The sequence below is a fragment of the Peteryoungia rhizophila genome, from assembly GCF_004912145.1.
GTDB lineage: Bacteria > Pseudomonadota > Alphaproteobacteria > Rhizobiales > Rhizobiaceae > Allorhizobium > Allorhizobium rhizophilum.
The window spans coordinates 514565-571248 of the sequence record NZ_STGT01000002.1 but is presented as its reverse complement, the minus strand read 5'-3'; the positions used below and the strand labels follow the sequence as shown (position 1 = coordinate 571248).

Annotated in this window: 55 protein-coding genes, 1 tRNA gene and 1 other RNA gene (1 of these 57 cut by a window edge); 34 read left to right on the top strand and 23 right to left on the bottom strand. The window is 61.4% G+C overall.

The window, feature by feature from the left end; all coding sequences use genetic code 11:
- The 3 genes from E9677_RS08625 to E9677_RS08615 form a co-directional block, all read right to left on the bottom strand.
- On the bottom strand, positions 1-1481 hold the 5' portion of the coding sequence (locus E9677_RS08625) for a GMC family oxidoreductase (protein WP_136557688.1). Its footprint begins 91 nt before the window's first position; 1481 of the gene's 1572 nt are visible here — the first part of the coding sequence; its start codon is at positions 1479-1481; the stop codon falls past the left edge of the window.
- Positions 1482-1579: 98 nt separating this feature from the next.
- Complete coding sequence (locus E9677_RS08620) at positions 1580-2110, bottom strand: twin-arginine translocation signal domain-containing protein (protein WP_136557687.1); 531 nt, start codon at positions 2108-2110, stop codon at positions 1580-1582.
- A gap of 123 nt (positions 2111-2233) precedes the next feature.
- Positions 2234-2629: a VOC family protein gene (locus E9677_RS08615; protein ID WP_136557686.1), complete on the bottom strand. Its 396-nt coding sequence runs from the start codon at positions 2627-2629 to the stop codon at positions 2234-2236.
- A 234-nt stretch (positions 2630-2863) separates the two neighbouring features.
- Here E9677_RS08615 and E9677_RS08610 point away from each other — a divergent pair, with 234 nt between their 5' ends.
- The gene (locus E9677_RS08610) at positions 2864-3172 is read left to right on the top strand and encodes a ribbon-helix-helix domain-containing protein (RefSeq protein WP_136557685.1); all 309 of its coding nucleotides are present in this window, start codon (positions 2864-2866) and stop codon (positions 3170-3172) included.
- Between the two features lie 79 nt (positions 3173-3251).
- On the opposite strand, the gene E9677_RS08605 is transcribed toward E9677_RS08610, so the two are convergent.
- On the bottom strand, positions 3252-4583 hold the full coding sequence (locus E9677_RS08605; protein WP_136557684.1) for a dicarboxylate/amino acid:cation symporter: 1332 nt from the start codon (positions 4581-4583) through the stop codon (positions 3252-3254).
- Between the two features lie 267 nt (positions 4584-4850).
- On the opposite strand from E9677_RS08605, the gene E9677_RS08600 reads away from it, so the two are divergent.
- Together E9677_RS08600 and E9677_RS08595 are read left to right on the top strand one after the other, a co-directional pair.
- Positions 4851-6683 (top strand): sensor histidine kinase, encoded by a 1833-nt coding sequence (locus E9677_RS08600; RefSeq protein ID WP_136557683.1) that lies wholly within the window; start codon positions 4851-4853, stop codon positions 6681-6683.
- Positions 6680-8011 carry a sigma-54-dependent transcriptional regulator gene (locus tag E9677_RS08595; protein WP_136557682.1) on the top strand — a complete coding sequence of 444 codons (1332 nt, stop codon included), beginning with the start codon at positions 6680-6682 and terminating at the stop codon, positions 8009-8011. Before E9677_RS08600 ends, E9677_RS08595 begins: the two co-directional genes overlap by 4 nt.
- Before the next feature lie 21 nt (positions 8012-8032).
- On the opposite strand, the gene E9677_RS08590 is transcribed toward E9677_RS08595, so the two are convergent.
- Positions 8033-9025 (bottom strand): Ldh family oxidoreductase, encoded by a 993-nt coding sequence (locus E9677_RS08590; protein WP_136557681.1) that lies wholly within the window; start codon positions 9023-9025, stop codon positions 8033-8035.
- A gap of 34 nt (positions 9026-9059) precedes the next feature.
- A complete protein-coding gene (locus E9677_RS08585) occupies positions 9060-9830 on the bottom strand; it encodes an HpcH/HpaI aldolase family protein (RefSeq protein WP_136557680.1) in 771 nt (256 codons plus the stop codon).
- A 186-nt stretch (positions 9831-10016) separates the two neighbouring features.
- On the opposite strand from E9677_RS08585, the gene E9677_RS08580 reads away from it, so the two are divergent.
- A complete protein-coding gene (locus E9677_RS08580) occupies positions 10017-10685 on the top strand; it encodes a spermidine synthase (protein ID WP_136557679.1) in 669 nt (222 codons plus the stop codon).
- 185 nt (positions 10686-10870) lie between these two features.
- Here the strand turns inward: E9677_RS08580 and dgcA are convergent, their stop codons facing one another.
- Positions 10871-11854 (bottom strand): N-acetyl-D-Glu racemase DgcA, encoded by a 984-nt coding sequence (gene dgcA, locus E9677_RS08575; RefSeq protein ID WP_136557678.1) that lies wholly within the window; start codon positions 11852-11854, stop codon positions 10871-10873.
- Positions 11855-12033: 179 nt separating this feature from the next.
- Between dgcA and mnmA the strand changes: the two genes are divergently transcribed.
- The 3 genes from mnmA (at position 12034) to E9677_RS08560 (ending at position 14411) form a co-directional block, all read left to right on the top strand.
- Entirely contained in the window at positions 12034-13230 is a 1197-nt protein-coding gene (gene mnmA / locus E9677_RS08570) for a tRNA 2-thiouridine(34) synthase MnmA (protein ID WP_136557677.1), read from the top strand.
- Between the two features lie 158 nt (positions 13231-13388).
- Positions 13389-13465: transfer RNA gene (locus E9677_RS08565), tRNA-Met, on the top strand.
- 259 nt (positions 13466-13724) lie between these two features.
- The gene (locus E9677_RS08560; protein ID WP_136557676.1) at positions 13725-14411 is read left to right on the top strand and encodes a DUF1345 domain-containing protein; all 687 of its coding nucleotides are present in this window, start codon (positions 13725-13727) and stop codon (positions 14409-14411) included.
- Positions 14412-14522: 111 nt separating this feature from the next.
- On the opposite strand, the gene E9677_RS08555 is transcribed toward E9677_RS08560, so the two are convergent.
- Positions 14523-15164, bottom strand: a complete 642-nt coding sequence (locus E9677_RS08555) for a ThuA domain-containing protein (RefSeq protein ID WP_136557675.1) — start codon at positions 15162-15164, stop codon at positions 14523-14525.
- Between the two features lie 22 nt (positions 15165-15186).
- Positions 15187-16287, bottom strand: a complete 1101-nt coding sequence (locus E9677_RS08550; RefSeq protein WP_136557674.1) for a Gfo/Idh/MocA family protein — start codon at positions 16285-16287, stop codon at positions 15187-15189.
- A 271-nt stretch (positions 16288-16558) separates the two neighbouring features.
- On the opposite strand from E9677_RS08550, the gene E9677_RS08545 reads away from it, so the two are divergent.
- Positions 16559-17143: a transglycosylase SLT domain-containing protein gene (locus E9677_RS08545; protein WP_136557673.1), complete on the top strand. Its 585-nt coding sequence runs from the start codon at positions 16559-16561 to the stop codon at positions 17141-17143.
- 175 nt (positions 17144-17318) lie between these two features.
- Positions 17319-17759 (top strand): GNAT family N-acetyltransferase, encoded by a 441-nt coding sequence (locus E9677_RS08540; protein ID WP_136557672.1) that lies wholly within the window; start codon positions 17319-17321, stop codon positions 17757-17759.
- Between the two features lie 67 nt (positions 17760-17826).
- On the opposite strand, the gene E9677_RS08535 is transcribed toward E9677_RS08540, so the two are convergent.
- From E9677_RS08535 to E9677_RS08515, 5 genes are all read right to left on the bottom strand, one after another.
- The gene (locus E9677_RS08535; RefSeq protein WP_136557671.1) at positions 17827-18846 is read right to left on the bottom strand and encodes a Tim44 domain-containing protein; all 1020 of its coding nucleotides are present in this window, start codon (positions 18844-18846) and stop codon (positions 17827-17829) included.
- 240 nt (positions 18847-19086) lie between these two features.
- A complete protein-coding gene (gene cydB / locus E9677_RS08530) occupies positions 19087-20091 on the bottom strand; it encodes a cytochrome d ubiquinol oxidase subunit II (protein WP_136557670.1) in 1005 nt (334 codons plus the stop codon).
- On the bottom strand, positions 20081-21493 hold the full coding sequence (locus E9677_RS08525; protein WP_136557669.1) for a cytochrome ubiquinol oxidase subunit I: 1413 nt from the start codon (positions 21491-21493) through the stop codon (positions 20081-20083). The genes cydB and E9677_RS08525 overlap by 11 nt, the downstream gene beginning before the upstream one ends.
- A gap of 207 nt (positions 21494-21700) precedes the next feature.
- On the bottom strand, positions 21701-23296 hold the full coding sequence (serA, locus tag E9677_RS08520) for a phosphoglycerate dehydrogenase (protein WP_136557668.1): 1596 nt from the start codon (positions 23294-23296) through the stop codon (positions 21701-21703).
- 87 nt (positions 23297-23383) lie between these two features.
- On the bottom strand, positions 23384-24562 hold the full coding sequence (locus E9677_RS08515; RefSeq protein ID WP_136557667.1) for a phosphoserine transaminase: 1179 nt from the start codon (positions 24560-24562) through the stop codon (positions 23384-23386).
- A gap of 238 nt (positions 24563-24800) precedes the next feature.
- On the opposite strand from E9677_RS08515, the gene E9677_RS08510 reads away from it, so the two are divergent.
- Positions 24801-25793 (top strand): transporter, encoded by a 993-nt coding sequence (locus E9677_RS08510; RefSeq protein WP_136557666.1) that lies wholly within the window; start codon positions 24801-24803, stop codon positions 25791-25793.
- Between the two features lie 68 nt (positions 25794-25861).
- Here the strand turns inward: E9677_RS08510 and E9677_RS08505 are convergent, their stop codons facing one another.
- The 3 genes from E9677_RS08505 to E9677_RS08495 form a co-directional block, all read right to left on the bottom strand.
- The gene (locus tag E9677_RS08505; protein ID WP_136557665.1) at positions 25862-26683 is read right to left on the bottom strand and encodes an outer membrane protein; all 822 of its coding nucleotides are present in this window, start codon (positions 26681-26683) and stop codon (positions 25862-25864) included.
- 230 nt (positions 26684-26913) lie between these two features.
- Positions 26914-29193: a methyl-accepting chemotaxis protein gene (locus tag E9677_RS08500; protein ID WP_136557664.1), complete on the bottom strand. Its 2280-nt coding sequence runs from the start codon at positions 29191-29193 to the stop codon at positions 26914-26916.
- Positions 29194-29355: 162 nt separating this feature from the next.
- A complete protein-coding gene (locus tag E9677_RS08495) occupies positions 29356-30357 on the bottom strand; it encodes an LLM class flavin-dependent oxidoreductase (RefSeq protein ID WP_136557663.1) in 1002 nt (333 codons plus the stop codon).
- Between the two features lie 151 nt (positions 30358-30508).
- On the opposite strand from E9677_RS08495, the gene ruvC reads away from it, so the two are divergent.
- From ruvC to E9677_RS08390, 21 genes are all read left to right on the top strand, one after another.
- Positions 30509-31021, top strand: a complete 513-nt coding sequence (gene ruvC, locus E9677_RS08490; RefSeq protein WP_136557662.1) for a crossover junction endodeoxyribonuclease RuvC — start codon at positions 30509-30511, stop codon at positions 31019-31021.
- Between the two features lie 57 nt (positions 31022-31078).
- Positions 31079-31330: an AbrB/MazE/SpoVT family DNA-binding domain-containing protein gene (locus E9677_RS08485; protein ID WP_136557661.1), complete on the top strand. Its 252-nt coding sequence runs from the start codon at positions 31079-31081 to the stop codon at positions 31328-31330.
- Positions 31331-31333: 3 nt separating this feature from the next.
- Complete coding sequence (locus tag E9677_RS08480; RefSeq protein ID WP_136557660.1) at positions 31334-31750, top strand: type II toxin-antitoxin system VapC family toxin; 417 nt, start codon at positions 31334-31336, stop codon at positions 31748-31750.
- Between the two features lie 16 nt (positions 31751-31766).
- Entirely contained in the window at positions 31767-32384 is a 618-nt protein-coding gene (ruvA, locus tag E9677_RS08475) for a Holliday junction branch migration protein RuvA (RefSeq protein ID WP_136557659.1), read from the top strand.
- A 94-nt stretch (positions 32385-32478) separates the two neighbouring features.
- Positions 32479-32745, top strand: coding sequence for an AbrB/MazE/SpoVT family DNA-binding domain-containing protein (locus E9677_RS08470; protein ID WP_235882890.1), 267 nt, complete (start codon positions 32479-32481; stop codon positions 32743-32745).
- Positions 32742-33146: a PIN domain-containing protein gene (locus E9677_RS08465; protein WP_136557657.1), complete on the top strand. Its 405-nt coding sequence runs from the start codon at positions 32742-32744 to the stop codon at positions 33144-33146. The genes E9677_RS08470 and E9677_RS08465 overlap by 4 nt, the downstream gene beginning before the upstream one ends.
- Positions 33143-34183 (top strand): Holliday junction branch migration DNA helicase RuvB, encoded by a 1041-nt coding sequence (ruvB, locus tag E9677_RS08460; RefSeq protein ID WP_136557656.1) that lies wholly within the window; start codon positions 33143-33145, stop codon positions 34181-34183. Before E9677_RS08465 ends, ruvB begins: the two co-directional genes overlap by 4 nt.
- A gap of 4 nt (positions 34184-34187) precedes the next feature.
- Positions 34188-34697, top strand: coding sequence for an NUDIX hydrolase (locus E9677_RS08455; protein WP_136557655.1), 510 nt, complete (start codon positions 34188-34190; stop codon positions 34695-34697).
- The gene (locus E9677_RS08450; RefSeq protein WP_136557654.1) at positions 34694-35263 is read left to right on the top strand and encodes a DinB family protein; all 570 of its coding nucleotides are present in this window, start codon (positions 34694-34696) and stop codon (positions 35261-35263) included. Before E9677_RS08455 ends, E9677_RS08450 begins: the two co-directional genes overlap by 4 nt.
- A gap of 267 nt (positions 35264-35530) precedes the next feature.
- Positions 35531-36196 (top strand): hypothetical protein, encoded by a 666-nt coding sequence (locus tag E9677_RS08445; RefSeq protein WP_136557653.1) that lies wholly within the window; start codon positions 35531-35533, stop codon positions 36194-36196.
- Positions 36197-36379: 183 nt separating this feature from the next.
- Positions 36380-36820: a tol-pal system-associated acyl-CoA thioesterase gene (ybgC, locus tag E9677_RS08440; RefSeq protein ID WP_136557652.1), complete on the top strand. Its 441-nt coding sequence runs from the start codon at positions 36380-36382 to the stop codon at positions 36818-36820.
- A 245-nt stretch (positions 36821-37065) separates the two neighbouring features.
- Positions 37066-37785, top strand: a complete 720-nt coding sequence (gene tolQ / locus E9677_RS08435; RefSeq protein WP_136557651.1) for a protein TolQ — start codon at positions 37066-37068, stop codon at positions 37783-37785.
- A 24-nt stretch (positions 37786-37809) separates the two neighbouring features.
- Positions 37810-38262 carry a protein TolR gene (tolR, locus tag E9677_RS08430; RefSeq protein WP_136557650.1) on the top strand — a complete coding sequence of 151 codons (453 nt, stop codon included), beginning with the start codon at positions 37810-37812 and terminating at the stop codon, positions 38260-38262.
- A 10-nt stretch (positions 38263-38272) separates the two neighbouring features.
- Positions 38273-39349, top strand: a complete 1077-nt coding sequence (locus tag E9677_RS08425; RefSeq protein ID WP_136557649.1) for a cell envelope integrity protein TolA — start codon at positions 38273-38275, stop codon at positions 39347-39349.
- 21 nt (positions 39350-39370) lie between these two features.
- Positions 39371-40675: a Tol-Pal system beta propeller repeat protein TolB gene (tolB, locus tag E9677_RS08420; protein ID WP_136557648.1), complete on the top strand. Its 1305-nt coding sequence runs from the start codon at positions 39371-39373 to the stop codon at positions 40673-40675.
- Positions 40676-40840: 165 nt separating this feature from the next.
- Complete coding sequence (gene pal / locus E9677_RS08415) at positions 40841-41380, top strand: peptidoglycan-associated lipoprotein Pal (RefSeq protein WP_136557647.1); 540 nt, start codon at positions 40841-40843, stop codon at positions 41378-41380.
- Positions 41381-41541: 161 nt separating this feature from the next.
- On the top strand, positions 41542-42540 hold the full coding sequence (gene ybgF, locus E9677_RS08410) for a tol-pal system protein YbgF (RefSeq protein ID WP_136557646.1): 999 nt from the start codon (positions 41542-41544) through the stop codon (positions 42538-42540).
- Positions 42540-43859, top strand: a complete 1320-nt coding sequence (tilS, locus tag E9677_RS08405) for a tRNA lysidine(34) synthetase TilS (RefSeq protein ID WP_136557645.1) — start codon at positions 42540-42542, stop codon at positions 43857-43859. The genes ybgF and tilS overlap by 1 nt, the downstream gene beginning before the upstream one ends.
- Before the next feature lie 120 nt (positions 43860-43979).
- A complete protein-coding gene (gene ftsH, locus E9677_RS08400; RefSeq protein WP_136557644.1) occupies positions 43980-45911 on the top strand; it encodes an ATP-dependent zinc metalloprotease FtsH in 1932 nt (643 codons plus the stop codon).
- Between the two features lie 248 nt (positions 45912-46159).
- Positions 46160-47515, top strand: coding sequence for a phosphoglucosamine mutase (gene glmM / locus E9677_RS08395; protein ID WP_136557643.1), 1356 nt, complete (start codon positions 46160-46162; stop codon positions 47513-47515).
- Positions 47512-48582, top strand: coding sequence for an alcohol dehydrogenase family protein (locus tag E9677_RS08390; RefSeq protein WP_205910118.1), 1071 nt, complete (start codon positions 47512-47514; stop codon positions 48580-48582). The genes glmM and E9677_RS08390 overlap by 4 nt, the downstream gene beginning before the upstream one ends.
- Positions 48583-48672: 90 nt before the next feature.
- Here E9677_RS08390 and E9677_RS08385 read toward each other — a convergent pair whose 3' ends face one another.
- Complete coding sequence (locus E9677_RS08385; RefSeq protein ID WP_136557642.1) at positions 48673-49419, bottom strand: YebC/PmpR family DNA-binding transcriptional regulator; 747 nt, start codon at positions 49417-49419, stop codon at positions 48673-48675.
- 161 nt (positions 49420-49580) lie between these two features.
- Here E9677_RS08385 and E9677_RS08380 point away from each other — a divergent pair, with 161 nt between their 5' ends.
- Positions 49581-50084: a pyridoxamine 5'-phosphate oxidase family protein gene (locus E9677_RS08380; protein WP_136557641.1), complete on the top strand. Its 504-nt coding sequence runs from the start codon at positions 49581-49583 to the stop codon at positions 50082-50084.
- An 11-nt stretch (positions 50085-50095) separates the two neighbouring features.
- Here E9677_RS08380 and E9677_RS08375 read toward each other — a convergent pair whose 3' ends face one another.
- From E9677_RS08375 to E9677_RS08365, 3 genes are all read right to left on the bottom strand, one after another.
- Positions 50096-50938 (bottom strand): MBL fold metallo-hydrolase, encoded by an 843-nt coding sequence (locus E9677_RS08375; RefSeq protein WP_136557640.1) that lies wholly within the window; start codon positions 50936-50938, stop codon positions 50096-50098.
- Positions 50939-51045: 107 nt separating this feature from the next.
- Positions 51046-51870, bottom strand: coding sequence for a TIGR00282 family metallophosphoesterase (locus E9677_RS08370; protein ID WP_136557639.1), 825 nt, complete (start codon positions 51868-51870; stop codon positions 51046-51048).
- Positions 51871-51880: 10 nt separating this feature from the next.
- The gene (locus tag E9677_RS08365) at positions 51881-52459 is read right to left on the bottom strand and encodes a 5-formyltetrahydrofolate cyclo-ligase (protein WP_136558124.1); all 579 of its coding nucleotides are present in this window, start codon (positions 52457-52459) and stop codon (positions 51881-51883) included.
- A gap of 168 nt (positions 52460-52627) precedes the next feature.
- Here E9677_RS08365 and E9677_RS08360 point away from each other — a divergent pair, with 168 nt between their 5' ends.
- A complete protein-coding gene (locus tag E9677_RS08360; protein ID WP_136557638.1) occupies positions 52628-54640 on the top strand; it encodes a methyl-accepting chemotaxis protein in 2013 nt (670 codons plus the stop codon).
- Positions 54641-54852: 212 nt separating this feature from the next.
- Positions 54853-55908: a RelA/SpoT domain-containing protein gene (locus tag E9677_RS08355; RefSeq protein ID WP_136557637.1), complete on the top strand. Its 1056-nt coding sequence runs from the start codon at positions 54853-54855 to the stop codon at positions 55906-55908.
- Positions 55909-56024: 116 nt separating this feature from the next.
- Here the strand turns inward: E9677_RS08355 and ssrS are convergent.
- A non-coding RNA gene (gene ssrS / locus E9677_RS08350) (6S RNA) lies at positions 56025-56183 on the bottom strand.
- A gap of 54 nt (positions 56184-56237) precedes the next feature.
- On the bottom strand, positions 56238-56618 hold the full coding sequence (locus tag E9677_RS08345; protein ID WP_136557636.1) for a cell division protein ZapA: 381 nt from the start codon (positions 56616-56618) through the stop codon (positions 56238-56240).
- Between the last annotated feature and the right edge of the window lie 66 nt (positions 56619-56684).

Below are 56684 nucleotides of genomic sequence, written 5' to 3'. Positions count from 1 at the left end.
CCGGTGGTGAACTGGCTGCCATCGGAGACGAAGAGGTTGCTGATGTCGTGTGTCTGGCCCCATTTGTTGACCACGCCGTCCTGCGCCTTTTCGCTCATGCGGTTGGTGCCGAGATTGTGGGTCGACGGGTAAGGCGGCGTCGGGAAGGCACGGGTTGCCCCGACCGCCTCATAGATCGCCACGCCCTGTTGGTAGGCATGGTTGCGCATGGCCTCGTCGTTCGGATGGTCGGTGAACCAGACATCCGGGATCGGCATGCCATATTTGTCCTTCAGTTCGCCATGCAGTTTCACCGCATTCTGCTCCTGCGGCATGTCCTCGCCGACGATCCAGAGGCCCGCCATATTGGCATACTGGTCCATGGCGGAGGCAAACGACCGGCCCCAGCCACCCGGATCGAGGAAGGCCGCCATGAACGGAATGCCGAGCGCCAGCGTCTCCAGCTCATAGCCGCCGACAAAGCCGCGTGCCGGATCGTGCCGTGCCTCGTCGCGGATGATGCCGGCCATGGTCGTGCCACGGTAGAAATGCACCGGCTTTTCGAAGACCGCATAGACCGAGCCGGTCGTGTGGCGCATGTAGTTCTTGCCGACCTGGCCGGAGGAATTGGCGAGACCGTCGGGGAACTTGGACGAGGCCGAGTTGAGCAGCAGGCGCGGGCTTTCGATCGAATTGCCGGCAACGCAGATGATGCGGGCCTTCTGGCTCTGCAGATTGCCATCCTTGTCTGCATAGACGACGGCGGTCACCTTGCCCGTGTCATCATGCTCGATCTTGACGACATGCGCGTTCGGCCTGACTTCGAGCTTGCCCGTCGCCTCGCCTTTGGGGATCTCGGTATAGAGCGTCGACCATTTGGCGCCCCATTTGCAGCCCTGGAAACAGAAGCCGGTCTGCTGACAGCTCATGCGATCATCGCGATCGGCCGAGTTGATCGCCATATTGCCGGTGTGACAGTCCTTGTACCCGAGCTTGTCGGCACCGGCCTTCAGGATCTTGAAGTTGTTGTTGCCCGGCAGGCCCTCGATCCCGTTGGTGCGGGTCACGCCCATCTTGTCCTCGGCCTTGGCGTAATAGGGCTCGAGATCGGCCAGCGTGATCGGCCAGTCGAGAAGGTTGGCGCCCTCGACCTTTCCGTAGTGGGTGAGCGTCTTGAACTCGTGCTCCTGGATGCGCAGCGAGGCACCCGCCCAGTGGGTGGTTGTGCCCCCGACGGCTTTGACGATCCAGGCCGGCAGATTGGGGAAGTCCTTCGACACTCTCCAGCCGCCACCGGTCGTGCGGTTGTCGAGCCAGGCGAGCTGGGAAAAGCTCTCCCATTCGTCATTGATGAAGTCCTCGTATTCGATACGGGCGCCGGCTTCGAGCACGACCACGTCGATGCCCTTCTGGGCAAGCTCGTTGGCAAGGGTGCCGCCGCCTGCACCGGAACCGATGATGACGACCACGCTGTCGTCGTTGAGATCATAGGGCGCTGCCATGTTTTCCTCCCGGGAAATCGGTCAATTTGGGTAAGCGCCGCCGTTCCCATCCGCGATGGGCCTCCTTCCGGCGACGATGAATGCGTGTCTGGGGTAGCTCAGAGCCAGGTAATGTCGTCGAACCCGCGCTCGATATAGCCGCCCTTGGAATAGGACTCGCCCTCGTAGCCGAAGATCGGCCAGATCTCCTTCTGGTTATAGAGGCTGACCACGAGGTCGCCGCGCACCGCCTGGAAGAAGGGGGTCGTCTCGATGTCGCGCAGGATCGCCACGCGATCGTCCTCCCAGCCGAGGCCACGATAACCGCCGGCACCGGCGCGCTTGTCGAGATCGGCGATGCCGTCCTCGATCAGCGCCTTGTGCTTGTCATCCTTGCCCGCCATCGTGTCCTGACCCTTGACGGCTGCCGCATAGAAGCGCTCGGCGACCTGGTCATGCGGGTAGATGTCGCGCGCCATCTTGATGAGCGTCGCGAGCGTGTCCGGCTTCAGAGCAGTCGCCTCCAGGCCCCAGGCCTGGTCGGGACAGATCACCGCAGTCCCGGTGACCATCAGCACGGCACTCGCCGCACCGGTCTTCAGAAGCTGGCGACGGGACATGCCCCCGGTCTTGTCGAGTATCGTAACCACGTCATTCTCCTCCCATGAGATGAAGTGCGACGGCTTTGGCCGCCACCCCAGGCAGGCGCGATGATCGCGCCGACCGTCTGCGAAACAGGAAAGGCCGGGAACTCCTCTTCCCCGGCCTCCCGATCATTTGTACCGTCCGTGCCGCTGCAGGACCTCGATCTTGTAGCCATCGGGATCGGTGATGAAGAAGAAGCGAGCGAGCAGAGCTCCATCCCGGTTGAATTCGACGATCTTGTTCGGGTTCAAGCCGAGATCGGTCAGCCGCTTGTGCTCGGCGTCGAGATCCGAAACGCTGAACGCCAGATGGCCATAGCCATTGCCAAGGTCGTAAGCCTCTTCACGGCCCTTGTTGACCGTCAGCTCCAGCTCGAATTCGCTCTCCGAATTGCTGAGATAGATCAGGGTGAAGGTTTCGAAATCGAGACGTTCCGCGATCTCCAGCCCGAAGGCCTCGGTGTAGAAGGAGAGCGAGCGCTGCTCCTCCAGGACGCGGATCATCGAATGGATCATTTTCGCCAATGGGCTGCTCCTCGCATGCTGACAGATGTCATGGAGAGAGGATGTCGCGATTTGCCGGAAGGCTGGTAGCAGCCCATTACCGCAGCCGATTTTTTTCGCCGACGGATGTGTCCATTCTTCGCACCCGGGCGAGGCAGTTTAGAAAAGACGGAAATTGACCAGAGCAGCGGCGCGCAACATAATGCCTCAAAAGACTGCAGACCGAAAAAACTTAAAATCAGGGAGGAGCATGCCATGTGTGAAGTCTTCGCAGGACAGGATCCAGGCCGCTATCGCGCGGTCAACCGCTCCGTCCGTATCGGTGGTCATTCCACCAGCATTCAGCTCGAAGCCGCCTTCTGGGTGCTGATCGACGAGATCGCAGCCAGCCAGAATTTCTCGACATCCCGCTTTCTGTCGACGCTCTACGACGAAGCCCTGCAGATCAACGGCTCTGTCTCGAACTTTGCATCCCTTTTGAGAACGAGCTGTCTCATCTATCTGATGAGCAAGGCCCAGAATCCGGGAACACCTCAGGAATTCCACATCATCGCCGCCGAGTGACCAGAAACAAAAAGCGCGGCCCGACAAATGCCGGGCCGCGCTTCAGTTCCGATCGCCGTCTTGGGTCGGCGCGGAAGTATTACTCCGCCGGCTGCAGTTCCGGCTGGATGTCGTCCTCTTCGAGAACCTTGCCACCGAGGGCGGCATGGAAAAGTGTCTGGTCAAGTTCACCTTCCCAGCGTGCGACGACCACAGTTGCGACAGCATTGCCGATGAAGTTGGTGAGCGCCCGGCATTCCGACATGAAGCGGTCGATGCCGAGGATCAGCGCCATGCCGGCAACCGGCACCGAGGGCACGACCGAAAGGGTCGCAGCCAGCGTGATGAAGCCCGCACCGGTGATCCCGGCCGCCCCCTTCGAGCTCAGCATGGCAACGGCGAGCAGCAGGATCTGGTCGCCGAGCGGCAGCTGGATATCGGTCGCCTGGGCGATGAAGAGTGCTGCCAGCGTCATGTAGATATTCGTGCCGTCGAGATTGAAGGAATAGCCGGTCGGGATGACCAGGCCGACGACCGAACGCTTGCAGCCAGCCTTTTCCATCTTGTTCATCAGGCCCGGAAGGGCTGCTTCCGAAGACGACGTGCCGAGAACCAGCAGCAGCTCTTCCTTAATGTAGCGGATGAGGGCCAGGATCGAGAAGCCGTTGTAACGGCAGACGGCACCGAGGATGACCGCCACGAACAGGAAGGACGTGAGGTAGAAGGTGCCGATCAGCATAGCAAGGTTGGTGACCGAGCCGATGCCGTATTTGCCGATCGTGAACGCCATGGCACCAAAGGCACCGATGGGTGCTGCCTTCATCAGGATGGCGACGAGCTTGAAGACGGGCGCGATGACCGCCTGCAGGAAATCGGTGACCGGCTTGCCGCGCTCGCCGACCAGCGCCAGCGAGATGCCGAACAGGATCGAGAAGAACAGCACCTGCAGGATGTCGCCGTCTGCAAAGGCCCCGACGATCGTCGTCGGGATAATGTTCATCAGGAAGCCCACGATCGACGAGTCATGCGCCTTTTCGGTGTAGGTCGCCACGGCCGCTGCATCGAGCGTCGCCGGATCAATATGCATGCCCGCACCCGGCTGCACGACATTGGCAACGACGAGGCCGACGATAAGTGCCAGGGTCGAGAAGGTGAAGAAATAGAGCATCGCCTTGCCAGCGACGCGGCCGACCTTCTTCATGTCGCTCATGCCGGCAATGCCGGTGGCGACCGTCAGGAAGATCACCGGCGCGATGATCATCTTGACGAGCTTGATGAAGGCATCGCCCAGCGGCTTCAACTGCGCGCCGATCTCGGGATAGAAATGGCCGAGCAGAATACCGGCAATGATTGCCGCCAGAACCTGGACATAGAGATGCTTGTAGAAGGGCTGCCGGCCCTCGGGCGCGTGCCCTGCGGTATCGATATGCATGCTTTCCTCCATGATCGCCCTGACGGAACGAGTTCCGGCCTCCCGGGCGGTTGCTGATCTGAATGGGGAGCGGCGCGGCCGCTTGGAAAAAAGGTCAGCAAGGCGCGTGCCAGTTCGAGAAGAGTCGTTCAAACCATTGAATCTCCAAGGCTCTCTCGTCGAGCACACTTGATTCACCACACGAACCAGTGCGATTTTCCGCACAGCAGCTTTGTGTTATAGTGCGATTTAACGCACAATCGCCGACCCGACCGAGGCCATCCACCCATGCTGAAACCCCGCCGCAACGGACGCATTCTCTGGCTCGCCTACGCGGCCTTTGCGATCACCGTGCTGGTTGCCGGCCTCTTCTATGCCGGCGAGCGTGGACAGGCCTCGGCACTCGACGCCCTGGTGGAGGATGCGGGCTCCGATGCCGCCTTGAAGCAGGCGCTGCTGCTGACCGCCCTCGACCGGTCGCGCACCTTGCCGCTGGTGCTGGCAAGCGACGCGGACCTTGCGGAAGCGCTCGAGACACCCTCGCCGGGCGCCATCACTCAGCTCAACGAAAAGCTTGAGGCTCTCATCCCCGGCACAGGCGCCTCGGTGATCTACGTCGTGAACTTCGACGGCACCGCCATAGCGGCGAGCAACTTTCGCCAGGCGGACAGCTTCGTCGGCAGCAACTACGCCTTCCGGGAGTATTTCACCGGCGCCCTGACACGAGGCACCGCCGAACATTATGCGCTGGGCAATGTCAGCCGCAGGCCCGGGCTCTACCTGTCCCGCCGCGTCGAAGACGAGACCGGACGCGCGCTGGGCGTGGTGGTCGTCAAGGTTGAGTTCGAGGCACTCGAGCAGAACTGGCAGCGCTCCGGCCGCATCACCTATGTGACAGATCCCAAAGGCATAGTGCTGATCACCAGCCGTCCCGAATGGCGCTTCCTGACCGTGACGGACATCCCCCAGGAGGAGCGCATCGCGATCCGGGAGAGCCTGCAGTTCGGCGAAGCGCCGCTTTTGCCCATTCCCATCTGGTCGCTGGAAGATCTCGCAGGCCACACGATGGTGGCGACAGACACATCCGGCACGGTCCCGCGCCAGCCGCATTTCGCCGAGGCGCTGCCTCTGCCGGGCACGCCGTGGACGCTGCACATTCTCACGCCCGCCGCCCCCGCCATGGATGCCGGCATCCTGCAGGATCGGCTAGCATTCCTAGCCATCGCCCTGCCCCTGCTCGCGGCAGCCGGCCTGCTGCTCCACCGCTTCGGCCGCGCCGCCCGTCGCGAGGCCGAAGCGAAAGCCGCCCAGGCCGAACTGGAGCGGCAGGTCACGCTCCGCACCGTCGAACTGACCGAAGCGCGCGACCGCCTGCAAGCCGAAATCACCGAACACCGGGCGACCGGCAGCCGCCTGCAGGGCGTGCAGCAGGATCTCGTCCAGGCGAATCGCCTGGCGATCCTTGGTCAGGTCGCAGCCGGCGTGGCGCACGAGATCAACCAGCCCGTCGCCACCATCCGCGCCTATGCCGACAATGCGAAGGCCTTCCTCGATCGCGGCAACGGCGAGACGGCGAAGGAAAACCTTGGCCTGATCGCCGAGCTCACCGACCGCATCGGCGCGATCACCGGAGAGCTGAAGGGCCTTGCCCGCAAGGGTCGCCAGGCCGCCGAGCCTGTCGATCTCAAGGCCGCGATCGACGGCGCACTGTTCCTGTTGAAGAGCCGTTTCGCCGGCAGCTTTGACCGGCTTGCTATTGGCGACATCCCCTCAGACATCGCTGTTCTCAGCCAGCGTATCCGTCTTGAACAGGTGCTGATCAACTTACTGCAAAACGCGCTCGAAGCCATTGATGACAAAGCGAATGCCGCCATCACCATCGGACTTTCCCGTCTGACCGACGACGAAGTCGACCTCTCGGTCAGCGACACCGGTCACGGCCTGCCGGATCACGTCAGGGACAACCTCTTCATCCCCTTCACCACCTCCAAGGAGGGAGGCCTGGGCCTCGGCCTCGTGATCGCCCGCGACATCGTCACCGAGTATGGAGGCCGGCTTTCCGTGGATACGAGCAAGAACGGCACCAACTTCACCATCACTCTCAAGAGGGCTTTGGCATGAGCATCGAGATCATTCTCGTTGATGACGACGCGGGCCTGCGCCGCGCCACGCGCCAGACGCTGGAACTCGCCGGCTACGCGGTGCGCGATTTCGGCGCGGCTGCCCAGGCACTCACGCAAATTTCGAGTGAGTGCGAGGCCGTGGTTGTCACCGACATCCGCATGGCCGGCATGGACGGGCTCGAGCTCTTCGCCCGTATCCAGAGCCTCGACCCGGATCTCCCCGTCCTGCTGATCACCGGCCATGGCGATGTCGACATGGCGGTCAGGGCCCTCCAGGACGGTGCCTACGATTTCATCGCAAAACCCTTCCCCGCCGACCGTCTAGTCCAGAGCGTCGCCCGCGCCACCGAGAAACGCCGGCTGGTCCTCGAAAACCGCCGCCTGCGCGAGGCAGCCACAACGATACCCGACGACATGCCGCTCATCGGCCAGACGCCGGCCATGGAGCATCTGCGCCAGACACTGCATCAGATCGCCGATACCGATGTCGATGTGCTCATCGCCGGCGAGACCGGCAGCGGCAAGGAAGTGGTGGCCACGCTCTTGCATCGCTGGAGCCGTCGCGCACGCGGGAACTTCGTCGCGCTCAATTGCGGCGCCTTGCCGGAGACCGTTATCGAGAGCGAACTCTTCGGCCACGAGCCCGGCGCCTTTACCGGCGCCCAGAAGAAGCGCGTCGGCCGCATCGAGCATGCGAGCGGCGGCACGCTGTTTCTCGACGAGATCGAGAGCATGCCGCTCTCTACCCAGGTGAAGATGCTGCGTGTTCTGGAAATGCGCGAAGTGAGCCCGCTCGGCACCAACGAGGTGAGGCCCGTGGACCTGCGCGTCGTCGCCGCCGCCAAAGTCGAGCTCGGCAATCCGGCCGAGCGCGGCGAGTTTCGCGAGGACCTCTATTACCGACTGAATGTCGTGACGATCTCCATCCCGCCGCTTCGCGAGCGCCGGGCCGATATCCCGTTGCTATTCGCCCACTTCGCCGCCCGCGCCGCCGAACGTTTCCGCCGCGACATACCCGCCATGACAGGCGATGTGCACCGGAATCTCGAAAACCACGACTGGCCGGGCAATGTGCGCGAACTCTCGCATTTTGCCGAACGGGTCGTGCTCGGCATCACGCCACCGCCGAAACCGAACTCGCAACAGGGATGCGGCGGGCTCACACTTCCCGAACAGATGGAACGCCACGAGGCCGAACTGATCCGCGAGGCATTGCGGTCGACGAAGGGCGACGTGCGCTCGACGATCGAGACGCTCGGCATTCCCCGCAAGACTTTCTACGACAAGCTTCAGCGCCACGGCATCAACCGGGCGGAGTTCGAATAGCAAAAACGTCTTCGTTCTCGATCAGACGATAGCCCGAATGGCCGCAACGACCTCGTCGTCGATCATGATGCCGTCGGTTTCGGCGGTACGAGCCAGTCCCTGCCCGCGCCGTCCCGGAATGCGCGCGCCTTCCTGCGCACCGATCTCTTCGGCAAGCAGGGCGAGGCGCGAGAAGACACCTGTGCCGCCGGTTGCCAACGGATCGATGGCGATGATCGTCTGGCCGAGGGCCACCGGCGGCCCCTTGTCGTCGAACAGCGAAGAGGCCTCGAAGGCATAGTTCGCACCGATCAGACCCGCCGAGAGGATCTCGACCATCATCGCGAGTGCTCCTCCTTTTGCCCCGCCGAGCGGTGCCATGAAGCCATCCATCGCAAGGTTCGCATCCGTCGTCGGCTGGCCATCGGCATCGAAGGCCCAATCATCGGGGATGGCCTCACCCTTCTGCCGCGCCGCCATGATCATGCCACGCGCCACCTTGGAGAGCGCCAGATCGACGATGATGGGATCTCCATTCTCGATCGGCACGGCAAAGGCGATGGGGTTCGTGCCGTAAAGCGCTTTGTTGCCGCCCCAGGGCGCCATCGAGGCCGGCGCATTGGCAAACATCATCGCCGCCAGTCCCTGCTCGGCAAAGCGAGCGACGGTCAGCCCCATGACACCGGCATGATGCGAGCGATGGATGGTGGCGATCGCGATGCCTTGTTCGCGCGCAATGGCGGGCAACGTCTCGACCGCGAGATCGAGCGCCGGATAGGCATAGCCGTTCATCGCATCGATGCTCAGCACGCCCGGCCTTGGTCGCGACGCCTGTGGCTTGGCCAAGCCATCGACCTTGCCGGCCCGCGCCTGGGCGCTGTAGGCCTCGACCCGGCGCAAGCCATGACCACCTTGCCCGGCGGCTTCGGCGGCAACCAGCGCGCGGGCGACGGAGCCGGCGTTGGCCTCGTTGACGCCGGAACGGCCAAGGGCGTCGACGACCAGCGCCTCGGCTTCTGCAAGTGTGAGCTTCATTGACGATCCATGAATATGTCGAGGGGAAACAGGATCAGCCACGCATTGCAGCTGCGAGACTGGTGGCCGCAGCGGACAGCAGGCTGACATCGGTCGACGAGGCGAAGAAGCGAATGCCGGCCTTGCGCGCCATGCTGAGCATGGCCGGATCGCCGGACATGATGCCGACAGGCTTGCCGGCAGCAACACCCTTGCCGATCACGGTTTCGACCGCCTGCATGACGTCAGGATGCGTGGGGTTGCCACGATGCCCAATATCGGCTGCGAGATCGGCGGGACCGATGAGGATCGCATCGACGCCCTGCGTCGCGATGATCGCATCGGCATTCTCGACGCCGAGCCGGCTCTCGATCTGCGCGATCAGGCAGACCTCGGCATTGGCGGTTTCGGCATAGTCGCTGATACGGCCGAAATCCGAGGCGCGCCCGAGGCTCGCCCCCATGCCTCTGACACCCTCTGGCGGATAGCGGAATGCTTTCGCCAGCCTCTCGGCCTCTTCCTTCGTCTCGACCATCGGGATCATCACCGTCTGCGCGCCGATATCCAGCGCCTGCTTGATCAGCCAGCTCTCGCCGACCGGCAGACGCACGACGGGATGTGCCGGGTGACGCGCGACCGCCGCGAGCTGGGCCGCGATCAGCGGAATGTCGTTCGGCCCATGCTCGCCGTCGATCAGGATCCAGTCGAAGCCCGCTCCGGCGCAGACTTCCGCGACATGCGGGCTCGCCAGCGCCACCCAAAGACCGACAAGCATGTCGTCCGTCTCGCGCAGGGCGGCCTTGAAGGTGTTTTTCGGGGCGGGCATCGGCATTCTCCTGCAGTATGGCGTGGCGGACACGGCGTGTTCGACGCTGAAGATGCGCATCGGCCGATGGGAACCGCAAGGGGCAATCGAGCGGCTTCGGTACGGACGACAGATGGCTAGCAGAGTTGAAGCCGCACGGCCCGTCGTGATACGGGGCAGCCGACACCAACACGCAGGAACTGCCCCATGCTCCCCTGGATCCAGCTCGACACGGCACAGATACCCGGCGGCGGCGAATTGCGCCTGAAGAGCCGAGGATCAGAATTCTCCATCATGCTCGGCACCAACGAGCTGATGAACAGCCGCCTCAGCGGCTCCGAGGAAGCACTCGCCACCCTCGCCTTCGAGCGGATCGCCACCCACAAGCGCCCGCACATCCTGATCGGCGGTCTCGGCATGGGCTTTACGCTGCGCGCAGCCCTCGCCGTCTTGCCTCAAGATGCGAAGGTGACCGTCGCCGAACTCGTACCCGCCGTCGTCGATTGGGCACGCGGACCCATGGCAGAGATCTATGCCGGCAGCCTCGACGACCCGAGGGTGGTTATTCACGTCGGCGATGTCGGCGCCCTGATTGCCAAGTCCAAGAGCCAATTCGATGCCATCCTCCTCGACGTCGATAACGGCCCCGACGGCCTCACACGCGAAGCGAACGACAGCCTCTATTCCCATGACGGCTTGCGCAAATCCAAGGCAGCGCTAACCCGCGGCGGCGTTCTCGGCGTCTGGTCACAGGGTCCAGATCCCTACTTCACGCGCCGCTTGAAGGACTGCGGCTATGGCGTGGAAGAGATTCCTGTCCGCGCCGGGAAAACCGGTCGCGGCAAGAAGCACATGATCTGGATGGCGAAGGCCTGAGGCCTATGGGTTTCCTTAAAAAGAAAGTCCCCTCCCAAACCCTCCCCACAAGGGGGAGGGCTTAACGAAGCCGCACCCTTTGATGAAGGAACCGAGCGCTTGCCGCAACTCCTCTCCCCCCTTGTGGGGGAGATGGTCGGCAGGCCAGAGGGGGTCTTTGTTGGACAAAAAACCGGCTGAGAATTCTACCCCCACAACCCACGCGGCGGCAGGGGCATGATCGCGCCGTCATAGGCAATCGCAGGCTCCCGGTCCCGCGCCAGAAGCAGCGGCCCGTCGAGATCCACGAACGCCGCCCCCTGCCCGATCAGAAAAGCCGGCGCCATGGCGAGCGATGTGCCGACCATGCAGCCGACCATGATCTCGAAGCCGGCCTCAACCGCCGCATCGCGCATGAGCAGCGCTTCCGTCAGCCCACCCGTCTTGTCGAGCTTGATGTTGACGGCATCATACTTGCCCTTGAGGCTCGCCAGCGACGCCGTGTCATGACAGCTCTCGTCGGCACAGACGGGCAGGACACGATCGAGGCCGAGAAGGGCATCATCAGAACCGGCCGGGAATGGCTGCTCGACCAGCTTCACCCCGAGATCGAGAAAGACAGGCGCCAACGCCTTGTACTGCTCGAGGCTCCAGCCTTCATTGGCATCGACGATGATAGCGGCGTTCGGCGCCCCAGCCCTGACAGCCCGGATGCGCTCGACATCCCCCTCACCGCCGAGCTTGACCTTCAGCAGCGGCCGCGAGGCCTCTTTCTCCGCCGCCGCCTGCATGCTGTCAGACGTGCCGAGCGAAAGCGTATAGGTCACCGACAGCGGCTTCGGCTCTTGTAACTCGAGAAGTTGCCAGACCGGGAGACCCGCCCGCTTGGCCTCCAGATCCCAGAAAGCGCAGTCCAGCGCATTGCGCGCTGCCCCCGGCTTCAGCCGGCTCTGCAACCCCTTGCGATCCAGCCCCGCTGCCACCTCAGGCACGAGCGCCTTGAGCTCCTCGACGACACTCTCCACCGTCTCGCCGTAGCGCGCATAGGGCACACATTCGCCTTGGCCCACATGCCCGCCATCCATCAGCCGCACGGTGACCACCTTCGCCTCGGTCTTCGACCCGCGCGAAATCGTGAAGCTGCCTGATATCGGAAAGCTCTCCGGCGTGACGGTCATCTGGACAGGCATAGTCGTCTCCCCTGCGGGACACCCCGCGAATCGCTGCTCTTGCATGAACAAGCAATCCTTTCTATATCCGTCAACAATCAGACCGGCAGCCGCCGTGGGTGAAAAGCCCCGCAACGCTTGGCCAGCCCCCCTAAAGCGGGGGACATGATACGGTCGCATGAAGCACAGAGACGAAGCCCGTGAACACGCTGGATTTTGACAAGAGACCGGAAGATACGCGCGTTGTCGTCGCCATGTCGGGCGGCGTGGATTCCTCCGTCGTCGCCGGCATCCTGAAGCGCGAGGGTTATGACGTCCTCGGCATCACGCTGCAGCTTTACGATCATGGCGCCGCCGTCCACCGCGCCGGCTCCTGCTGCGCCGGCCAGGATATCGACGATGCCCGCCGCGTCTGCGAAACGCTCGGCATCCCCCATTACGTGCTCGACTACGAACAGCGTTTCCGCGACACCGTGATCAACCCGTTCATGGAAAGCTATGTCGCCGGCGAAACGCCGATCCCCTGCGTGGCCTGCAACCAGACGGTCAAGTTCGCCGATCTCCTGGCAACCGCAAAGGAACTCGGCGCCGATGCGCTGGCGACCGGCCATTACATCCGCTCGAAGTCGGTGCCGCTCCCGAACGATCCCGGCCACCGGGCCCTCTTCCGCCCGATCGATAGCGAGCGCGACCAGAGCTACTTCCTCTTTGCCACGACCCAGGAGCAGATCGACTATCTGCGCTTCCCGCTCGGCGCCATGTCGAAGGCGGAAACTCGCAAGCTTGCTGAAGACATGGGCCTCGTCGTCGCCCAGAAGGCCGACAGCCAGGACATCTGTTTCGTGCCGCAGGGCAAATATGCCGACGTCATCAACAAGCTGAAGCCGAATGCAGCGCTGGCCGGTGACATCGTGCATCTCGACGGCCGCGTGCTGGGCAACCACGAAGGCATCCTGCATTACACGATCGGCCAGCGGAAGGGTCTGGGCGTCGCCACCGGCGAACCGCTCTATGTCATCTATCTCGACGCCCGCTCGCGCCGCGTGATCGTCGGCCCGAAGGAAGCGCTGGAAACCCACCGCGTCTATCTGCGTGATATCAACTGGATCGGCGACCGGACATTGGCGGAAGATGCGGCAGACGGCCTCGCCTGCTTCGCCAAGGTCCGCTCCACCCGCCCACCGACCCCGGCCGTGCTGCATGCCGACGACCGCGGCGTCTATGTCGATCTCGAAATCGGCGAAGCCGGCGTCGCCCCAGGCCAGGCCTGCGTGCTCTATTCGGCAACCGGCGCCGACGCCCGCGTCTATGGCGGCGGCTTCATCGAGCGCTCGGAACGCTCAGGGACAGCGGAAGCCTCGCTGAAGGCGCTTCTAGCAAGCCCTGTCGCGGCCTGAGGCCTAGCTTTCGGGGCGCGTGCAAGGTCTTAGCTCAAGCCGGTGGAAAGCCACACTGTTTTTGGCCAAACCGCGCTTGACTTTGATCGGAGCCTCGCCTTATAAGCCGCCCATCGCTTCGGACGGGCTGCCACGGCCCATCAGGTTTCCGAATGTGTGGCGGGATAGCTCAGGTGGTTAGAGCGTGGGATTCATAACCCCAAGGTCGGCGGTTCAAGTCCGCCTCCCGCTACCAAAAGCTTAAAATATAATACCAAATAAATCGCGATTGAAACGGTTAGACTAACCGAATTTTCATTCTGCTGATCTTGTGCTTATCAGGCGAAATTCGCGTTGCCCGTTTAAGTATTTTCATTGCGCCTGCAGTGTTTGCTCGCAACTTGACTGGTAGCTGTTGAGGAGGCTTGGCCACGTGAACTGCGGTTCACTCCCTTGCAAACACCATCAATCAATGATCGGGTGTTTCTGAGGCCACACGTCAACAAGGTAAAAGCATGCACCGTAGCAACGCAGTTAAGATCCTTATCTTGATTGTTTTGATATCCGCGATCCTGCTGCCTGCTATATTTGGCGAAGTACGATTGGTCCAAGGTCAAAGCGGAGGAGACCCTTGGCGAAACTTTGTTCTGGACTTCCAGACGATCATAGGCGGTTTTTTAGCTGTGTTCGCTGCATGGTGGACGGTTTCAACAATGGAGAAAGCGGATCAGGCTGCACAGACACGGCATGATCAAATCATTGAAGCCACAGTTTTCCGCGACAAACGCGTGTTGCTCCGCGCTAAAAATCACATCCTGGAAAATATCTCGAATGCTAAGTCATTCTGCAGCTACTTCACGCAAAGAAACGTCGCTGAGATTCGAGCGGAAAGGCCCAAAACGGTAACCATACGTTATAACAACGCGCTCACCTTCGTTGCTAAACTGAATAAAGCATTTTCTGACCAAGACTGGATTGACGCAAAATACCTGCTTGAGCCATCACTAATCGCACCCTGCGTTGAACTTCAAAACGCCTGCGATCAATTCCACTGGCTATCTCCATCCAAGGAGGAGCGTTTCGCTCCCGAGTTCTCCCCGACCGACGATCAACTCGAATGGCTAGTTGGCAACAACAGCATTCTGATTGTCGAACTGAGTGAACAGCTTGAGAAAGCACTGACACAATGGAAGGTAGTTTGAGCGCATGAACTGGCGTCTTTTTGCGTGAGCAGGATCGATCGCGATAGCCGTCATCGTCATCCTCAATAACTGGACCGGCATCCGGGTTTGGATGATCGGCTAGTCGCCCACTCACCTAGCCGCCCAGACCAATCCCCGTCTCACAATCTCCCGCATCTGTGGCACCTCGAACTCCGCCGCCTGATGGCCGAGCGAGGAATAGAACACCCTGCCCTGCCCGTGGCGGCGCTTCCAGACGACCGGCATCACATGCCCGTCGATCCAGGCATCGTGCTCGCCGGTAAAGGTGGTCGTTGCCAGCACCTCGTTGTTGGGGTCGACATGCATGTAATACTGCTCGGAGCGATAGGGGAAATCACTGACGCCGGAGACGAGCGGGTCGTGCGGCTTCGTGATCTCGACCGTGTAATCATAGATATTGCCGGGATGGGCGACCCACTGGCCGCCGATCATGTATTGATACTGGACGCAATCGCGAAAACTGTCGCCCGCCTGGCCGTGGAAGCCGCCGAGGCCGACGCCGCCGCGGATGGCGAGCTCCAGGTTCTCGATTTCAGGCTTTTCGATCTTGGTCATCGTCAGCATCGGCACGATGAGGCTGTAGTCGCGGATCGCGGGATCGGCAAAGGCCTCCGTGCCCGCTTCGACGCGGACGGAAAAGCCCTCCGCCTGCAACATGTCGGAGACGACGGCCGCGCATTGTTCGGGCTGGTGTCCATCCCAGCCGCCCCAGCAAATCAGAACCTGACGCATGTGAACTTCCCTGTTGTTGTCTTCAGCGGCCGATCAGGCCATCAATGAGCGACTGTTCAAGCGGCGCCGGCCGCTCTACGCTGGTGGTGATGGTGACCGTCTCGCCCCGGTCGGAGGCCATCTGGAAGGCTTCCATGACTTCGAGCACATGCAGCGCCAGATCGCCGTTTGCCCGGTGCGGGCGATCGGACAGGATGGCGTGCGCCATGTCGGCGACGCCGAGCGAGCGCCAGTTCCCCTCAGAATAAGGCAGCGTCACGGGCTTGCCTTGCGCCTCGCCCGTCAGCGGCAGGACGAAGACATCGCCGCCGAAATGATTGGGATCCGGCACGATCAGCGTGCCCTCGGTGCCATAGACCTCGAGCGGCTTGTGCCAGTGCGCGGCGACATCGAAGCTCATCGAAATCTGCACCACCGCGCCATTGGCAAAGGACATCAGCCCTGCGACATGGGTCGGCACCTGCACGGGGATCGTCTCGCCCCGTCGCGGCTCGCTGCCGATCTTTCTCTCATTCCGCACCTTGGTGGCAAAGCCCGCCACCTTCTCGACCGGGCCGAAGAGATTGACGAGATCTGTGATGTAATAGGGCCCCATGTCGAGCATCGGCCCGCCACCGGCCTCGTAGTAGAAATCCGGATTGGGATGCCATCGCTCGTGACCCGGGCACATAAAATAAGCCGTGCCGCCGATCGGCTGGCCGATCACGCCCTGGTCGATCAGCCCGCGCGCCGTCTGATGCGCGCCGCCGAGAAAGGTATCGGGGGCTGAGCCGACACGCAGGTTGAGGGACTTTGCTGTCTCGACGAGCCGCTTGCCCTCGGCAAAGGTCACGCCGAGCGGCTTTTCCGAATAGACATGTTTGCCGGCGGCGAGTGCCTTCAGCCCCACCTCGACATGCGCCTTGGGGATCGTCAGGTTGACGATAATGGCAACATCGGGATCGGCATGCAGTTCGTCGATGGTGCGCGCCGGCACGCCGAATTCCGCGGCCCTAGTTTCAGCCAGGGAAGTGTTGAGATCGGCGATGCCGCAGACCTTGAGAATGGGAAAATGCTGGAGCGCCTTGAGATAAGCGCCTGAAATATTGCCGCATCCGATGATGCCGATGCCGACCTGCTGCATGCTGTGAAAATCCTCGCTCCCGGACATCCGTCCACCTGCGATCGCCGGGCAAGAACGCAACCGTTCCTCCTCGCTGCCCTGCGATCGCCCGGCAGACTGGTGGCAAATGCGACCGACGTCAACGGCTGATTCTATTTGGGCGAGCGCTCGCCGCCGCCCCTCGACGACGAGCCCCACCCCGGATCAGGGGGTGCGAGATCAGGGGGCCGAAGGGAAAACCTTTCGTTAAATTATAATGAATAGGATGGACGGCCTGTAGCGAGGTTTTGTCATGCGTACCGCTCTCATATCCGCCCTCGGCGTCATGCTGATGCTGTCGGCCTGTGCCAAGCCGCCATCCCAGACCCGCAATGCCTGCGCGATCTTCGAGCAGCGCAACGGGCTGTTCAACAACTGGCGCCGCGCCGCTGTTGCCACCGAGCGCGAATACGGCGTGCCGGTTCCGATCCTGATGGCGACAATCTACACGGAATCGAGTTTCCGCCACAACGCCAAGCCGCCGCGCAAGAAGATCCTCGGCTTCTTCCCCGGCAAGCGCCAGTCGACCGCCTATGGCTATTCCCAGGCCCTTGACGGTACCTGGGAACGTTACCAGCGCGAAACCGGCCGCTGGGGCGCCCGCCGCACCGATTTCGCCGACGCCATCCGTTTCATCGGCTGGTATCACCGCGAGAGCGCGACGAAGGTCAACATCCCCTTGAACGACCCCTACAAGCTCTATCTCGCTTATCATTCCGGCCACACCGGCTATCTGCGCGGCGCGTACAACAAGCGACCCGAGGCGCTCAGGGGCGCGAAACGATTCACCGACATTACCTATACTTACGCCAAGCAGCTGCAGCAGTGCCCGGGCTGAGTGGAGCCACTCCACAAGCATCACTTGAAGCAGGACATTGCGCGCGTTAGATTAGCGCCGTCGGCAAAAAGGAGATTGATGCGCAGTAGCAAAGCCCCTGACCCCCTTGTGGGAAAACGGCTCGACAGCCGAACGCTGTCGCTTGCGCATCAATAATTTAACCGACGGAATAATCATGCTTCATGAACTGGAAATCCGGGCATTCGAGCCCGACGATACGGCACGCCTTGTCGCCATCTGGCGTGCGGCCTCAGAAAAGGGACATCCCTTCTTCACGGCTGAGCAGCTTGACGCTCAGGCGGCACTGGTTGGCGAACACTATCTGCCGCTCGCGGAAACCCATGTCGCCCAACGAGATGGCGAGATCCTCGGCTTCATCAGCCTGCTGGATCAGGTCATCGGCGGCCTCTTTGTCGACCCCTGCTGCCATGCCACGGGCATTGGTCGGCAGCTGGTAGAACATGCCGCGAGGCTGCGCCCGCAGCTGGAGCTCGAGGTCTACACGCTCAATGGCAGCGCCCGCCGCTTCTACGACCGGCTTGGCTTTGCCGAAACCGGCCGCCGACCGACGGACGACAACGGGCTGCCCTTCGAGCTGATCAAGCTCGTCCGCTGACGTGAAAAGGCCCGGCCAAAAGGCCGGGCCGATACATGTGTCGCCACAGGTTGCCCCAAGCGGCGTGTCAGGCTTGTTCCGCGCCCTGGATCGCCGAGATCTGCCACTGAGTGGACGGACGTCGGGCGAAGGTCCAGATCTCGACCGATTCGACCGGCGTGTTCGGATCCCCTTCGACAACGTCGCCGCTCTGGCGGTCGACCACATAGTCGATCGCTTCGTAGCGCATGGCCACCGTCGCATATTCCATCTTGTCCTCGGCCCAGCTTTCGGACACATCGCCCTGGACGAGATGCACGTCACGCACCGTGTTCTTCACACCCTTGGTGGCGTTCTCGCTCAGTTCCTCGGCGAGATAGGACATGGCTTCCGGCGTCGTGATCCGGCGAAGCGCGCCGTAATCTTCCTCGGCATAGGCCCGCTGCATCTCCTGCAGCAGCTGTTCGAAACGCTCCAGGTCCTTTTCGGTGATGCCGAGTTCGTCAGCCGGACCCGAACGGGCGGCAGACGCGCTGGCCGCGGCACCGCCACCCAGCTTCGGGATCTGGAAGCTCGGACGCGGCTGGTCGCCACTCTGATTGTCACGCGCCATGCCACCGAGGCCACCAAAGCCTCCGAAGCCCGGTGCATTGCCAGGACCGGAAGCCGGCGCCTGACGATTGGCGAACATGCGCATGGCAAAGCGGATCAGGAAGAAGATCAGCAGACTCTGAAGCAGCAGGCCGAGGAAGCCGAAGCCGCCGCCGAAGCCCGTGCCCATCAGCATGCCGAACAGACCGCCGAGCAGCAGGCCGCCCATCAGACCACCGGCGAGACCGCCGAACAGGCCACCCGGTCGCGCTGCCTGGTTCGCCGCTGTCGACTGGGCAGCACCCGGCTGGTTCGCATTGGTGCGCGGCGTCATCGTCCGCTCGATCGGAGCGGCCGGTGTCGGCGCCGTGCGCGTGATCGCCGGCTGATTGAAGGTGCGTGTGCCACGGCTGCCGAAGCCGCCTGAAGCGCGGCGCGCCTCGGCGAAATCGACGGCCACGAGCGTGACCATCATGCCGAGTGCGAGCGTCGCGAAAATCTTTCCGTATTGCCGCATGAGTGTTTCCTGTCCTCCTCGAAGCAGTCTCGATGCCCATTTATGGGCTTGGCCCTCATATGGAGAGCGCTCACTCTCTTTTGAAGAGAGAGCGAGGCGATTTCCATTGAATTTCAAGTGATCGGGATTAGCCATTGAGCCAGAACTTGATGATCAGGCCAACGACAGTGATGCCGAGGACCCCGCCGGCCCAGAGGCCGACGAACCAGAGAAGACGGCTGGCGAGCAGGCGCTTGTCCATCAGTGATAGCCCTCGTCCGGATCGAGCTTTCCCCGGAAGACCCAATAGGCATAGGCCGTGTAGGCAAGGATCATCGGCACCAGCACGACCGCACCGTAGAGCAGGAAGGCGAGGCTTTCATCCGGCGCCGCCGCTTCCCAGATCGTCACGGAGGACGGTACGATGTAGGGATAGAAGCTGATCCCGATCCCGGCATAACCAAGCACGAAGAGGCCGAGCGCCGCCAGGAACGGCCGAGCGTGATAGCCCTTCCGCAACCCCGTTACGATCAGGTAGAGGCAGCCCAGCACCAGGGCCGGTACGATGACGGAAAAAATCAGCGTCGGATAGCCGAACCAGCGCTCGAAATAGAGCGGTTCCAGCCAGGGGGTCCAGAGGCTGAAAATGCCCATGGCGCCCACGGTGGCAAAGGACAACGGCAGCGCAAAGGAACGAGCGCGTTCCGACAGGTCGCCGCTGGTTTTCATCACAAGCCATGTCGCCCCGAGCAGGGCATAGCCGATGACGAGTGCCACGCCCGTCGCCAGCGAAAACGGCGTCAGCCAGTCCCACCAGCCGCCGGCATAGGCACGGTTCTCGACCGGAATGCCCTGAACCAGCGCCCCGAGTGCCACGCCCTGGAAGAAGGCCGCGACCACTGAACCGCCGGTAAAGGCCCAGTTCCACAGATACTCGGCCCGCTGTGTGCGCCAGCGATATTCGAAGGCGACACCGCGGAAGATCAGCCCGAGCAGCATGAGGATGATCGGGGCATAGATGGCCGGCAGGATCGTGGCATAGGCGAGCGGGAAGACCGCGAGCAGCCCTCCGCCGCCGAGCACCAGCCAGGTCTCGTTGCCATCCCAGACGGGCGCCACCGAGTTCATCATCAGATCCTTCTCGTGCTTCTCCGGAAAGAAGGGGAAGAGTATCCCGACCCCAAGATCGAAGCCATCGAGGATGACATAGGCGAGCACCGCGAAGGCTATGATGCCAGCCCAGATGAAAGGGAGATCAATGGGCATGTTTGCCTCCATGGTGACCGGGCTGGGCAGCTGGCGTGATGCCGGAGGTGCGGATCGGGCCATCATCGAGATCCGGCATCGGATCGCGCGGCAGGCGGCCCATCAGGCGCAGGATGTAGAAGGTTCCGGCCCCGAAGACGATGAAATAGACCACGATGAAGGCGATCAGCGAGGCCGCAACCGCGGGTGCTGCGATCGGCGAAATCGAGTCCGCCGTCAGGAGATGGCCGTAGACAGTGTAAGGCTGGCGCCCGACCTCGGTGGTGATCCAGCCGGCAAGCACCGCGACGAAGCCGGATGGGCCCATGACGAGGGCCGCCCGATGCAGCCAGTCATTGGAATAGAGCGAGCCCTTCCAGCGACACCAGAGGCTGAAAAGGCCGACCCCGAGCATGGCGAACCCGATCGCCACCATGACGCGGAACGACCAGAAGACGATCGCCACCGGCGGTTCCTTGTCATCGGGGATGGTATCGAGACCATCCAGTGGCGCGTTGAGGTCATGCTTCAGGATCAAGCTGGAAAGCTTCGGGATCTGGATCGCATAATCGATCCGCTTCTCCGCCGTGTTCGGGATACCGAAGAGGATCAGCGGCGCACCATCCGGATGGCTGTCGAAATGACCTTCCATAGCCATGACCTTGACCGGCTGGTACTCCAGCGTGTTGAGGCCATGGGCGTCACCGGCGGCAATCTGGATCGGCGCGACGATAGCGGCCATCCACATGGCCATCGAGAACATGACGCCAGCGCGGCGTGGTGCAGTGTCCTTGAGCAGGTGCCAGGCGCCGACAGCACCGACGACGAAGGCAGTCGTCAGATAGGCCGCAATCACCATATGAGTCAGGCGATAGGGGAAGGACGGATTGAAGACGATCTTCCACCAGTCGACCGGCACGAACTGACCGACATCATTCATGGCGAAACCGTCAGGCGTCTGCATCCAGGAATTGACCGAGAGGATCCAGGTGGCCGAGATCAGGGTCCCGAAGGCGACCATCAGCGTGGCGAAGAAATGCAGGCCCGGCCCGACGCGGTTGCGACCGAACAGCATGACGCCCAGGAAGCCCGCTTCGAGGAAGAAGGCGGTGAGCACCTCATAGCCCATGAGCGGCCCGATGACCGGTCCGGCCTTGTCGGAAAAGACCGACCAATTGGTGCCGAACTGGTAGGACATGACGATCCCGGAGACGACACCCATGCCGAAGGCGACCGCGAAGATCGTCTTCCAGAAGTCGAAGAGCTCCAGATAGACCTTGTCCTTCTTCCAGAGATAGAGGCCTTCGAGCACCGCGAGATAGCTCGCAAGCCCGATGGAAAAGGCGGGAAATATGATGTGGAACGATACGGTAAAGGCAAACTGTATGCGTGCCAGGAGTTGTGCGTCGAAGTTTTCGAACATCGGATGTCCTTTCCTTCTCTCCTCCCGGAGATGATAAACATCAACTATACCCTCGCACCGGCAAGGCAATGCGACAACCCGCCATGCGTCAGTTCAACGCATAACGTTTTTCATATATTTCTAAACTGCCTCGGCATCCGCGCAACAAACAAAGACGGCGCGGGTTTGATCCCGCGCCGTCTTTGTCGATAAATTTTGGACCGTCGATCAGTCGACGTTGAACACCAGCGGCTTGGCCTGCTTGACGGCCGGATTGGCAGTCAACTGGTCGAGAACCGCCTGCTCCACCGGACCATCGACATAAAGAAGTGCGATGGCGTCGCCACCTTCCTGGTCGCGGCCGAGCTGGAAGTTCGCGATGTTGACCTTGGCATTGCCGAGCGTCGTGCCCATGAAGCCGATCATGCCGGGAACGTCGGTGTTGGAGATGTAGATCATGTTCGGACCGACATCGGCATCCATGTTGATACCCTTGATCTGGATGAAGCGCGGCTTGCCGTCCGAGAAGACGGTGCCCGCAACCGAGCGGGTCTGCTTCTCGGTGGTGACGGTGAGCTTGATGTAGCCGTCATAGACGCCGGTCTTGTCGCGCTTCACTTCCGAAACGATGACGCCCTTTTCCTTGATCATGATCGGGGCCGAAACCATGTTGACGTCGGCCACCTGCGGGCGGATGAGACCGGCCAGCAATGCCGAAGTCAGCGCCTTGGTGTTCATGCCGGAGGTCACGCCGTCATAGAGAATCTCGATTTCCTTGATCGGGTTCTCGGTCATCTGGCCGGCAAACGAACCGAGCACGTCAGCGAGACGGATGAACGGCTTCAGGATCGGCGCTTCCTCAGCCGTAATCGACGGCATGTTGATCGCGTTGGAGACGGCACCCTTGATCAGGTAGTCCGACATCTGCTCGGCCACCTGGAGAGCGACATTCTCCTGGGCTTCCGTGGTGGAAGCACCGAGATGCGGCGTGCAGACCACGTTCGGCAAACCGAACAGCGGGCTTTCGGTCGCGGGCTCGACTTCGAAGACGTCGAAGCCTGCACCGGCGACATGGCCGGACTTGATGGCGTCGGCAAGGGCTGCCTCATCCACGAGACCGCCGCGGGCGCAGTTGATGATGCGCACGCCGGGCTTCGTCTTGGCAATGTTGTCCTTGCCGAGAATGCCGCGGGTCTTGTCGGTCATCGGCACATGCAGCGTGATGAAGTCTGCGCGCGGCAGGAGCTCGTCGAGCTCCACCTTCTCGACGCCCATTTCCTGGGCGCGTTCGGTCGACAGGAAGGGGTCATAGGCGATGACATGCATGCCGAGACCGATCGCCTTCTTGCAGACGATGCCGCCGATATTGCCGGCACCGATGACGCCCAGCGTCTTGCCGGTGATTTCGACACCCATGAACTTCGACTTTTCCCACTTGCCGGCCTGGGTCGAGGCATCGGCCTGCGGCAGCTGGCGGGCAACGGCAAACATCAGGGCGATGGCGTGTTCTGCCGTCGTGATCGAGTTGCCGAACGGCGTGTTCATCACGATGATGCCGCGCTTGGAGGCGGCCGGAATGTCGACATTGTCGACGCCGATGCCCGCGCGACCGATGACCTTGAGGTTGGTTGCGGCAGCGATCAGCTTTTCTGTCGCCTTCGTGGCGGAGCGGATGGCCAGACCATCGTAATTGCCGATGATTTCGGCGAGCTTTTCCTTGTCCTTGCCGAGCTTCGGCTGGAAATCCACTTCGACGCCGCGATCACGGAAGATTTGGACGGCGGTTTCAGACAGTTCGTCGGATACGAGAACGCGAGGTGCCATGACGAGGCCTCCTTCAGAGAGTTCGTTTGAATGAGATGAGGAAATTTTGGGGCTCCGCCGCTGTGGCGGAGCCGAATTGATCAAGGATCAGGCGGCAGCCTTGGCCAGAGACGCCTTCTGGCTCTCATAAGCAAAGGAGAGCCACGGCATCAAAGCTTCCATGTCGGAAGTCTCGATCGTGGCACCGGCCCAGATGCGAAGGCCAGCCGGTGCATCGCGGTACGCACCGATGTCAAAAGCGACACCCTGCTTTTCAAGCGTGCTGGCAATGCCCTTGGCGAAAGCAGCCTGGGCATCGACGTCGAGTGCGGTCACGGCAGGATCGACGATCTTGACGCAGACAGAAGTGTTCGAACGGGTGGCATCATCCACGGCCAGATTGGCAATCCAGTCGTTGTCAGCGATGAAGTCGAAGATCACCTTGGCATTGGCATCGGCACGCGCAATCAGGGCTTCCAGGCCACCGATCGACTTTGCCCACTTCAGCGCATCGATATAGTCCTCGACGCAGAGCATCGACGGCGTGTTGATCGTCTCGCCGACGAAGATGCCCTCGATCAGCTTGCCGCCCGAGGTCATGCGGAAGATCTTCGGCAGCGGCCAGGCCGGCACATAGGTCGTCAGGCGCTCGACAGCGCGCGGGGACAGGATGATCACGCCGTGACCACCCTCGCCGCCCAGAACCTTCTGCCAGGAGAAGGTGGTGACATCGAGCTTGGAGAAGTCGAGGTCCTGCGCAAAAGCCGCCGAGGTGGCGTCGCAGATCGTTAGGCCCTTGCGGTCGGCCGGGATGAAATCGGCATTCGGGACGCGCACGCCAGACGTGGTGCCGTTCCAGGTGAAGACGACGTCGCGGTCGAAATCGACAGCTGCGAGATCAGGCAGCAGGCCGTAATCGGCGTTGAACTTGCGGACGTCGGCGAGCTTCAACTGCTTCACCACATCGGTGACCCAGCCGGCGCCGAAGCTTTCCCAGGAGAGCATGTCCACGCCGCGCTCGCCGAGCAGCGACCACATGGCCATTTCAACGGCGCCCGTGTCGGAGGCCGGAACGATGCCGATGCGGTAGTCAGCGGGAACGTTGAGAATTTCGCGGGTAAGGTCGATGGCCAGCTTCAGCTTTTCCTTGCCGACCTTCGCACGGTGCGAACGACCGAGCGGGGCATCGGAAAGCGCATCGAGCGACCAACCGGGACGCTTCGAGCAGGGGCCAGACGAAAAATGAGAGTTTGCCGGACGTGCGGCGGGGGCGATCACATCAGCCATATAGATACCCTTCCAGGTAATTAGCCTCTCGTTGGGGAGAGGTGTCCCGCCGTCGGAACTACTCCTGTCGCCCAAATCAGTCAAGCGGGCTTGCGTCGCGGTGAGCAAAATTTTTGTTCCGTCCGCGCCAGGGATGGCGCACCCCACCATCAAGCACTGTCATCAATCCTTCATCCATCGGGCGCATCTGCCTCAAGGACCCACCGCCTCCAGTCCCGCCACCATGGAGCCCGCACCGATGTTTCCCCTGAGCAGCGCCATTCCGGGCCTCGTCTGGGCCTATCGGATCACGCCCGGTATGCGAAGCGAACGGCTGTCAGCGGAATGTTCGGCCGAGGAGGCGCAGCCGGGCGATGGCTTCCTCTGGCTTCACCTCAACCTGGCAGACGGGCGCGTGGTGACATTTCTCGAACAATTCACCGAACTGACGCCAGCAGCGATTGCCGCCCTTACCACGCATGACACGCATGCGGCGCTTTCGATGGACGAAGGTCTCCTCTTCGGCACGCTGATCGATTTCCAACGGGAATTCGACGCGACCACGAGGGACATCGGCTGGCTGCACTTTGCCCTGTCCGAGAAATTCATCATCACCACACGGCTTCAACCGATCCGTTCGGTCGACAAGGTTCGCGCAGCTGTCGAGAAGAACGCGACCCGTTATGCCTCGCCGCTGCAGATCTTCGAACTCCTCGTCGCGGAATTTCAACGGGGCCTGATCGCGGTGGTTCTGGAATTGACGGAGGAGCTGAACCAGATCGAGGACCATGTCTATGGCAGCGAATTGCGCGACGAGCGACGGCGCCTGACCCCCGTGCGCCGGTTGATCGTGAGGCTACACAGACACTTGCGCACGATGCTGCTGATCATGCGCCGGGCCGCCGCCGCAGACGAGGAGGAAATGACGGACGACATGGGAGACACGCTCGCCCGCTTGGCAGCAAGACTGGAAGCCGTGGACCAGGATGTCTATGCACTGGCAGACCGGGCGAGGCTCCTGCACGAGGAACTGGATTCCAAGCAGAGCGCCGAAACGAACCGGCACCTCTACATCCTGTCGCTGATGACGGCACTTTTGCTGCCGCCGTCACTGGTCACAGGCTTCTTCGGCATGAACACCACCGCCCTCCCCTTTGCCGAGGGAATGCATGGCACAGCCTACGCCTTCGGCTTCATCCTGCTGTCCGTCATGCTGTCATGGTGGATCCTGCGCAGAACCGGCATCCTCTAATGCCAGACGCGCGAAAGGGCCCGAACCGGGCCCCTTCTGATGTGGAAACTTCAAAAGCCGAATGCGGCTTACTTGTAGACCGGCAGCTCGACTGGCGGCTCGTAGGCAACGGGAGTTTCGCAACCACCGAAGACATAACGGGCACCGGCATGGACGCTGTGGCTGTAGAAGCCCTTGTCGTAGCCTGGACCGCCCTGAAGGTTATAGCCGAACATGTCGCCCCCCGCGGTGTGGCGGAAGCGGTAGCCGACATCGGCCTTGACATTGCAGGTGACATCGATCGAGGCGCCGGCCATGAGCTGGTAGGCGAAGCGCCAGCTGCCCTTGCCATCGTGTTCAGTGGTATCGCAGGTGCCGCCGGTGCAGATCGTATTGCGAAGCTTGTCCCACTTCACATAGGAGCCACCGATACCCGCACCGACATAAGGGGTGAAGTAAGCATAGGTCCCGAGGTCGATATACGCGTTGGCCATCAAAGTGTAGGCACGCATCGCCGAAACGTCGCTCGACGTACAGGTTATGCCGCCGCAAAGACCGGTCGTCGATCCATCGAAATCAGACTTCAGCATGTAGTCGAAAGTCAGATCGGTGCGCAGGTAGGAATTGACCTGATAACCGACACCGCCGCCAACCCAGAAGCTGTCCTTGATCGAGGCAGTCGTGAAGTCGGCTTCGGTGTCGTTGCTGCCCTGGAAATATTTAGCGCCGCGAAGCTTGTTGAAATTGTAGCCGAGGTCACCGCGCAGGTACCAGCCGGAGGCTTCCGCGACGGCAACTTCCGGCGCGTCGACATAGGCCGGCTGCGGTTCAGGTTGATAAACGTCTGCGGCGTAAGCGGCGGAGCTGGCGAGCAGCGCAGCCGTTGCCACGGCAAGAATGGTTTTCGTCATGACAGGATACTCCAAGTCCCAGCGGTTTCGCGTCAGGCGTCTCAAGCCAGACATCCTGAATTGAGACAGATAATGGAGTGGAAAGGTTAAGTTGCGATTAACTACAGATCTTAACTCTAACCCTTATCCATTTGCTTACCTTGATACTTGGATCGCAGAGGAACAAAAGCAAAAGGCGCGGCTCCCGAAAAAACCGCGCCTCCCCTGCGTCTCGTTGTCGCCGTCGCGCCTCAGGCGGCGTGACGGGAAGCCGGCTGACGAACGGCACCCAGATTGAACTGCCCCAATTGCTGATCCATCTCCGCAGCCTCGCCTGCCAACCTGTGGATCGCGGCGGTGGTTTCCTCGACCATGGCCGCATTCTGCTGTGTCATGGCATCGAGCTGGTTCACTGAGGAATTGATGTCGACCAGGGTCTGCGCCTCCTCGCGAGTGGATTCCATGATCTCGCCAATATGGCTGTTAATCGACAGCACATGCGATCCGATGCCATCCAGCGCATTGCCGGCCTTTTCCACGAGCTTCACGCCCTGATCGACTTCGCCGCGTGACTTGGTGAGCAGGTTTGCGATTTCCTTGGCCGCATTCGACGAGCGCTGCGCGAGTTCCCGCACTTCCTGCGCGACCACGGCAAAGCCCTTTCCGCTTTCGCCGGCGCGGGCAGCCTCGACCCCGGCATTGAGAGCCAGCAGGTTGGTCTGGAAAGCGATCTCGTCGATGACCGACACGATCTTGTTGATCTCCTGCGAGGACCCCTGAATCGCCTCCATGGCGGCAATCGTGTCGCGCATGATCAGGCCGGACATCGCCGTATCGTCCTTGGCGGCCCGTGCGATACGTTCGGCCTCCTCGGCACGCGCAATCTGCGTTTTGACCGCACCGGTGATCTCCTGGATCGCGGTCGCAGCCTGCGAGATGGCGGCGGCCTGGCGTTCGGTCCGCTCGGCAAGCTGGTCGGCGCCAGCGCGCATCTCCTCGGATCCCTCGCGCACCGCCACCGAGTTTCCGCCGATACCGCCGAGCGTCGTGCTCAGCGTCTCGATCGCCTTGTTGAAATTGGAGCGCAGACCTTCCAGATCGACTGGGAAACTGCGTTCGATCCGGAAGGCGAGATCGCCGGCTGCCAGCCTGTCCAACCCATGGTCCAGCGTCTCGACGACCTCCTGCAGGGTCTTCGCCTCGCTGTCACGCTCGGCCATTCGCTGCCGGCGTTCCTCGTCGGCCCGCGCCCGCTCGTCGCGACGCTCGGCGGACAACCGCTGCTGCTCGATGAGGCCGAGCCGGAAGCGTTCCAGCGCCCGGGCCATGCTACCGATCTCGTCCCGCCGCTCCTGGTTTGCGACCGGCTGTTCGATTTCACCGTCGGCCACGGCACCGGTGAAGGCGACGAGGCGATCGAGGGGGGCGAACAGGCGCCGCGTGAAGATCCATGTTGCGACGGCGAGAACGAGGAGTGCGATCATCCCGGTCAGAAACAGCGTCGTCGCGATGCTGAGCGACCCGGCTTCCACCTCGGCCGTCGTCAGGCTCTCCGTCACGACGAAATCCTGCCCGGCGAAGGAGATCCGGCGCCCATAGACCACTGCAGGGCCTTCCGGGCGAACGCCGGATTGCACGGCGACACCATCACCTGAAATCGAGAAATCGGCTCGGACATCCATGAGCTTGCCGGCATCGTCAAGCGCGATTCCACGACCGGAACCCGACAGAATTGAGGCCTTCTGGCTGCTGCCTGCGATGATCCCCTTGGACAGGAGATTGGCGAAGACGTCAGGCTGAACCTGGAACATCAGGCTGCCCTTGTAGCCGCCGAGCTTGACGAAGGGTACGGCGAAATAGATGTCCGGCGCGCTCGCATCCCCACCCACGGCAAGGCCGGAGAAATTCACGCCGACCACGTCATCGACGGCATTTGCTGCGGCTTCAGCCGACTGCTGGTAGACGCGGCCGAGACCAGTCGCTGCCCAATCGCCTTCCTTCAGGTTCTCCCCGAAGACTGCACCTTTTCGGAAGGAATAGATGACATTGCCGTTCTGATCGGCAATCAGCATGTCGAGGAAGGCGGTGCCTGCCAGATAGGCGGCGACCTGCGCCTGCGTCGTCTCGTGGGTCGAATAGTAGAACCCGCTCGGGCCTTCAGGTTTGATCAGCTTTTCGCGCTCACCGACAGGGCGTGGGTTTTCGGAAACAAAGACACGCTGCAATTCGGCTTTCGCGTCCCCGCTGCTCTTGGTTATGGTGTTCCATCCACTCTTCAGACCGGTCATGGACTGCTGCAGGGTCTCGATCTTGGCAATCGAGGCGGCCTGGTTCTGGAGCGCCTCCAGCTTCTCGATCAAGAGGTCGCCGCGAAAGGTCAGCGTGCTGGTCATCGCCTTTTCCGTCTGCTCTCCGAAAAGCTTGCTGGAACCCCGATAGGCGAAGACATTCAGGAGTGCGACGGAGATGAACGTCAGGAGGAGAAAGACGGCAATGACTTTGAAGGAAAGCGAATGAATGCGAGCGGTCATGATTGTTGTCCCCTGAGCCGCCCCGAAACAGGCGGCTCCGCCAGATCTTCAGCCCACCGAAATGATTTCGGCAGACTTCCCCATTTTTATACGGGGACAATCACCCTCAGCGCTTAATTGCGGGTAAAGGATCGGGGGCGAAACCCCGCAATGGCAACGGTCTCAGGCCGCCTGTGAGATTCTCTGGGGAAGTCCCGCAAAGAGCTCCACGGAGCGGATACGCGCCTGCAAGTTATGGACCGGGGTCGAGACGATGATCTCGTCTGGCCTGACATCCGCGATGAAGCGCGAGAGCTTGTCCGCAGCCGTTTCAGGCGAGCCGACGATCGCATAGCGCAGCGTATGTTCGACACCGATGCGCTCCATCTCCGTCCAGAACCCTTCCATCGTCTCGACGGGACGCGGGAACGACCGGCGTATGTTGCGGCGCAGATTGACGAACTGCTGCTGCGCCGAGGTGAAGAGATGGGCCGCCTCTCGATCCGTCTCGGCAATGGCCGCCATTGTGCCGACCATCACATAGGGCTTCTGCAGACCGGCTGACGGCTGGAAGCGTTCCCGATAGATCTCGACCGCATCGAGCAACTGGTCGGGGGCGAAATGTGAAGCGAAGGCATAAGGCAGGCCCAGTGCTGCGGCGAGATGCGCGCTGTAGAGGCTCGATCCGAGCAGCCAGATCGGGACATGGCTGTTCATGCCGGGAACGGCGATTAGCCCGCCTTCATCATCCGGTTCACCCAACAGGCGCTGCAGTTCGAGAATGTCGTGCGGGAAACTCTCCGCGCCCGCTTCCATGTTGCGACGCAGGGCTCGGGCGGTGCGCATGTCCGTTCCCGGCGCACGGCCGAGGCCGAGCTCGACCCGCCCCGGATAAAGCGCTTCCAGCGTTCCGAACTGCTCTGCGATGACCAGTGGAGAGTGGTTCGGCAGCATGATGCCGCCGGAGCCCACCCGGATCGTCTGCGTCCCGGCCGCGACATGCGAAATGACAAGCGCCGTCGCAGCGCTCGCAATGCCCGGCATCCCATGGTGTTCGGCAAGCCAGAAACGGCGATACCCGTTCTTTTCCGCCACCTGAGCCAGACTGCGCGAGGCATCCAGAGCCTCCCGGACGGAATGTCCTTCGGCGACGGGAGAAAGATCGAGAATGGAATACGGTATCATGACAACGGCCCTGTTCGATATGTCTCTCTCATGTAGTCAGACCCGGTGGAGGTCCCAAGAGGTGACGATAATAAATTACAATCACTTTCTTTGTTTTCGGTTTGTTCACATTTGACTGGCACATCTGCCCGGAACTGCACTAGGGTTCCCTATGACTTCCACGATTCGCATCATCGGCATAGATCCCGGCCTCCGCCGCTGCGGTTGGGGCGTCATCGAGACATCAGGCAATTCGCTGCGTTTCGTCGCCTCGGGCACCGTGACCTCCGACGGAGACATGGATCTCGCATCCCGTCTCTGCCAGCTGCATGACGGCCTTTCGGAGGTCGTTCACGCCTACACACCGGACGAGGCAGCCGTAGAGCAGACCTTCGTCAACAAGGATGCGGTGGCCACCCTGAAGCTCGGCCAGGCCCGGGGCATCGCCATGCTGGTTCCTGCCCGCGCCGGACTGCCGGTGGCAGAATATGCGCCGAATGCAGTGAAAAAGGCCGTCATCGGCGTCGGCCATGGCGACAAGAAGCAAATCCACATGATGCTGAAGATCCTGATGCCGAAGGCCGAGTTCAAGGGCAACGACGCCGCCGACGCGCTCGCCATCGCCATCTGCCACGCCCACAATCGCGGCGGCGACCGCATGCGCAAGCTCCTCGCCTCCGCTTGATTTGTTCTTGACTTGTTCCGCCAGTAAGATTTATTCTTACATGATCGGAGGCGAGCCATGCGCGTAACATCAAAAGGTCAGGTAACCATTCCCCGCGATCTGCGTGAACTCATCGGCATAGAGCCGAATTCCGAAGTCGTGTTCACCGTCGAGGACGGCAGGCTGATGCTGACACCGAAAAACGGAACCCAAGCGCTGCAGGAGCAGAAGCGATTGGCCGGACTGATGGAGACCTTGGCGCGACTGGAAGGAACCGGGGACCCGGCCGTCGACGCCGACGCCCTGATGCAGATGACGCGGGATCGCTGAGCGATGGCAGTGCTGGTCGACACCAATGTGCTTGTCGATGTCGCCGTTCGCGATCCTCAATGGCTCGCGTGGTCACGTGGACAGTTGATGCGGCTCGCGAAAGACGAACCGCTCGTGATCAACCCAATCATCTATTCGGAATTCTCGGTGCGATACTCCGATCGCGATGAAGTCGAGCAGTTGCTGCCACAATCGGATTTCCACAGGGAGAACCTGCCTTGGGCGGCAGCCTTCGCCGCCGGCGTCGCCTTCCGCATCTACCGCCGTGCCGGCGGCGGACGCGAACGCGTGCTGCCGGACTTCCTCATCGGTGCCCATGCTGCCATCCGCAACCACAAGATCCTGACCCGGGATACGAAGGGCTACCGGACCTACTTTCCGGACGTGCCCATAATCTCACCCGAAACCCATCCCCTGTAACGCGACGGACGCTCCCATGATCGGCAAACTCAAAGGCACCATCGACGAGATCGGCGACGACTATGTCCTCGTCGACGTCCACGGCGTCTGCTACGTCGCCCACTGCTCCTCCCGCACGCTCGGCCGCATCGGCTCGGCCGGAGAAGCCGTCGTGCTGTTCATCGAGACCTATGTGCGCGAGGACCAGCTCAAACTCTTCGGCTTCATGAGCGCGCTTGAACGGGAATGGTTCAATCTCCTGCAGAGCGTCCAGGGCGTCGGTGCCAAGGTGGCTCTCGCGGTCCTCTCCACCCTGACCCCGTCGGAACTGGCCAATGCCATCGCGCTGCAGGACAAGGCCGCCATCTCCCGGGCACCCGGCGTCGGCCCCAAGGTCGCGCTTCGCATGGTCACTGAACTGAAGAACAAGGCCCCCGCCTTTGCTGGCGAGGCATCCGCCAATATCGGCCTCAAGCAGGAACTCGGCGAAGGCGTCGCATCAGCTCCAGTGGCCGACGCCGTCTCGGCGCTCACCAATCTTGGCTATTCCCGCGACCAGGCCGCCAATGCCATCGCAGCGGCCCTGAAGAACGGCGGCGAAGGGGCTGATAGCGCCAAGTTGATCAGGCTGGGGCTGAAGGAGCTGTCGCGGTGAAATCTCTGACAAATTTGATAGGCTCCGACATTTCGAATATAGTCAGAAAAATCGAAAAATGTGGGAGAGCTCGATGAAGGTCTGGGAAGTCACCATGTCGGCCAAGGGTCAGATCACCATCCCCAAAGAGATGCGCGAGCTTTTGAAGCTGAGCCCTGGCGATCAGATGGTGTACAGCGTCGTCGACGGGGAGATCGTCATTACGCCGAAGAACATCGATCTGAAGGATCTCGCAGGCTTCCTTGGCACACCACCCAACGGGCGTGCGACGCTGGAAGAAATTGACGAAGCGGTGCTGCGGACGGCAGGCGAAAACGCACTATCCACCGGAGGCGACGATCCATCGGACATCGCGGCATGACTCTCGTCGGCTTAGACACCAACATCGTCATCCGACTTCTGACCAATGATGACCCTGACCAACGACGTTCAGCCCTGCGTTTTGCAGAGGGGCTCGGCAAGAACTACCTGGCCTTTCTCCCACTCATCTGCATACTGGAACTGGACTGGGCGCTGCGCTCGCAACTGGGTTACACTAGACGAGACGCATCAGCGGCCATAGGCAAGCTCCTCCAGGTCAGGGGACTGACCGTTGAAAGCCACGATCTGGTGGTCAAGGCGCTGCGGCATGTCGAACAGAAGAATGCCGACTTCGCCGATGCCTTGATTGCAGCCCGATCATTGCAAGAAGGCTGCGCCTCAGTAATGACCTTCGACAAACGCGCCGCCTCCCGCGTGCCCGGCATGGAACTTCTCGCATGACCACTGACAACCCGATCCTCACGCCGGAAAAGCGCGGCGAAGACCTCGACGCAGCACTCCGCCCGCAGACGCTTGACGACTTCACCGGTCAGGCGGAAGCTCGCGCCAACCTGAAGATCTTCATCGAGGCGGCGAAGAACCGCGGCGAGGCGCTGGATCACGTCCTCTTCGTCGGCCCCCCGGGCCTCGGCAAGACGACGCTTGCCCAGATCATGGCGAAGGAGCTCGGCGTCAATTTCCGCTCGACCTCTGGCCCTGTCATCGCCAAGGCCGGCGACCTAGCGGCCCTTCTCACCAATCTAGAGGAGCGCGACGTGCTCTTCATCGACGAAATCCATCGCCTGAGCCCCGCCGTCGAGGAAATCCTCTATCCGGCCATGGAAGACTTCCAGCTCGACCTGATCATCGGCGAGGGCCCGGCCGCCCGCTCGGTGAAGATCGACCTGTCGAAGTTCACCCTGGTTGCCGCCACCACCCGGCTCGGCCTGCTGACGACGCCGCTCCGCGACCGCTTCGGCATTCCGGTGCGCCTGAATTTCTATACCGTCGAGGAACTGGAATCGATCGTCCGCCGTGGCGCCCGCCTGCTCAACCTGCCGATGACGGAAGACGGCGCCCGCGAAGTCGCCCGCCGGGCACGCGGCACGCCCCGCATCGCTGGCCGCCTGCTCCGCCGTGTCCGCGACTTCGCCGAGGTCGCCCGCGCAGAATCCGTCACCCGCCAGATCGCCGACGAAGCCCTGACGCGTCTGAACGTCGACAATATGGGCCTCGACCAGCTCGACATGCGCTACCTCTCGATGATCGCCGTGAATTTCGGCGGCGGTCCGGTCGGCATCGAAACCATCGCTGCCGGGCTGTCGGAGCCGCGCGACGCGATCGAAGACATCATCGAGCCCTACATGATCCAGCAGGGCTTCATCCAGCGCACCCCCCGCGGTCGTGTTTTGACCGCAAATGCTTGGAAACACTTAGGAATGCAGCCACCGAAGGACCTCGAGGCCGCGCAATTCCGGCTGACGCTCGAGGATGAGTGAAACCGTGTCCAAGCGCACCCTGATCACCATCAAGGACGGCAAGCGGCGCTTCAACCACCGCATCGCCGGCCTTGCCTTCTGCGACGGCCACGTGCTCGTTCACCGAGCCACCCACGAGACCTTCTGGACCTTTCCCGGTGGCCGAGCAGAGATAGGCGAGACTTCGACGGAAACGCTTGTGCGCGAGATGCAGGAGGAACTGGGCGTCGAGGCGACTGTCCACGAACTCCTCTGGATCGTCGAGAACTTCTTCGACTATGAGGGCAAGGCCTGGCACGAGCTCGGCCTCTATTACCGGATGGAGATCCCGGAGCATTTCCCCTTCCATGCGAGTGACATCATCCACCGCAATGAGGACGGCAAGAACTCTCTGGAATTTAAATGGGTGCCGGCGACCCGCGAGGCCCTGACCAACCTCGATATCCCACCCTATTTCATCGCCGACGAGATCGAGAGCCTGCCAGCCTCACCGAGGCACGTGGTCTGGCACGATGGAAACCTGGACAGGCCATGACCAACGCCATCAGGTTCAACCGCAAGCTCGCCTACGCCAACATGCTGGCCAATGACCGGCTGCACGAGGCGGTCTCGATGCTAGAAGCGGGAGAGTTCGAGGCGGCACGGACGAGCTTCTTTCCCTCGCTGGTGGCGACGCTCAATCACATCCTGATCATCGACTGGTTCTACATCGACGCGCTCGAAGGCGGCGACCTCGGTGCGAAGGCCTGGGAAAACGAGATCCCTTTTCCGGACCCTGTCGACCTCCGCGCAGCGCAAATCGCGTCGGACCGGCGCCTTCTCGCGTTTTGCCTGGCCCTTGGCGACGAAGACCTCGACCGCCCGGTTCACATCCACCGAACAGGCCGCATCCAGGTGGAGCGCTGCGATGATGTGCTCTCGCATCTCTTCCAGCACCAGACCCATCATCGCGGTCAGGCACATGCCATGCTGGCCGGCACCAGCGTGAAACCACCGCAGATCGACGAGTTCATTGTTGCGGATGACGCGGCAAGCAGGGCGGATGTCCTTCAACGGCTCGGGATCACCGAAGCACAGGTCATGAATCAGGATCAGTCCTGACGATCGGTCACCCGCATCGGCGGAACTGGCATATCAGGCAATCCGCATATCACAATACGGCCACAAGCCAGCCCCTTTTCCGTCCATAAGCGCCAGTATTGAGGCGATGGGCGCAAGGTTAGTGCGGCACCTGGTGCCCTTGCAGTGAGTACAATCTTGTCTTTTCAGTCAACGAACGCCAGGCGTCCGCGGAAATACATCCGCACGCCTGTACAACTTAACAGAAGGAGGAAGTGGGGGCCTCATACAAGCTGAAGGATTCCCGAAATGGGTCTCATGTATCTCATCGACACTTTGCGCCTCGATCCCGTCGCGTCCATCAAGACGGGCTTGCGCATTATTCACTTCGTCGGGCTCGCGCTCGGCCTGGGGGCGGCGACAGTCCTCGACCTCATGATCCTAAAGTTTTTCCTCAAAGGAAAGGTGACGACCGATCAGTGGAATATTTTCCATTTCGGCTCACGGATCGTCAATGCAGGCTTGATCCTCCTCTGGATCACAGGGCTCGGTTTCCTGGCCTACTACAGTGCCTTCGACCCCATCCGGCTCGGCAATGAAAAGGTCTGGGCGAAGATGACCATCGTCCTCATCCTGACGATCAACGGCGTCTTCCTGCATATGGCTGTGCTTCCAAGGGTAAAGGCACAGATCGGACGCTCTCTTCTGGATGGCATGTCCACCGGTCAGCGCAGCCTCTTCTTTGCGTCGGGCGCGCTGTCCGCCACGTCCTGGTATGTGCCCCTACTGCTCGGCGCCATGCCTCAACTCAACTTCGTCGTGCCGATGACGACGATCCTTCAGGCCTATGCACTTCTTCTTGCTCTGGCGCTGCTGACCACGCAATTCGTCATTCTCGCCCTTCGCGACGCTGACGGCACAGATGCACCGACGATCCGGCAAGGCCGGACTGACCCTGTCATGGGTACGGCCTGACATAAGCTATGGGTCGGAAGGCCATTCCCGCGGATCGGCCTTCCGACCCATCTCCACTGTTCAGACCCAAGATCACAGCCCCCCGGGGGGCTGGGTTTGCGAAACCCCAGTGGTTTCTGCTATTCGCCTGACAAGGAACATACGGCTTGCCACGACCACCTCCACGCCAGAGCAGGGACCTTGATGACTTCGATTGAAATCCCAATCTCGGGCGAGATCACCGAGCGTGTGCATCGGCTGACTCAGCGCGTCTACTACGAAGACACAGACTTCTCGGGCGCCGTCTATCACGCCCGCTACCTACACTTCATGGAACGCGCGCGCACAGACTATTTCCGCTGCCTCGGCATCGTACAGTCGGCGGTCTTCGACGGCCCGGACGGCGGGCTCGCCTTCATGGTTCATCGGATGGAGATCGACTTCAAGTCCCCTGCCCGGATGGACGATCTCGTCACGGTCATCACCCGTACGCAGATGGCTCATGGCGCAAAGGTGATCGTCGATCAGGAGATCCGGCGCGACGAGCAATTGCTGGTCGCAGCCAGGGTCGCCATTGCCGTCATCAATCGCAACAGCCGCCCCCGCCGCCTGCCCGCAGAGCTGGTAAAGCTGCTTCTCGGCTGATTGACCAGAGCGTCAGACGCCCGCTTGGTAACGCCTTTTTAACCTTAATCGGCTCTTACTCCGAGCTTGGAAGTTTGTGCAGCGCACGCCTTCCTTTGACCAAATTTTCATCCCAGAAGCACTCTGGGAGCTAAGGCGGGAAAAGGGTTTCGGCGGCTGCGACCGCACAAGTTTTCCACCAGTAAAGCTCATATCGCCGCCCGGTCCAACCCACCGGGCGTTTGGATTTCGGGGAATTGACGGCGATGGAACAAGTTGGAATGGCAGCAGCGACCCATGATGTGAGCCTCTGGGGCCTCTTCATGCAGGCGGGCTTCATCGTCAAGCTCGTCATGATCGGCCTGATGGGCGCCTCCGTATGGACCTGGGCCATCGTCATCGACAAATACCTGAGCTATGCCCGCGCCCGCCGCCAGTTCGATCAGTTCGAACAGGTCTTCTGGTCGGGTCAGTCGCTGGAAGAACTTTACCGCACGCTCGCCGAGCGCAACAACACCGGCCTTGCTTCGATCTTCGTCGCAGCCATGCGCGAATGGAAGAAGAGCTTCGAACGCGGCGCACGCTCGCCGATCGGCCTTCAGATGCGTATCGACCGCGCCATGGACGTAACTATGGCCCGCGAAACCGAAACGCTCGAATCGCGCCTGTCTTCCTTGGCGACCATCGGTTCTGCCGGTCCTTTCATCGGTCTCTTCGGTACCGTCGTCGGTATCATGACCTCCTTCCAGGCGATCGCCGGCTCCAACAATGCGAGCCTCGCGGTCGTTGCCCCCGGTATCGCCGAAGCATTGCTGGCAACGGCCATGGGTCTGGTCGCCGCTATTCCCGCCGTCATCGCCTACAACAAGTTTTCGGGCGAGGCCGGCAAGCTCGGCGCGCGCATGGAAGGCTTTGCGGACGAATTTTCGGCCATCCTGTCGCGTCAGATCGACGAGAAGCTGCAGCCTCGCCAGGCCGCCCAGTAAAGCTCGGGGAGCAGGAGACGCATCATGGGTATGTCGGTCGGATCGGGGAGCAAGGGTGGCGGACGCCGCGGACGTCGCGGTGGCAAGAAGGCTCTCGTCAGCGATATCAACGTGACACCCTTTGTCGACGTCGTGCTCGTGCTCCTGATCATCTTCATGGTCGCCGCCCCGATGATGACCGTCGGCGTGCCGATCGACCTGCCGCAAACCCAGGCCGGAGCGATGACCAGCGAAAACCAGCCGATCACCGTCTCGGTCAACCCGGAAGGCGAGATCTACCTGCAGGAAACGGCCATCCCGATCGAGGAAGTCGTTCCCAAGCTGCAGGCGATCGCCACCACCGGCTACAGCGAACGTATCTTCGTGCGTGCAGATACTGCCGCCAGCTATGGCGTCGTCATGCAGGTCATGGCGCGGATTTCGTCGGCAGGCTTCACCAATATCGGTCTTGTGACCTTGCAGGAACAGCAGAATTGATCGGACGGACATGAAGGGCAGCCTCTTCACATCCTCGTTTCTGCACACACTGGCGCTCTCAGCAGCGCTGGTGAGCCTCGGCTCGCCCGAAAAGCTCGAAATCGCTCCGATGGAGACCATGCCGGTCAATATCGTACCGATCGAGGAGTTCACCCAGATCCAGCAGGGTTCCAAGACGGCGCCCATGGCAGAGCAGTCGGCACCCGTCCCGACGGCAAAGCCGCCGATCGCCGAACCCGCAGAGAACATCGGTGACAACCAGGTAGACCTGAAATCACCGCCGACGCCCTCGCAGCGCCCGGTCGAACAGGAAGTCGCCGCCGCACCGAAAAAGGTCGAGAGCCCCGCTCCCACGCCGGATCCGAAGCCCAATGAGGTGACGGAAGTCGTCCAGGAAGACACCGCTCCTCCGCCGGAACCCGAGAGCAAGCCGGCAGAAGCCGCGCCGGCCGAAGCCAAGCCCGCTGAGCCTACACCGGCGGAAACTGTCGTTGCCGAGGAAATTCCGCTGCCAGAGAAGGCGCCGGTGCCGCCCTCCCGTCCTCAGCCTGAAATCGCAAAGCCGGCCGAGAAAAAGCCGGAGCCGAAGGCGACCGCCAAGGCCGATGCCAAGAAGGACACCAAGGTTCAGGAGACGGCCAAGTCACAGCCGCAGATGGAAAGCGATTTCAACGCCGACGAAGTGGCTGCCCTCCTCAACAAGACGGATGCGGCTGGCGGTGGTGCAAAGCGCTCGACCGCTCCCGAAGCACTCGGGGGCAGCACCAATACCGGCGGCTCGAAGCTGAGCCAGAGCGAACTGGATGCGCTGCGCGGTGTCATCCAGCAGAACTGGCTTATCACGCCTGGCATGGCGGACGCGGCCGATGTTCGTGTTCGCGTTACCTTCCGCCTCGACCAGAGCGGCGAATTGATCGGCGACCCCGAGGCGACCGCAACCGGCGGCTCTCCTTCGGCGCAGCAGGTCCTGATGAGCGGCGCCGTGCGCGCCGTGCGCAAGTCCGCCCCCTTCACCAATCTTCCCCCGGACAAATATGACGCATGGTCTGAAGTTGTCGTCAACTTCGACCCCAGCGAATTGATGTAAGAGCTGAAAGGCTTGGTTAGAATGAAAAATCTACTCCTCCGACTTCTGCTGGTCTGTGCCGGCCTCGCAGGTGCCTTCATTGCGCCCGCAAACGCCGCCGTCGAGATCAACATCAACCGCGGCAACGTCCAGCCCCTGCCGATCGCCATCACCGACTTTATATCGGCCGATGGCATCGGCGCTCAGATCTCCGCCGTGGTCGAAGCCGATCTGAAGCGCTCTGGCCTTTTTGCGCCAGTCAGCCGTGCCGCCTTCATCGAAAACATCCAGAACCCCGACCAGCCGCCGCGCTTCGAGGACTGGAAGGTCCTCAAGGCCGAAGCCCTTGTCGTCGGCCGCATCGTTCGTGAGCCAGATGGCCGCCTGCGCGCGGAATTCCGCCTCTGGGATACCTTCGGCGGCCAGCAGATGATGGGCCAGCAGTTCTTCACCGATCCGAAGAACTGGCGCCGCGTCGCCCATATGATCGCAGATGCCATCTATGAGCGCATCACCGGCGAGAAGGGCTATTTCGACACCCGTATCGTCTTCGTCTCCGAAAGCGGCCCGAAGATCGACCGCAAGCGTCAGCTCGCGATCATGGACCAGGATGGCGAAAACATCCGCATGCTGACCAACAGCAACGACATCGTTCTGACGCCCCGCTTCTCGCCGAGCCGTCAGGAAATCACCTACATGTCCTTCGAGGGCCAGCAACCCCGGGTCTTCCTGCTGCAGCTGGAAACGGGATCCCGCGAAGTGGTCGGCAATTTCCCCGGCATGACCTTTGCGCCACGATTCTCGCCGGATGGCCAGCGGGTCATCATGAGCCTGCAGCAGGACGGCAATGCCAATATCTACACGATGGACCTTCGCTCGCGAACGACGACGCGTCTGACTTCGACGGCGGCGATCGACACCTCACCGTCCTATTCGCCCGACGGCAGCCAGATTGTCTTCGAAAGTGACCGCGGCGGCCGCCAGCAGCTGTATGTCATGGGTGCCGACGGCTCCGGCCAGCGCCGCATCTCCTTCGGCGACGGCTCCTACTCGACGCCGGTCTGGTCGCCGCGTGGCGACCTGATCGCCTTCACCAAGCAGTCGGGCGGGAAGTTCTCGATCGGCGTGATGAAGACCGACGGCTCGGGCGAACGCATCCTGACCACCGGCTTCCACAACGAGGGGCCGACCTGGGCACCCAACGGTCGCGTGCTGATGTTCTTCCGCCAGAACTCCGGGGCCGGCGGTCCGCAGCTCTATTCGATCGATCTCTCGGGTTACAACGAGCAGCAGGTCAAGACCCCGACCTTCGCCTCCGACCCGGCCTGGTCGCCACTTATGGACTGACGACGGAAAAGAGGCGCAATTGCGCCTCTTTCTCGCCGTAAACCGCCTGCATTCGCCCAGTTCGATCCGTGATTTGACAGTTTGTTAACCATGATTGTTGGAGGCCGGTTAACCGCGATTGGTTAAGGTCCGGCAACCCTAACAGAGAATTCAAGGAGACCGGCGATGAGCCGCATTCATTCCCCGGCCAAGAGCCGTCTGCAGAAAATGGCAACAAACCCGGCTATGGTCGCGTTTGCCGTGGCTCTGGCCCTCGCAGGCTGCGCCAACAAGAAGAACCTGCCGAATAGCGCCGGTGAACTCGGCCTCGGCGCCGGTGGCGCGGGTGCTGCCACCCCGGGTTCGGCCCAGGACTTCACCGTCAATGTCGGCGACCGCATCTTCTTCGACACCGACTCGACTTCGATCCGCGCCGACGCTGCCCAGACGCTCGACCGTCAGGCCCAGTGGCTGCAGCGTTATCCGAACTACGCGATCACCATCGAAGGCCATGCCGACGAACGTGGTACGCGCGAATACAACCTGGCGCTCGGCGCCCGTCGTGCAGCCGCCACCCGCGACTACCTCGCTCAGCGCGGTGTCCCGGCTCAGCGCCTGAAGACCATTTCCTACGGCAAGGAACGTCCGGTCGCCGTCTGCGACGACATTTCCTGCTGGTCGCAGAACCGCCGCGCCGTCACCCTTCTCGGTGGCGCCGGCATGTGATCCGGTCCATCCGGCAATCACCAGCTCGTGAAGGCGGCCTCCGGGCCGCCTTTTACTTTTCTCCATACTTTGGCCGAACTTGGTTGCTTTTTGCAGGCAATTGGGAAAACTCCTGTCGGCGCTGGTTCGGCGCAATTCGTCGCGAATACAGGAAAAGGAATATGAACAAACTTGTGATGGCCGCTCTGCTAACGACGGCCTCGCTGACGGGACTGCATGGCAGCGCAAACGCGTTCCAGCTGTTTCCGAATGTGCAGCTAGGCCAGAAAGCTGCGCCCGAGCAATCACCCAAGGCCGAGGTCCATCTGGCCCAGGCCACGGATCCGACTGTGCGCGTCCAGCAACTCGAGGAAGAGATCCGCGCCCTGAACGGCCGGATCGAGGAAATGAGCTTCCAGCTTCTGCAGATGCAGGAAACCATCCGCAAGCAGCAGGAAGACAACGAGTTCCGCTTCCAGGATCTTGAGAAGAAGAGTGGCTCGCTGACACGTCCTGTGACCGGTGGCGAGCAGCAGGACTCGGTCGCCGAGATCATCACCGAAACCCCGGACGTCGGCGCAACCGCCGACGCTTCCGGCCTGGGAGGGACGTCAGGTGCGGCACCCGGCGAGCAGACCCTCGGGTCCATCGCACTCGACGACAGCGGCCTGCCTGTCACCGCGACCCTCAATGAGGATGCCTTGGGCAATGGATCGAGCGCCCTGCCCGGCGTCGATACCGGCGTGACGGCGCCCTCGGCAACCCCGCCAGCCGCACCCCAGCAGACCGCGTCGTTGAATTCCGAAAGTGACGTCTACCAAGTCGCCTATGCGCATGTGCTTTCCGGCGACTACTCTCTGGCCGAGAGCGAGTTCCGCGACTTTATCGCGGCCTATCCGAGCAGCGCGAAGATCGCCGACGCGCATTTTTGGCTGGGCGAAGCGCTCTACTCCCAGGGCAATTTCAACGAGTCGGCCAAGACCTTCCTCAATGCCCACCAGACCTTCAACACGTCTCCCAAGGCACCCGAGATGCTGCTGAAGCTCGGCATGTCGCTCGCTGCCCTCGAGAATACCGAGACCGCCTGCGCCACCCTGCGCGAAGTCTCCAAGCGTTACCCCAAGGCTTCCCGCGCCGTCGTCTCCAAGGTCGCGAGCGAGCAAAAGCGCCTCAGCTGCTGATGGCCGCCCCGGTCGCGGCAGGCACTCGCCCGCCCGAACTTTCGCCCGAAGCGGCGATCAACCATTTTCTCCACACACTCCGCCGCCCGACCCGTCTCCTGATCGCCATTTCCGGCGGCAGTGACTCGACGGGATTGCTCGTCACGCTGGTCAAGGTTCTCCGCGAGAGCCGCCTTCCGCACACGCTTGCCGCAGCCACCATCGATCACGGATTGCGGCCCGCTTCTGCCGGCGAAGCCCGCGAGGTCACCACACTTTGCCAACATCTCGGCATTCCGCATCGCATCCTGCAATGGACCGGCGAAAAGCCCGAATCGGGCCTGTCCGCTGCTGCCCGCCTCGCACGTTACCGATTGCTGTCGGACGCGGCGGCATCCATGGGGGCAGACGCCGTCGTCACGGGACACACATTGGACGACCAGATCGAGACGGTTGCCATGCGCGCGGGCCGATCGGCAGGCGACGCCCTCGGCCTGGCAGGCATGGCCCCGGCCACGCTGTATGCCGGTCACATCTGGATCCTCCGCCCCTTCCTGCATACGCGCCGCAACGCGATCCGCGACCATCTTCGCGCCCTGCGCATCGACTGGATCGACGACCCCAGCAACGACGATCCGCGCTACGAACGGGTTCGGATCCGCCAATCCTCTCCGGCCAACGATCCCGGGATGATCGAACGAGCCGGACAGCGCCGCGCAACGCTGTCGGCAGCCGCCGCCGCCTGGCTTGTCGAACACATGGAAACCAGACCAGGGCCTGTCGCAATCATTTCACTGTCAGACGGAGGGCCCAACCCGAACGAGATACGGGACCATGCACTCGCCACCCTCGTCGCCATCCTCGGGGGCAAGCCTCACCGCCCCGCAGCGGCGAGCCTCACCCGGCTCTCGGCAGCACTGGACCAAGGCTTCGATTTCCGCCTCACCCTATCGAGTACCCTGGCGCTTCGCCGCAGGAGCCAGCTCTTTCTGTTGAGGGAAAGGCGCGGTCTTTTGCCGCTGTCGCTCGCCCCGCATCGCACCGGCATCTGGGATGGACGTTACGCGATCGTGAACAAAAGCGGCGTTGAGATCACCGTCATGCCCGGCCCTGCGCGCGAGATCGGCGCTGATCTGCCGGGAATTGCCCGAGGGGCGCTGGCCGGCAGCACACCGCAAGTGACTGCTCAGCATGGATTTTCCGTCCCCGAGCGAGACCTTGTGACCATCACGCCCCGCCTCTCGCTTTATGCCGATTTCCTACCGCTTTTCGACGTCCCGCTCGCCGACACCATTGCCACGCTGTTGGGAGCGGAACCGGCCCCACCGCCCCTTGTTTAAGACTTATTGACAGAAAACCGTCCAAGGCCGTCCGTTTGCCTTGGCAAGGATGCGGCGCGATCCTATGTTACAAGTTAATTCTGCGGAACTGTGTTCCGCACCACAGGTTCGGGGAGTTCAATGAACCCAAATTTTCGCAACTTCGCGCTCTGGGCGATCATCGCCCTTTTGCTGATCGCCTTGTTCAGCATGTTCCAGACGTCGCCGTCCCAGACGGCCTCGAGCGAGATCCCCTATTCGCAGTTCCTGCGCGAAGTGGACGCTGGGCGCGTTCGTGAGGTAACGGTCACCGGCAACCGCGTTCTCGGCAAATACGCCGAATCCGGCACCGCCTTCCAGACCTATGCGCCCGTCGTCGACGACAACCTGCTGTCCAAGCTGGAAGCAGAAAACGTCATGATCGTCGCCCGCCCGGAAACGGACGGCTCCTCTGGCTTCCTGAGCTATGTCGGCACGCTTCTCCCCATGCTGCTGATTCTCGGTGTCTGGCTCTTCTTCATGCGCCAGATGCAGGGCGGCTCGCGTGGTGCCATGGGCTTCGGCAAGTCCAAGGCAAAACTGCTGACGGAAGCCCATGGCCGCGTCACGTTTGACGATGTGGCTGGCGTCGACGAAGCAAAGCAGGACCTCGAAGAAATCGTCGAATTCCTGCGCGACCCGCAGAAGTTCCAGCGCCTCGGCGGCAAGATCCCGCGCGGCGTGCTGCTCGTCGGCCCTCCGGGCACGGGTAAGACACTTCTCGCCCGCTCTGTTGCCGGCGAAGCCAACGTGCCCTTCTTCACCATTTCCGGTTCCGACTTCGTCGAAATGTTCGTCGGCGTCGGCGCGAGCCGCGTCCGCGACATGTTCGAGCAGGCGAAGAAGAACGCGCCTTGCATCATCTTCATCGACGAAATCGACGCCGTCGGCCGCCATCGTGGCGCCGGTCTCGGCGGCGGTAACGACGAACGCGAACAGACGCTCAACCAGCTGCTCGTCGAGATGGACGGCTTCGAAGCCAATGAAGGCATCATCCTGATCGCCGCAACCAACCGCCCCGACGTTCTTGACCCCGCCCTGCTGCGTCCGGGCCGTTTCGACCGCCAGGTCGTCGTCCCGAACCCCGACATCACCGGTCGCGAGCGCATCCTCAAGGTGCATGCCCGCAACGTGCCGCTGGCACCCAATGTCGACTTGAAGGTTCTCGCCCGTGGTACGCCCGGTTTCTCCGGTGCCGACTTGGCAAACCTGGTCAACGAAGCAGCTCTGATGGCCGCCCGCCGCAACAAGCGAGTCGTCACCATGGCAGAATTCGAAGACGCCAAGGACAAGATCATGATGGGCGCGGAACGCCGCTCGTCCGCCATGACCGAGGCCGAAAAGAAGCTCACCGCCTATCACGAAGCCGGCCACGCCATCACCGCCTTGCAGGTGCCGGCAGCCGATCCGCTGCACAAGGCGACCATCATTCCGCGCGGCCGTGCACTCGGCATGGTCATGCAGCTTCCCGAGGGCGACCGCTACTCGATGAGCTACAAGTGGATGGTCTCGCGCCTCGTCATCATGATGGGCGGCCGCGTCGCCGAAGAACTGACCTTCGGCAAGGAGAACATCACGTCGGGTGCCTCGTCGGACATCGAGCAGGCCACCAAGCTTGCCCGCGCCATGGTCACCCAGTGGGGCTTTTCCGACGTGCTCGGCCAGGTAGCCTATGGTGAAAACCAGCAGGAAGTCTTCCTCGGCCACTCGGTATCCCAATCGAAGAACGTCTCGGAATCGACCGCCCAGAAGATCGACATGGAAGTCCGCCGCCTGATCGACGAAGCCTATACCGAGGCCCGTCGCATCCTGACCGACCACCATGATGCGTTTGTCGCGATCGCCGAAGGCCTTCTCGAATACGAGACGCTGTCTGGCGAAGAGATCAAGGGGCTGATCCGCGGTGAAAAGCCGTCGCGCGACAATGGTGACGACAGCACGCCGAGCCGTGGCTCCGCCGTTCCCTCGACCGGCCGCAAGGACGCTCCGAAGGGTGGCGAGCCGGAAGGCGGTCTGGAACCGCAGCCGCACTGAACGGCACCATCCGACATCGAAAAAGGCCACCCCTGCGGGTGGCCTTTTTAGTTTCAGGTGCGCCCACCATGAGAATTCAGTGGAAGACCACCCCGCCGGTAACGCCGTGTAATCGACTTTAGCGCTATTTTACGTGTCCTTTACAGCGTTCTGTGGCATGAGCAGCCCACCACGGATCCCCGCGTGATCGCCGATGGACGATAATTTGGCGCAGCGGGTGAGATCGATAGGACTTGAAGGAACACTCGATGACACGTCGTTACTTCGGCACGGACGGCATTCGCGGCCTCTCCAACCGCTTCCCCATGACGCCTGACCTCGCCATGCGGGTCGGTATCGCGGCCGGCACGATCTTCCGCCGCGGCGGCCATCGCCACCGCGTGGTGATCGGCAAGGATACCCGCCTCTCCGGCTACATGCTGGAAAACGCAATGGTCGCCGGCTTCACGGCTGCCGGCCTCGACGCCTTCGTTCTCGGCCCGATCCCGACGCCGGCAGTCGCCATGCTGACGCGCTCGCTGCGCTGCGACCTCGGCGTGATGATCTCGGCCTCGCACAATCCCTTCGCCGACAATGGCATCAAGCTCTTTGGTCCCGATGGCTACAAGCTCTCCGACGAGCTGGAGCTGCAGATCGAAGACATGCTGGAGAAGGATATCTACGGCCAGCTGGCAGCCCCGAACGACATCGGCCGTGCCAAGCGTATCGACGGCGTGCATGACCGCTATGTCGAGTTCGCCAAGCGCACCCTGCCCCGCGACGTCACCCTGCATGGCCTGCGCGTGGCGATCGACTGTGCCAATGGCGCCGCCTACAAGGTGGCACCCGCAGCCCTCTGGGAACTCGGTGCCGACGTCGTGACCATCGGCGACGAACCGAACGGCACCAATATCAATCTCGAATGCGGCTCCACCCATCCGGACGCGCTGCAGAAGAAGGTGCATGAGACCCGCGCCGATATCGGCATTGCGCTGGATGGCGACGCTGACCGGGTCATCATCGTCGATGAGAACGGCGCAGTGGTCGACGGCGACCAGCTGATGGCCGTGATTGCCGAGACCTGGGCACAGGACCAGACGCTGCGTGGTGGCGGCATCGTGGCGACCGTCATGTCGAACCTCGGCCTCGAGCGCTTCCTCGGCGACAAGGGCCTGACGCTGGCCCGCACCAAGGTCGGTGACCGCTATGTCGTCGAGCACATGCGCCAGAACGACTTCAACATCGGCGGCGAGCAGTCCGGCCACATCGTGCTCGCCGACCACGGCACGACCGGCGACGGCCTCGTGGCCGCCCTTCAGATCCTCGCTGCCGTCAAGCGCACGGGTCGCACCGTCAGCGAACTCTGCCACCGTTTCGAACCCGTGCCGCAGCTCCTTCGCAATGTCCGCTTCTCCGGTGGCAAGCCGCTGGAAGACGCCGTGGTCAAGCAGGCGATCGCCGACGCCGAAGCCGAGCTGGCGAAATCCGGTCGCCTGGTCATCCGCCCTTCCGGCACGGAGCCTCTGATCCGCGTAATGGCCGAAGGCGACGACCGCGCTCAGGTCGAGCGCATCGTCAACGAACTCGTTGACGTCATCGGCAGCGTCCGCAGCGCCGCCGCATGACGGCTCAGATGCAGGCAGTCGTCACCACCGCAACCGGTGGTGACGACAAGCTCTGTTTCACCACGGTGCCGTTTCCCGTTCCGGGCAAAGGCGAAGTACTGCTCAAGGTGCTGGCGGCCGGCGTCAACAATACAGATATCAACACACGCCTTGGATGGTATGCCGCATCGGTCAGCACAGGCACGCAAGGTGCCGCCGAAGATGCAACCGCTTCACGACCGGATGGCGGCTGGGGCAAACCCACGCCATTCCCCCTCATTCAGGGCACAGATTGCTGCGGAGAAGTGGTCTCTGTCGGACCAGCTGGAGATAGCAGCATCATCGGTTCGCGTGTTCTGGTCAGGGCCTGTATGCGACCGAACGGCTTTGCTTCCATGGACAATATATGGATGGGATCCGACTTCGACGGTGCGTTCGCACAATTCGTCAAAGTGCCCGCCAGCGAGATTTTCGCCGTCGATTGCAGCTGGACGGACGCCGAACTCGCGACAATTCCCTGCGCCTATGGAACGGCTGAAAACATGTTGCACCGGGCCAGGGTATCGGCCGGAATGCGCGTGCTGATATCGGGTGCCTCCGGCGGTGTAGGTTCAGCGGCAGTACAGCTCGCGAAACGCCGTGGTGCCGAGGTGATAGGCATATCCGCGAAGGGCAAACACGATATCATCAGGTCGATCGGGGCGGACCGGATGCTGGACCGCGACGAAGACGTGGTCGGTATTCTCAGACAGGATAGCATCGATATTGTCGTCGACAATGTTGCAGGTCCCGGTTTCGGGGCCATGCTCCAAGTGCTGAAGCGCGGCGGAACCTATGTTTCCTCGGGCGCAATTGCCGGGCCGATCGTAGAACTCGACATGCGCGACTTCTACCTCAAGAACCTGACCTTGCTCGGCTGTACCGCCTGGGAAGAACCCGTCTTTCCCGATCTCATTTCCTATATCGAGCGGGGCGAAATCCGCCCTCTTCTCGACCGAACCTATCGATTGGACCAGATCGCCCTCGCACAACGCGAATTTCTGGAAAAGCGCCATGTCGGCAAAATGGTCCTGATGCCCCCTCAGTAGAAACCCGCGGAATTTGACGGTGGAATTCTTGCAAACAAAAGCCCGGCATCCTGAGACACCGGGCTTCAGTATTCACGTTCTCTGAAGAAATTAGGCGGACAGCTTCGCCATGACTTCGTCGGAGACTTCGAAGTTCGAATAGACGTTCTGCACGTCGTCATCGTCTTCCAGCGTGTCGATCAGCTTCATCAGCGAGGTCGCCTTTTCCTCGTCAACTTCGATCGTGTTCTGCGGCTTCCAGATCGCCTTCACGGATTCGGCTTCGCCGAGCACCGCTTCCAGCGCCTTGGACACTTCGTTCATGTCCTCGAAGGCGCAGTAGATGGTGTGGCCGTCTTCATCCGAAGCCACGTCCTCGGCACCGGCTTCGATCGCCGCTTCCATGACCTTGTCGGCATCGCCGACAGAAGCCTTGTAGGTGATCTCGCCGACATGATCGAAGGAGAAGGACACCGAGCCGGTTTCACCCAGGGCGCCGCCAGCCTTGGAGAAGGTCGAACGGACGACGGATGCCGTGCGGTTGCGGTTGTCGGTCAATGTCTCGACGATGACAGCAACGCCACCCGGACCGTAGCCCTCGTAGCGGATCGCGTCATAGGTCTCGGCATCGGCGCCCGAGGCCTTCTTGATGGCGCGCTCGATGTTGTCCTTCGGCATCGACTGTGCCTTGGCATTCTGCACAGCGAGACGAAGTGCCGCATTCATCGTCGGGTCAGGCAGACCGACTTTTGCAGCAACCGTGATTTCGCGCGCGAGCTTGGAGAACATCTTGGAACGGATGCCGTCCTGCTTGCCCTTGCGGTGCATGATGTTTTTAAACTGTGAATGGCCAGCCATGGCACCCCTGATCAGGTCTGAATGTTGGGAATGGGCGCCTTATAAGGGCGAAACCGGCCCTGTTCAAGCCCAAGCAACAGCCACGATGGACGTGCTGCGACAGGAACAAGTCAGCGGCGAACTCGTTGCCTCCCCGAACAACCGTAAGGGAGACAGACGACATGGCAAGCTTCACCGAAGCACGCGAAAATCCGGTAGAACAGCTCTGGGAAGAAATCGATAACGTACATGCTGGCATGCTCGGTCTTGTCGGCTCCGATCAGGCCATGCGCCCCATGGCGCCTCAGGCGGACCGCTCGACACACGTCATCTGGTTCTTCACCAAAACGGACACCGATCTCGTCAAGGCCTTGCGCCCGGGCAGCCGCGCGCAGTTCTGCATTATCGGCAAGGACCACGACTATCATGCGTCGCTGACTGGCAACCTAACCGTGGTGAAGGACCAGACGAAAATCGACGAATACTGGAATTCGGTCGTGGCCGCCTGGTACGAGGGTGGCAAATCCGATCCGCTTCTCACCATGCTGGCCCTTTCTCTGGACGAAGGCGAGATCTGGGCCTCGACCGGCAGCACGGTCAAGTTCGGCTGGGAAATCGCCAAGGCGAACCTCAACCCGGAAAAGATGCCTGACGTCGGCGTCCACCGCCACGTCCGCTTCGCCTGAGGCGTAGCGGATCAGACCCCCTGCAAGACGAGGATTAGCGGCTTCTTCGGCAATGTCCGCATGGACACGGTGAAGCCGCGGTTCTCCGAAATCTGCGTATCGAACTCACCGCCAAACATCGAAAGAAACGTCTCGATCGGCGGCCCCCGGCGATGCATGGGCAGGACGACGGCGGATCTCAAGCGCTTGACGATCCGGCTCATGCTGTCCGCGCCCAGCGTCAATCCGCCATCGACCGGCACCATCAGAATATCCAGCCGCCCGATTTCGCCGTAATGCGTATCGGTCAATTCATGATGCAGATGGCCGAGATGGCCGATGCAGAGACCGGCGACCTCGATGATGAAGATCGAGTTGCCGTTCGCCTCCATATCGCCGCCCCAGCTGCGAATGTCGGTCGAGACATTGCGCACATAGGCGTCCCCGACGACCAGCCGGTGCTGGATTGGTTGCCCCGGCTCGGCCTCGTTCCAGCCCTGCAAAACGGCGCCGATCGCCGGATCCGGATTGAGCGTGTAGTGGCTCGAATGCGCCTTGTTCATCGTCACGACATCAGGCGTACGTGATGTGCGAAGCCAGCCGTTGAAATCCGTGGCAATGGAAATGCCGCCCGGTGTGTCGATCTGGAACGTCGAATGCCCGACGAAGGTAATAACGACATCTTCCTGAACCTGGGCAAGGGTCAGCGCCGGAACGCCCGATGCCGGTGGCGTGTAATTCGCATACTGGACGTTAGGGATCTTCTCGGCGATCAGCTGACATTGGCTGACCTGCGGGCGCGGGGCCTCTTGCGCAACGGCAGTTCCGGCCACAGCCGCGAGCGCCATCATGGACAACACCAGTTTCAGCATCATGCCGCTCCCTGCACCGTCTTCCCTACGGCTCAGAATGCGGGAGCGTCGGGAATGCGTAAAGCGGCCTCCCCGTCCGCCAGCGTCACAATGGCGTTATCGGAGGGCGCTCAGGCCCAGAACGGCGGGATAGTTTCGGCGAGGCGAGGTCCGATCCGGAGCGGCGCGATGTTTTCGGCAAGGCCCGTGCTGTCTGAAATCTCAACGCCGACGCCGCAGATCGTCGCCGGACCGCTCGCCGCCTCGAAACGCCCCTTCGGCATCTTCGAGATGAAGCGGTTGAGCGGCTCTTCCTTCTCCATGCCGAGCGAGGAGTCGTAATCGCCGCACATGCCGGCATCCGACATATAGGCCGTACCGCCGTTCAGGATCTGGTGATCGGCGGTCGGCACATGCGTATGCGTGCCGACCACGAAGCTCGCACGACCATCGACGAAATGGCCGAAGCACTGCTTCTCGCTGGTCGCCTCCGCATGGAAGTCGAACACGATGACATCGGCCTGCTCCTTAAGAGGACAGGCAGCCAGGATCGTCTCGGCCGACTTGAAGGGGTCGTCGAGTTCGGGATGCATGAAGACGCGGCCCATGATGTTGGCCACCAGCACCCGCGCGCCGTTGCGGGCGTAGTAGAGGCCGGATCCCTTGCCCGGTGTGCCGGAGGGATAATTGGCCGGCCGCAGGAACTGATCGTGCCGGGTGCAGAAGCTCACGGCTTCCTTCTGATCCCAGACATGGTTTCCGGTTGTCACCACATCGGCGCCGGCATTGATCGTCTCGAGATAGATGTCTTCTGTGATGCCGAAACCGCCGGCGGCGTTCTCGCCGTTGACGATGACGAAATCGAGCTTCAAGTCGGAGATGAGGCCCGGCAACCGCTCCCACACAGCCGTTCGTCCGGTCTTGCCTACCATATCTCCGAGAAACAGAAGTCGCATTTTCGTCCAATCAATCCGTGAATGTCCTGAGGCCGCTTTCGGTCAGCACGGCGTCCAGCTGGACATCATGAGCCTCGAAGGGCACTTCTGCCACCTCCTGACAGTCGAATGCAATGCCGATCAATCGAGGATGCCGGCCTTTTTCCTTCAGGCGCGCGATGGCCCGGTCATAATGGCCGGCTCCATAACCGATGCGGTGGCCGGACGCATCGAAGGCCGAGAGCGGAACGAGAAGCATATCCGGGTCGAGAACGACGGCTTCTGGCCCCGGGCCGCGGGTGCCGAAGCCAGTATCGACGAGCTCGGCTCCCGGCACCAATTCGCGAAAGACGATGGTCTCTTTGTCCAATGTGACAGGCAGGCAGAGGCGTGCACCGCGTGCCTTGAGCCGCGCCATCAACGGGCGGATGTCGGCTTCCGAGCGGATCGGAAAAAAACCGGACACAACGAGGCCGGGTTCGAGAGGCAGTGTGTCCCCAGCAAACTCTGCCATAGCGAGGCTGTGCTCAAGCCTGAGGTCCGGCGGAATGGCATCCCGAGCCGCCAGTCGCGCCTTGCGGATATCCACCTTCAATTCCCGCTTAACAATCATCAAAACGCCTTTCGACGACCAGACCCGCCAAATTTGGGGAGGCCATCAACGAAAAAACACGAATTTGTACTTCGTCAAGTTTGTTTCCAATACCTCTGGAAAACCAAGGCTTAACCCAATCCCCTTAGACTATCGTACAAGTCAACGTTCCAGGGGCATCTTTTCATGCAGTTCTTTTCGCGCTTCGGCATCACGAAAACTATCACCGCGACGACGGTCTTGATCCTCGTCGCGTCACTCGGCGCCGTCGCGTGGGTCATCTCCGGCAGCATCCAGACGCGCATCCAGGAACAGGCCATCGCCGGCCAGGATGCGAGCCTTCGCACCGCCGCCACCATCATCGAACGGGATCTGCCCGGCACCCAGATCACCTGGGCTCAGGACGGCAATGTCCAGCGCATCGTGATGGAAGCCATCCCGACAGAGTTCACCGAACACGGCATGATCGACACGATTGGCCGGATGACCGGTCAGACCGCGACGATCTTCGCCTGGGATGCCGAGAGCAAGGACTTCTGGCGCCGCACGACCAACATCATCAAGCCAGACGGTAACCGCGCCGTGGGCACGGCACTCGGCCAGACCGGCGCCGTCTATCCTTTCTCCATCAAGGGTGAAGTGTATCGCGGCGAGGCCGTGATCCTCGAGACCCCGTATTACACAATTTACCAGCCGATCTTCTCGCCGGCCGGCGATGTGCTCGGCATCCTCTATGCCGGCGTTCGCAAGGCCGACATCAACAGCATCGCGACCGAGATGACCTATGCCATCGGCACCACGGCGCTGATCGTGCTCCTGATCGCCGCAACGCTCATTGCCCTTCTCGTTCGCCGCATCGTCGGTTCGCTTCCGCGCCTGACCGCCGTTGCCGACCGCCTGGCCTCCGGCCAGCTCGAGACGTCTGTTCCCGATCAGGAGCTGAAGAACGAGATCGGCGCGCTTGCCCGTGCCATCAACGTCTTCCGCGAAAGCGCCATCCAGAAGATCGAGATCGAGCGCGGCGCTGCAGAAGCTGCGGCGCAGGGTGAGAAGGACCGCGCTGAACGCGAAATCGCAAAGGCAGAAGACGCACGCGCCGTGCAGGACGCTGTCGATTGTCTCGCTGACGGGCTCAACAAGTTGAGCGACGGCGACCTGACGGTCCGCATCGACCGCACCTTCTCCGGCAACCTCGACCGCCTGCGTGTCGACTTCAACGCCTCTGTCGAGAAACTGAGCAGCACGCTTTCCGAAATCCGCGGCGAAACCTCCGGCATCGAGGCGAGCTCCGCCGAGATGCGCTCTGCAAACGACGACCTGTCGAAGCGCACGGAACAGCAGGCTGCCTCGCTCGAAGAAACCTCTGCTGCCCTGGAAGAGATCACCTCCACGGTTCGCGGCTCTTCGGCCAAGGCAGACGAAGCCGCCACCATGGCAACCAAGGCCCGCCAGAGCACCGAAACTTCCAGCAAGGTCGTGTCTGACGCGATCGAGGCGATGAGCCGCATCGAGCAGGCCTCCAGCGAAATCTCCAAGATCATCAACGTGATCGACGAAATCGCCTTCCAGACCAACCTCCTGGCACTGAACGCAGGTGTCGAGGCGGCCCGCGCAGGCGAAGCCGGCAAGGGTTTTGCCGTCGTCGCCCAGGAAGTTCGCGAACTCGCCCAGCGTTCAGCCAACGCCGCGAAGGACATCAAGGCGCTGATCCACAAGTCGGGCGAAGCCGTCGCTGGCGGCGTATCGCTGGTCCAGCAGACTGGCACCGCCCTCGGCGAGATCTCCAACCAGGTGGCCGTCATCAACGACCACATCACGGCGATCGCCTCCGCTGCCCGTGAACAGTCGGTCGCGCTCAACGAGATCAACGGCTCGGTCAACCACATGGACCAGTTCACCCAAAAGAACGCCGCCATGGTGGAAGAAGCAACTGCAGTCACGCATCGTCTGGCCGACAGCGCCCGCAATCTCGGCGGCTTCGTCGCGCAGTTCCGGATTGCCGGTGGCACGAACCACGCTCCGGCTCACCAGCCGTCTGCCCCTGCCCCGCGTGCCGCGGCACCTCGTCCGGCCGCTGCGCCCGTCCAGGCCCGCCCGGTCGCCTCACCGGCGCGCAAGATGGTCGGCAACCTGGCCAAGGCCTTTGGCGGCGGCAACACGGCAGCCGCGACAGCACAGGACAACTGGGAAGAATTCTGATCCCAGATCTCGGAAACAAAGAAAAGCCGTCGCGAGCGATCGCGGCGGCTTTCCTGCGTCAGGTTTTTAAACAGCCACAAATTAGATTTGGACAGGCACGGCCTCATCAGAAGCAAACTGTCAAAGCTCTGGACCCGCTCCGCTATTCATCGCACACTAACCAAAATTCATTTTAGACTCTCACAGTCACTATAAAGAATGAGCCTCGCATTATGGCATTTATCACCCCACCCCAATCCAAATCACAAGTGAGGCAAGCCGGTAAGGCCATAGCGGAGGGCACGGCTCAGCCCTCAGATTATGCACTGGTGGACCAATGGAGAGCCTCTCATAGTTACGTGATCAACACATTTAAAGTATGGCTGCGGCGCAAAATCGAGACTTCAGGGATTGAGGCAGAATTTGCTCAGCGCCTGAAACGACGAAATACTGTCTTAGATAAATTGAAACGAAAAAAGCCTGATGGAACACCACTGATCCGCGACGTGACCACGATGCAAGATTTCGCTGGATGCCGACTAATATTTAATGACATCGAACAACTAAATGTTTTTAGAGACTTTCTATTGTCTAGCAAAGTCTTAGATAACGTCAAGCACAAACTCAAGCACGAAGACAGAAATAAATACAATTATATAGAGCACCCGAAGATAAGTGGCTACCGTGGCATTCATGACGTCGTTCTACACTTTCCGCGCCCACACCGAAAAGGTGACGAAACCTCCGAGCCATGGCAGGGACTAATGGTAGAGGTTCAATATAGAACGAGAGCGCAACACGCCTGGGCGACTGCTCTTGAAATCTCGGACATCGTGGACCGACAGAGAACAAAATTTGGATATGGCGATGATGAGCGCGGCCTCTTCTTCGCAATGGCGAGTGAGATCATCGCTCGACACTATGAAAATTTATCCAGGGCCTTTGAGGACGTTAGCGACGAGGAGCTCAACCTTCGGTTCAGCGCAATGGAAAATGAACTCGGAATCCTGCAAAGATTAAGCGCGATGCGTCAGTTTGAGAGTTACGACATACTTGGAAAGCACAACGTCCTGAATATTCGCATTAACGATGATGGAGATTACTCTCTGGACGTCCAGGTATTCCGCAACGCCCAAGATGCAATAACAAGAGCAAACGAACTTGAAGAAAGCACAAAAAGCATTAACGCCGTTTACGTCACCGGAGAACCAAAGCAATTGCGAAGCGCCTACAGAAACTACTTCAACGATCCAGTGGACTTCGTGGCGCTACTAAGCAATTTGAACTAAAAACAAAAAAACAATAAACAAAAAATCGCGACTTAAAATGAAACTTACCAATTTATAGTGATCGGCTTGCAGTCAAATGATCATACAACTTAATTTCCTGTGTGGAGGGGAATTAAGTGCGATCCACGGCAACCGGTGGATTTTTACGATCCTGGGTGCCTACAAACGTAGGTGGGCGCCATATGTCCGAGCCCACGGGCCCGGCCAGGGACAGCTCCCTTTGGATCGAGTATGGCCCCAGGGATTGTGGTTCCTGTCGTGAGGCGCAGATCGCAAATCAGATATAGGCTCTTCGTGCCTGCTCCGCCAGTGGGCTTGGCAAATAGTCCTCAGGCCTGCGGCTGGGGTGCAGGTCGCTGGGTTAGCTTGCGGGTAATTCCATTCAGCCGCTCGGCAAGGTCCGCGATCGCATGCACCACCGCTTCTTCCCGGCTATGCACGCCGGACAGCACGCTGTCGCGTCCCTCGCGGAAACCTGCGAGTTCTGCCTCCGCCGCCGCTAAGCGTCGGTTGATCTCGGCCATTTCGTCCATGACCATGATCCCGGCCATGACGGTGATCCTGAGATCCCCGATTTCGCCGAACTGCCCCTTGAGATGACCAACGTAGCGATCGAACTGGTTTGCGAGCTCGGTCAGATGGGATTCCTGCCCCTCCTCGCAAGCCATGCGATAGGCTTTTCCGTCGATCGTGACTGTGACCTGCGCCATCGGCCTTCCAACTCTTTTCTACGCGTGGCGCCCGGGCGCCAGAAGCAAACAGGGGCCAGCCGGCCA

What these genes read in the sequence shown, in the direction of transcription:
- E9677_RS08450 (WP_136557654.1), top strand. Translation starts at nt 34,694, where the DNA reads ATGACCAACGCCATCAGGTTCAACCGCAAGCTCGCCTACGCCAACATG.
- E9677_RS08390 (WP_205910118.1), top strand. Translation starts at nt 47,512, where the DNA reads ATGACGGCTCAGATGCAGGCAGTCGTCACCACCGCAACCGGTGGTGAC.
- cydB (WP_136557670.1), bottom strand. Translation starts at nt 20,091, where the DNA reads ATGCCCATTGATCTCCCTTTCATCTGGGCTGGCATCATAGCCTTCGCG.
- ybgF (WP_136557646.1), top strand. Translation starts at nt 41,542, where the DNA reads ATGAACAAACTTGTGATGGCCGCTCTGCTAACGACGGCCTCGCTGACG.
- E9677_RS08545 (WP_136557673.1), top strand. Translation starts at nt 16,559, where the DNA reads ATGCGTACCGCTCTCATATCCGCCCTCGGCGTCATGCTGATGCTGTCG.
- pal (WP_136557647.1), top strand. Translation starts at nt 40,841, where the DNA reads ATGAGCCGCATTCATTCCCCGGCCAAGAGCCGTCTGCAGAAAATGGCA.
- E9677_RS08445 (WP_136557653.1), top strand. Translation starts at nt 35,531, where the DNA reads ATGGGTCTCATGTATCTCATCGACACTTTGCGCCTCGATCCCGTCGCG.
- E9677_RS08465 (WP_136557657.1), top strand. Translation starts at nt 32,742, where the DNA reads ATGACTCTCGTCGGCTTAGACACCAACATCGTCATCCGACTTCTGACC.
- E9677_RS08555 (WP_136557675.1), bottom strand. Translation starts at nt 15,164, where the DNA reads ATGCGTCAGGTTCTGATTTGCTGGGGCGGCTGGGATGGACACCAGCCC.
- E9677_RS08425 (WP_136557649.1), top strand. Translation starts at nt 38,273, where the DNA reads ATGAAGGGCAGCCTCTTCACATCCTCGTTTCTGCACACACTGGCGCTC.
- E9677_RS08515 (WP_136557667.1), bottom strand. Translation starts at nt 24,562, where the DNA reads ATGGCTGATGTGATCGCCCCCGCCGCACGTCCGGCAAACTCTCATTTT.
- serA (WP_136557668.1), bottom strand. Translation starts at nt 23,296, where the DNA reads ATGGCACCTCGCGTTCTCGTATCCGACGAACTGTCTGAAACCGCCGTC.
- ybgC (WP_136557652.1), top strand. Translation starts at nt 36,380, where the DNA reads ATGACTTCGATTGAAATCCCAATCTCGGGCGAGATCACCGAGCGTGTG.
- E9677_RS08375 (WP_136557640.1), bottom strand. Translation starts at nt 50,938, where the DNA reads ATGATGCTGAAACTGGTGTTGTCCATGATGGCGCTCGCGGCTGTGGCC.
- E9677_RS08560 (WP_136557676.1), top strand. Translation starts at nt 13,725, where the DNA reads ATGCACCGTAGCAACGCAGTTAAGATCCTTATCTTGATTGTTTTGATA.
- E9677_RS08550 (WP_136557674.1), bottom strand. Translation starts at nt 16,287, where the DNA reads ATGCAGCAGGTCGGCATCGGCATCATCGGATGCGGCAATATTTCAGGC.
- tilS (WP_136557645.1), top strand. Translation starts at nt 42,540, where the DNA reads ATGGCCGCCCCGGTCGCGGCAGGCACTCGCCCGCCCGAACTTTCGCCC.
- E9677_RS08360 (WP_136557638.1), top strand. Translation starts at nt 52,628, where the DNA reads ATGCAGTTCTTTTCGCGCTTCGGCATCACGAAAACTATCACCGCGACG.
- ruvA (WP_136557659.1), top strand. Translation starts at nt 31,767, where the DNA reads ATGATCGGCAAACTCAAAGGCACCATCGACGAGATCGGCGACGACTAT.
- ruvB (WP_136557656.1), top strand. Translation starts at nt 33,143, where the DNA reads ATGACCACTGACAACCCGATCCTCACGCCGGAAAAGCGCGGCGAAGAC.
- E9677_RS08600 (WP_136557683.1), top strand. Translation starts at nt 4,851, where the DNA reads ATGCTGAAACCCCGCCGCAACGGACGCATTCTCTGGCTCGCCTACGCG.
- tolQ (WP_136557651.1), top strand. Translation starts at nt 37,066, where the DNA reads ATGGAACAAGTTGGAATGGCAGCAGCGACCCATGATGTGAGCCTCTGG.
- E9677_RS08590 (WP_136557681.1), bottom strand. Translation starts at nt 9,025, where the DNA reads ATGAAGCTCACACTTGCAGAAGCCGAGGCGCTGGTCGTCGACGCCCTT.
- tolB (WP_136557648.1), top strand. Translation starts at nt 39,371, where the DNA reads ATGAAAAATCTACTCCTCCGACTTCTGCTGGTCTGTGCCGGCCTCGCA.
- E9677_RS08495 (WP_136557663.1), bottom strand. Translation starts at nt 30,357, where the DNA reads ATGATACCGTATTCCATTCTCGATCTTTCTCCCGTCGCCGAAGGACAT.
- E9677_RS08485 (WP_136557661.1), top strand. Translation starts at nt 31,079, where the DNA reads ATGCGCGTAACATCAAAAGGTCAGGTAACCATTCCCCGCGATCTGCGT.
- E9677_RS08510 (WP_136557666.1), top strand. Translation starts at nt 24,801, where the DNA reads ATGTTTCCCCTGAGCAGCGCCATTCCGGGCCTCGTCTGGGCCTATCGG.
- ftsH (WP_136557644.1), top strand. Translation starts at nt 43,980, where the DNA reads ATGAACCCAAATTTTCGCAACTTCGCGCTCTGGGCGATCATCGCCCTT.
- E9677_RS08595 (WP_136557682.1), top strand. Translation starts at nt 6,680, where the DNA reads ATGAGCATCGAGATCATTCTCGTTGATGACGACGCGGGCCTGCGCCGC.
- E9677_RS08470 (WP_235882890.1), top strand. Translation starts at nt 32,479, where the DNA reads ATGTCGGCCAAGGGTCAGATCACCATCCCCAAAGAGATGCGCGAGCTT.
- E9677_RS08370 (WP_136557639.1), bottom strand. Translation starts at nt 51,870, where the DNA reads ATGCGACTTCTGTTTCTCGGAGATATGGTAGGCAAGACCGGACGAACG.
- ruvC (WP_136557662.1), top strand. Translation starts at nt 30,509, where the DNA reads ATGACTTCCACGATTCGCATCATCGGCATAGATCCCGGCCTCCGCCGC.
- tolR (WP_136557650.1), top strand. Translation starts at nt 37,810, where the DNA reads ATGGGTATGTCGGTCGGATCGGGGAGCAAGGGTGGCGGACGCCGCGGA.
- E9677_RS08505 (WP_136557665.1), bottom strand. Translation starts at nt 26,683, where the DNA reads ATGACGAAAACCATTCTTGCCGTGGCAACGGCTGCGCTGCTCGCCAGC.
- E9677_RS08525 (WP_136557669.1), bottom strand. Translation starts at nt 21,493, where the DNA reads ATGTTCGAAAACTTCGACGCACAACTCCTGGCACGCATACAGTTTGCC.
- E9677_RS08580 (WP_136557679.1), top strand. Translation starts at nt 10,017, where the DNA reads ATGCTCCCCTGGATCCAGCTCGACACGGCACAGATACCCGGCGGCGGC.
- E9677_RS08585 (WP_136557680.1), bottom strand. Translation starts at nt 9,830, where the DNA reads ATGCCCGCCCCGAAAAACACCTTCAAGGCCGCCCTGCGCGAGACGGAC.
- E9677_RS08535 (WP_136557671.1), bottom strand. Translation starts at nt 18,846, where the DNA reads ATGCGGCAATACGGAAAGATTTTCGCGACGCTCGCACTCGGCATGATG.
- E9677_RS08480 (WP_136557660.1), top strand. Translation starts at nt 31,334, where the DNA reads ATGGCAGTGCTGGTCGACACCAATGTGCTTGTCGATGTCGCCGTTCGC.
- glmM (WP_136557643.1), top strand. Translation starts at nt 46,160, where the DNA reads ATGACACGTCGTTACTTCGGCACGGACGGCATTCGCGGCCTCTCCAAC.
- E9677_RS08610 (WP_136557685.1), top strand. Translation starts at nt 2,864, where the DNA reads ATGTGTGAAGTCTTCGCAGGACAGGATCCAGGCCGCTATCGCGCGGTC.
- E9677_RS08540 (WP_136557672.1), top strand. Translation starts at nt 17,319, where the DNA reads ATGCTTCATGAACTGGAAATCCGGGCATTCGAGCCCGACGATACGGCA.
- E9677_RS08605 (WP_136557684.1), bottom strand. Translation starts at nt 4,583, where the DNA reads ATGCATATCGATACCGCAGGGCACGCGCCCGAGGGCCGGCAGCCCTTC.
- E9677_RS08345 (WP_136557636.1), bottom strand. Translation starts at nt 56,618, where the DNA reads ATGGCGCAGGTCACAGTCACGATCGACGGAAAAGCCTATCGCATGGCT.
- E9677_RS08385 (WP_136557642.1), bottom strand. Translation starts at nt 49,419, where the DNA reads ATGGCTGGCCATTCACAGTTTAAAAACATCATGCACCGCAAGGGCAAG.
- E9677_RS08355 (WP_136557637.1), top strand. Translation starts at nt 54,853, where the DNA reads ATGGCATTTATCACCCCACCCCAATCCAAATCACAAGTGAGGCAAGCC.
- E9677_RS08500 (WP_136557664.1), bottom strand. Translation starts at nt 29,193, where the DNA reads ATGACCGCTCGCATTCATTCGCTTTCCTTCAAAGTCATTGCCGTCTTT.
- dgcA (WP_136557678.1), bottom strand. Translation starts at nt 11,854, where the DNA reads ATGCCTGTCCAGATGACCGTCACGCCGGAGAGCTTTCCGATATCAGGC.
- E9677_RS08380 (WP_136557641.1), top strand. Translation starts at nt 49,581, where the DNA reads ATGGCAAGCTTCACCGAAGCACGCGAAAATCCGGTAGAACAGCTCTGG.